This window comes from Streptomyces sp. NPDC042638 (genome assembly GCF_040647235.1).
GTDB lineage: Bacteria > Actinomycetota > Actinomycetes > Streptomycetales > Streptomycetaceae > Streptomyces > Streptomyces rameus.
Genome location: NZ_JBEZBT010000003.1, coordinates 93,418 through 151,088 on the forward strand (window position 1 = coordinate 93,418; position 57,671 = coordinate 151,088).

The 57,671-nt window shown below is 73.4% G+C and carries 49 protein-coding genes, 1 tRNA gene and 2 pseudogenes (1 of these 52 running past the window's edge); 22 read left to right on the forward strand and 30 right to left on the reverse strand.

The features are described 5' to 3' along the window. Nucleotides 1-572 (forward strand): LPXTG cell wall anchor domain-containing protein (locus tag AB0B40_RS03565; protein WP_362262568.1); only part of this gene is annotated, 572 nt, incomplete at its 5' end. A gap of 71 nt (nt 573-643) precedes the next feature. Here the strand turns inward: AB0B40_RS03565 and AB0B40_RS03570 are convergent. After that, complete coding sequence (locus AB0B40_RS03570) at nt 644-1,900, reverse strand: NAD(P)-binding domain-containing protein (protein ID WP_345047641.1); 1,257 nt, start codon at nt 1,898-1,900, stop codon at nt 644-646. Between the two features lie 134 nt (nt 1,901-2,034). Continuing rightward, nucleotides 2,035-2,289, reverse strand: a pseudogene (locus AB0B40_RS03575) (ATP-grasp domain-containing protein); the annotation flags it as partial. Nucleotides 2,290-2,460: 171 nt separating this feature from the next. Here AB0B40_RS03575 and AB0B40_RS03580 point away from each other — a divergent pair. After that, nucleotides 2,461-3,744 (forward strand): glycosyl hydrolase, encoded by a 1,284-nt coding sequence (locus AB0B40_RS03580; protein WP_362262571.1) that lies wholly within the window; start codon nt 2,461-2,463, stop codon nt 3,742-3,744. On the opposite strand, the gene AB0B40_RS03585 is transcribed toward AB0B40_RS03580, so the two are convergent. From AB0B40_RS03585 to AB0B40_RS03620, 8 genes are all read right to left on the reverse strand, one after another. After that, nucleotides 3,741-4,868 (reverse strand): GNAT family N-acetyltransferase, encoded by a 1,128-nt coding sequence (locus AB0B40_RS03585; protein WP_345047644.1) that lies wholly within the window; start codon nt 4,866-4,868, stop codon nt 3,741-3,743. The two genes, AB0B40_RS03580 and AB0B40_RS03585, sit on opposite strands and share 4 nt — an antisense overlap. Continuing rightward, a complete protein-coding gene (locus tag AB0B40_RS03590) occupies nt 4,865-5,518 on the reverse strand; it encodes a lipopolysaccharide biosynthesis protein (RefSeq protein WP_345047646.1) in 654 nt (217 codons plus the stop codon). Before AB0B40_RS03590 ends, AB0B40_RS03585 begins: the two co-directional genes overlap by 4 nt. Beyond that, complete coding sequence (locus tag AB0B40_RS03595) at nt 5,515-6,672, reverse strand: glycosyltransferase (protein WP_362262575.1); 1,158 nt, start codon at nt 6,670-6,672, stop codon at nt 5,515-5,517. The genes AB0B40_RS03590 and AB0B40_RS03595 overlap by 4 nt, the downstream gene beginning before the upstream one ends. After that, a complete protein-coding gene (locus AB0B40_RS03600; RefSeq protein ID WP_345047723.1) occupies nt 6,669-7,361 on the reverse strand; it encodes a polysaccharide deacetylase family protein in 693 nt (230 codons plus the stop codon). Before AB0B40_RS03600 ends, AB0B40_RS03595 begins: the two co-directional genes overlap by 4 nt. A gap of 49 nt (nt 7,362-7,410) precedes the next feature. Continuing rightward, entirely contained in the window at nt 7,411-9,114 is a 1,704-nt protein-coding gene (locus tag AB0B40_RS03605; RefSeq protein ID WP_362262785.1) for a lipid II flippase MurJ, read from the reverse strand. A gap of 706 nt (nt 9,115-9,820) precedes the next feature. Beyond that, nucleotides 9,821-11,182, reverse strand: coding sequence for an O-antigen ligase family protein (locus AB0B40_RS03610; protein WP_345047649.1), 1,362 nt, complete (start codon nt 11,180-11,182; stop codon nt 9,821-9,823). 3 nt (nt 11,183-11,185) lie between these two features. Continuing rightward, nucleotides 11,186-12,601, reverse strand: a complete 1,416-nt coding sequence (locus tag AB0B40_RS03615; protein ID WP_362262578.1) for a sugar transferase — start codon at nt 12,599-12,601, stop codon at nt 11,186-11,188. Next, a complete protein-coding gene (locus AB0B40_RS03620) occupies nt 12,598-13,848 on the reverse strand; it encodes a glycosyltransferase (protein WP_362262581.1) in 1,251 nt (416 codons plus the stop codon). The genes AB0B40_RS03615 and AB0B40_RS03620 overlap by 4 nt, the downstream gene beginning before the upstream one ends. A gap of 425 nt (nt 13,849-14,273) precedes the next feature. On the opposite strand from AB0B40_RS03620, the gene AB0B40_RS03625 reads away from it, so the two are divergent. From AB0B40_RS03625 to AB0B40_RS03655, 7 genes are all read left to right on the forward strand, one after another. After that, nucleotides 14,274-14,513: a chaplin gene (locus AB0B40_RS03625; RefSeq protein WP_345047652.1), complete on the forward strand. Its 240-nt coding sequence runs from the start codon at nt 14,274-14,276 to the stop codon at nt 14,511-14,513. 169 nt (nt 14,514-14,682) lie between these two features. Continuing rightward, nucleotides 14,683-15,849 (forward strand): hypothetical protein, encoded by a 1,167-nt coding sequence (locus AB0B40_RS03630; protein ID WP_362262585.1) that lies wholly within the window; start codon nt 14,683-14,685, stop codon nt 15,847-15,849. Nucleotides 15,850-16,011: 162 nt separating this feature from the next. Beyond that, the gene (locus AB0B40_RS03635; protein WP_345047655.1) at nt 16,012-16,302 is read left to right on the forward strand and encodes a hypothetical protein; all 291 of its coding nucleotides are present in this window, start codon (nt 16,012-16,014) and stop codon (nt 16,300-16,302) included. Nucleotides 16,303-16,525: 223 nt separating this feature from the next. Next, nucleotides 16,526-17,023 (forward strand): DUF5949 family protein, encoded by a 498-nt coding sequence (locus tag AB0B40_RS03640; protein ID WP_345047656.1) that lies wholly within the window; start codon nt 16,526-16,528, stop codon nt 17,021-17,023. A gap of 175 nt (nt 17,024-17,198) precedes the next feature. Further along, a complete protein-coding gene (locus AB0B40_RS03645) occupies nt 17,199-17,714 on the forward strand; it encodes a hypothetical protein (protein WP_345047658.1) in 516 nt (171 codons plus the stop codon). A 272-nt stretch (nt 17,715-17,986) separates the two neighbouring features. After that, nucleotides 17,987-18,547: a tyrosinase family oxidase copper chaperone gene (locus AB0B40_RS03650; protein WP_345047659.1), complete on the forward strand. Its 561-nt coding sequence runs from the start codon at nt 17,987-17,989 to the stop codon at nt 18,545-18,547. Further along, nucleotides 18,531-19,397 (forward strand): tyrosinase family protein, encoded by an 867-nt coding sequence (locus tag AB0B40_RS03655; protein ID WP_345047661.1) that lies wholly within the window; start codon nt 18,531-18,533, stop codon nt 19,395-19,397. The genes AB0B40_RS03650 and AB0B40_RS03655 overlap by 17 nt, the downstream gene beginning before the upstream one ends. Nucleotides 19,398-19,472: 75 nt before the next feature. Here the strand turns inward: AB0B40_RS03655 and AB0B40_RS03660 are convergent, their stop codons facing one another. The 4 genes from AB0B40_RS03660 to AB0B40_RS03675 all read right to left on the reverse strand — a co-directional run bounded on the left by AB0B40_RS03660 (nt 19,473) and on the right by AB0B40_RS03675 (nt 22,014). Then, complete coding sequence (locus AB0B40_RS03660) at nt 19,473-19,769, reverse strand: chaplin (RefSeq protein WP_362262590.1); 297 nt, start codon at nt 19,767-19,769, stop codon at nt 19,473-19,475. Nucleotides 19,770-20,414: 645 nt separating this feature from the next. After that, entirely contained in the window at nt 20,415-20,687 is a 273-nt protein-coding gene (locus AB0B40_RS03665) for a hypothetical protein (protein WP_345047663.1), read from the reverse strand. A 22-nt stretch (nt 20,688-20,709) separates the two neighbouring features. Continuing rightward, nucleotides 20,710-21,330: a DUF6313 family protein gene (locus tag AB0B40_RS03670; protein ID WP_345047664.1), complete on the reverse strand. Its 621-nt coding sequence runs from the start codon at nt 21,328-21,330 to the stop codon at nt 20,710-20,712. A gap of 608 nt (nt 21,331-21,938) precedes the next feature. Continuing rightward, nucleotides 21,939-22,014, reverse strand: a tRNA-Arg gene (locus AB0B40_RS03675). 319 nt (nt 22,015-22,333) lie between these two features. Here AB0B40_RS03675 and AB0B40_RS03680 point away from each other — a divergent pair. The 8 genes and pseudogenes from AB0B40_RS03680 (at nt 22,334) to AB0B40_RS03715 (ending at nt 32,887) form a co-directional block, all read left to right on the forward strand. Further along, complete coding sequence (locus tag AB0B40_RS03680) at nt 22,334-23,941, forward strand: dynamin family protein (protein ID WP_345047665.1); 1,608 nt, start codon at nt 22,334-22,336, stop codon at nt 23,939-23,941. A gap of 3 nt (nt 23,942-23,944) precedes the next feature. Continuing rightward, nucleotides 23,945-26,635 (forward strand): GTPase, encoded by a 2,691-nt coding sequence (locus AB0B40_RS03685; protein ID WP_362262595.1) that lies wholly within the window; start codon nt 23,945-23,947, stop codon nt 26,633-26,635. 439 nt (nt 26,636-27,074) lie between these two features. Beyond that, nucleotides 27,075-27,551 (forward strand): single-stranded DNA-binding protein, encoded by a 477-nt coding sequence (locus tag AB0B40_RS03690; RefSeq protein ID WP_345047669.1) that lies wholly within the window; start codon nt 27,075-27,077, stop codon nt 27,549-27,551. A 331-nt stretch (nt 27,552-27,882) separates the two neighbouring features. Further along, on the forward strand, nt 27,883-29,268 hold the full coding sequence (locus AB0B40_RS03695) for a Cys-Gln thioester bond-forming surface protein (RefSeq protein WP_362262788.1): 1,386 nt from the start codon (nt 27,883-27,885) through the stop codon (nt 29,266-29,268). Between the two features lie 375 nt (nt 29,269-29,643). Beyond that, nucleotides 29,644-29,905, forward strand: a pseudogene (locus AB0B40_RS03700) (UTRA domain-containing protein); the annotation flags it as partial. Nucleotides 29,906-30,128: 223 nt separating this feature from the next. Continuing rightward, entirely contained in the window at nt 30,129-31,793 is a 1,665-nt protein-coding gene (gene ettA, locus AB0B40_RS03705) for an energy-dependent translational throttle protein EttA (protein ID WP_345047670.1), read from the forward strand. 6 nt (nt 31,794-31,799) lie between these two features. Beyond that, nucleotides 31,800-32,213, forward strand: coding sequence for a thioesterase family protein (locus AB0B40_RS03710; RefSeq protein WP_345047671.1), 414 nt, complete (start codon nt 31,800-31,802; stop codon nt 32,211-32,213). Next, entirely contained in the window at nt 32,210-32,887 is a 678-nt protein-coding gene (locus AB0B40_RS03715; protein ID WP_345047672.1) for a hypothetical protein, read from the forward strand. The genes AB0B40_RS03710 and AB0B40_RS03715 overlap by 4 nt, the downstream gene beginning before the upstream one ends. Nucleotides 32,888-32,986: 99 nt before the next feature. Here the strand turns inward: AB0B40_RS03715 and AB0B40_RS03720 are convergent, their stop codons facing one another. Next, nucleotides 32,987-33,391, reverse strand: coding sequence for a globin (locus tag AB0B40_RS03720; protein WP_345047674.1), 405 nt, complete (start codon nt 33,389-33,391; stop codon nt 32,987-32,989). Between the two features lie 77 nt (nt 33,392-33,468). On the opposite strand from AB0B40_RS03720, the gene AB0B40_RS03725 reads away from it, so the two are divergent. Further along, nucleotides 33,469-34,446 carry a methyltransferase domain-containing protein gene (locus AB0B40_RS03725; RefSeq protein WP_362262600.1) on the forward strand — a complete coding sequence of 326 codons (978 nt, stop codon included), beginning with the start codon at nt 33,469-33,471 and terminating at the stop codon, nt 34,444-34,446. A gap of 6 nt (nt 34,447-34,452) precedes the next feature. Here the strand turns inward: AB0B40_RS03725 and AB0B40_RS03730 are convergent, their stop codons facing one another. The 14 genes from AB0B40_RS03730 to AB0B40_RS03795 form a co-directional block, all read right to left on the reverse strand. Beyond that, on the reverse strand, nt 34,453-36,141 hold the full coding sequence (locus tag AB0B40_RS03730; protein WP_362262603.1) for an FHA domain-containing protein: 1,689 nt from the start codon (nt 36,139-36,141) through the stop codon (nt 34,453-34,455). Nucleotides 36,142-36,199: 58 nt separating this feature from the next. After that, nucleotides 36,200-37,579, reverse strand: coding sequence for a VWA domain-containing protein (locus tag AB0B40_RS03735; protein ID WP_362262606.1), 1,380 nt, complete (start codon nt 37,577-37,579; stop codon nt 36,200-36,202). A gap of 115 nt (nt 37,580-37,694) precedes the next feature. After that, entirely contained in the window at nt 37,695-39,020 is a 1,326-nt protein-coding gene (locus AB0B40_RS03740) for a PP2C family serine/threonine-protein phosphatase (protein ID WP_345047680.1), read from the reverse strand. A gap of 4 nt (nt 39,021-39,024) precedes the next feature. Next, entirely contained in the window at nt 39,025-41,514 is a 2,490-nt protein-coding gene (locus AB0B40_RS03745) for a tetratricopeptide repeat protein (protein WP_345047681.1), read from the reverse strand. Continuing rightward, the gene (locus tag AB0B40_RS03750) at nt 41,511-42,791 is read right to left on the reverse strand and encodes a hypothetical protein (protein WP_345047683.1); all 1,281 of its coding nucleotides are present in this window, start codon (nt 42,789-42,791) and stop codon (nt 41,511-41,513) included. The genes AB0B40_RS03745 and AB0B40_RS03750 overlap by 4 nt, the downstream gene beginning before the upstream one ends. A gap of 41 nt (nt 42,792-42,832) precedes the next feature. Further along, nucleotides 42,833-43,864, reverse strand: a complete 1,032-nt coding sequence (locus tag AB0B40_RS03755; protein ID WP_345047725.1) for a glutamate ABC transporter substrate-binding protein — start codon at nt 43,862-43,864, stop codon at nt 42,833-42,835. A 14-nt stretch (nt 43,865-43,878) separates the two neighbouring features. Next, nucleotides 43,879-45,204, reverse strand: a complete 1,326-nt coding sequence (locus AB0B40_RS03760; protein ID WP_362262791.1) for a hypothetical protein — start codon at nt 45,202-45,204, stop codon at nt 43,879-43,881. Between the two features lie 289 nt (nt 45,205-45,493). Next, a complete protein-coding gene (locus tag AB0B40_RS03765) occupies nt 45,494-46,945 on the reverse strand; it encodes a cytosine permease (protein WP_345047684.1) in 1,452 nt (483 codons plus the stop codon). A gap of 32 nt (nt 46,946-46,977) precedes the next feature. Further along, nucleotides 46,978-48,000 (reverse strand): BadF/BadG/BcrA/BcrD ATPase family protein, encoded by a 1,023-nt coding sequence (locus tag AB0B40_RS03770; protein ID WP_345047686.1) that lies wholly within the window; start codon nt 47,998-48,000, stop codon nt 46,978-46,980. Then, entirely contained in the window at nt 47,991-49,256 is a 1,266-nt protein-coding gene (locus AB0B40_RS03775) for a 6-phospho-beta-glucosidase (RefSeq protein WP_345047688.1), read from the reverse strand. The genes AB0B40_RS03770 and AB0B40_RS03775 overlap by 10 nt, the downstream gene beginning before the upstream one ends. 7 nt (nt 49,257-49,263) lie before the next feature. Beyond that, on the reverse strand, nt 49,264-50,157 hold the full coding sequence (locus tag AB0B40_RS03780) for a carbohydrate ABC transporter permease (RefSeq protein ID WP_362262614.1): 894 nt from the start codon (nt 50,155-50,157) through the stop codon (nt 49,264-49,266). Between the two features lie 2 nt (nt 50,158-50,159). Beyond that, nucleotides 50,160-51,101, reverse strand: a complete 942-nt coding sequence (locus AB0B40_RS03785; RefSeq protein WP_345047690.1) for a sugar ABC transporter permease — start codon at nt 51,099-51,101, stop codon at nt 50,160-50,162. Further along, nucleotides 51,101-52,444, reverse strand: a complete 1,344-nt coding sequence (locus AB0B40_RS03790; RefSeq protein WP_345047691.1) for an ABC transporter substrate-binding protein — start codon at nt 52,442-52,444, stop codon at nt 51,101-51,103. The genes AB0B40_RS03785 and AB0B40_RS03790 overlap by 1 nt, the downstream gene beginning before the upstream one ends. Nucleotides 52,445-52,504: 60 nt before the next feature. Beyond that, on the reverse strand, nt 52,505-53,716 hold the full coding sequence (locus AB0B40_RS03795) for an ROK family transcriptional regulator (RefSeq protein WP_362262618.1): 1,212 nt from the start codon (nt 53,714-53,716) through the stop codon (nt 52,505-52,507). 358 nt (nt 53,717-54,074) lie between these two features. Between AB0B40_RS03795 and AB0B40_RS03800 the strand changes: the two genes are divergently transcribed. Next, on the forward strand, nt 54,075-54,608 hold the full coding sequence (locus AB0B40_RS03800) for a hypothetical protein (protein WP_345047694.1): 534 nt from the start codon (nt 54,075-54,077) through the stop codon (nt 54,606-54,608). Between the two features lie 160 nt (nt 54,609-54,768). Here AB0B40_RS03800 and AB0B40_RS03805 read toward each other — a convergent pair whose 3' ends face one another. Then, on the reverse strand, nt 54,769-55,881 hold the full coding sequence (locus AB0B40_RS03805) for a mechanosensitive ion channel family protein (protein ID WP_345047695.1): 1,113 nt from the start codon (nt 55,879-55,881) through the stop codon (nt 54,769-54,771). A 316-nt stretch (nt 55,882-56,197) separates the two neighbouring features. On the opposite strand from AB0B40_RS03805, the gene AB0B40_RS03810 reads away from it, so the two are divergent. The 3 genes from AB0B40_RS03810 to malQ form a co-directional block, all read left to right on the forward strand. Then, entirely contained in the window at nt 56,198-56,734 is a 537-nt protein-coding gene (locus tag AB0B40_RS03810) for an HNH endonuclease (RefSeq protein ID WP_345047696.1), read from the forward strand. Nucleotides 56,735-57,018: 284 nt separating this feature from the next. Further along, nucleotides 57,019-57,279: a hypothetical protein gene (locus AB0B40_RS03815; protein ID WP_362262622.1), complete on the forward strand. Its 261-nt coding sequence runs from the start codon at nt 57,019-57,021 to the stop codon at nt 57,277-57,279. Further along, nucleotides 57,280-57,671: the 5' end (the start) of a 4-alpha-glucanotransferase gene (gene malQ / locus AB0B40_RS03820; protein WP_345047699.1), read on the forward strand. It continues 1,717 nt past the right edge of the window; only the first 392 of its 2,109 coding nucleotides appear in the window; it begins with the start codon at nt 57,280-57,282; its stop codon lies beyond the right edge, outside the window. It begins immediately after the preceding gene.

Below are 57,671 nucleotides of genomic sequence, written 5' to 3' on the forward strand. Positions count from 1 at the left end.
CGTACGGCGGTGACGAGACCACCTCGCCGCCCTCGTACGGCGGTGACGAGACCACGCCGCCTCCGTACGGCGGTGACAAGACGACTCCGCCGGCTTCGTACGGCGGTGACGAGACCACCTCGCCGCCCTCGTACGGCGGTGACGAGACCACGCCGTCTCCCTACGGCGGTGACAAGACGACTCCGCCGCCTCCGTACGGCGGTGACAAGACGACTCCGCCGCCTCCGTACGGCGGCAGCGAGAGCACGCCGCCTCCCTACGGTGGTGGTGAAACGACCCCGCCGCCCCCCTACGGGGGCAACGAGACGACCCCGCCCCCGCCCTACGGCGGTGGTGAGACGACCCCGCCGGGTGGCGGCCACAGCACACCTCCGAGCGGGGACCACAGCACGCCGCCAAGTGGTGGGCACACCACGCCGCCCGGTGGCGGCGAGGACCACCCCGGGCCGCCGGAGCTCCCGCACACCGGTGGCGAGGCCAAGGCCATGATCGCGACCTCGGCCGCCAGCGCCGCGCTGATCGCGGCCGGGGCGATCCTGTACCGACGAGGCCGGGCCGCCTCCCGTCGGTAGCGCGCCGGGTGCCGGACACGAGCGCCGGCACCCGCCGCCGTACGGCGTGCTCCCGCGCCGTGGAGCATCCTTCAGCGCCGGGCCGGCGCCGGCACCTCGCCACGCCGTCCGGCCGGGATCCGCCAGCCGGCCGGACCCGTGCGCAGCCGCCGCCGCACCCCGCGCACCAGCGTGCCCGCCGTGAAGGTGGCGCCGTGCACGAACCGCATCGCCGGACCGAACCCCGAGGTCGTGATCGCACCGGCCAGGAACAGGCCGGGGTACGACGACTCGAAGTCCGGCCCCGCCTCCGGCGTCCCGTCGGCGCCTGTCGCCAGCAGTGCGCGCAGGTCCTGGGAGACGGGCCGCAGCCGGTCGCGGGTGAGCCGGAAGCCGGTCGCCGCGATGACGTGAGAGGTCACCAGCTCGGCGGACCTGCCGCGCCGGGCCGCGGTCTCCAGACGCAGTCCGCCCGGTACCTCGTGGGCCGTCACCACCTCCCGGCCGAGCAGTACCTCCACCCCGTGCTCCAACCGCTCGCGCACCCACCACGAGCCGGCCGGGCCGAGCGCGCCGACCGCGATCCGGGCGCGGGTGTGCTCCGGCAGCCGTCGGTACAGGCCGGGCCGCTCGGCGCAGAACCAGTTCCGCCAACCGGGGCCGAGACCGCTGTGCGGCGAGCGGGCCGAGCGCCACCACGGTCGCTCCCAGGCCGGCGGCACATCGTCCCAGCGCAGCCGGTCCGCGCGGACCAGCACCCGTACCCTCGTGCCCTGTTCGGCGAGGAGCGCGGCCGTCTCCAAGGCCGCCTGGCCGCCGCCGATCACGGTGACGTCCTGGTCGCGGAACCGGTCGAGGCCGGCGTGGTGGCTGCTGTGCGAGACCAGGTCCGGCGGCAGACCGCGCAGGACCGGCGGGATGTCGGTGAACGGCAGCACGCCCACGGCCAGCGCGACCGTCCGAGCGCGGAACGTCTCCCCGTCCTCCGTGACGGCCTCCAAGCCGCCGGCGCACGGCGCCACCCGGGCCACCGTCCGTTCGTCGACCCCGGGTACGGCGTTGCGCGCGAACCACAGGCCGTACTCGGCGAACACGTCCAGCGGGACCGGCTCGGCGTGCCGGGCCGTGATGCCGCGGAAGGCGCAGAAGACGTCGAGCCGCCAGCGGCCCTCCGGATCGGACAGGTTGGACGCCCACGGCTCCGACTTCAGGAACATGCCGCGGGGCATGTGCTCGCGCCAGGACGCCATGGGCCTGCCGAAGACCCGGACGTCCAGGCCGGCCGCCGCGGCGTGCGACGCGATGGACAGACCGTACGGGCCGGCACCCACCACCAGCAGGTCGTACATCAGCAACTGCTCGCTTTCTCGTCGTCGGTCGCGCCGAGGGGGAGGCCCTGGGGGAGATCCGGGAGAGGTTCCGGGAGGAGACCCGGGAGGAGATCCGGGGGGCTCGGGCGGCGGGCCTGGCCGGGGCGGGGCGCGGGCTGCCGTGGCAGCAGATGGGCGGGGGCCGGTTCCGCGCGCCGGCGGCCGGCGGCGACGGCGCTCGCGTCGTCCATCGGCACCAGCACCGCCGGACGCGCGATCCGGGCCGTGATCCGGCGCGGCGCGGCGACGACGTGCACCTCGACTCCGGCTCCGCCGAGCGAGCGCACGGCGCCCAGGGTGCCGTGGTGAATGGGGTTCCGGTCGATCCGCGGCAGTACCGCGGGGACCCGTACGTCCAGCAGCGACACGGGTTCTCTCCTTCCCTTGCGTTGGTCCGTGCGGGGGGCCGGGAGACCCGGAAGCGGCAACCGCACTGGCGCTTGTCGTATTGATGTGACTGAGTGTCAGTAACCGGGGAGCCCGGGACGCCGCATGACGAGTGGCGGCGTGACGAGTGGCGAGTCGAGAAGGGAGCGGGCATGGCCGCACAACGGCGCGGGGCCCGGCCTGGGTGGCCTGCCGTGATCGTGGCGTCGGTCGTCGCGTCGGTCACCCTGGCGGTCGGCACCGGCTTCACCACGGGCCCGGCGGTGGCACGGGCGGCCGACCCGCCCGCTTCGACTCAGACGCCCGCTCCGACTCAGACGCCCGCTCTGGCCCAGACGCCCGCTTCGACTCAGACGCCCGCTCCGGTCCAGACGCCGTCGACGGCCCCGGCGGCTCCCGCGCCCGCCGGTTCCGTCCCGCCCTTCGGGGCCTTTCTCGACTCCGGGCCCAGCGGGGTCGCGCATATGGCCGAGCTGAGCCACTGGCTGGGCGGGACCGAGCTGAAGGTCGCCCACACCTATCTGCCCGGCGGTCGCTGGCAGGACATCGAGGGCTCGCCCGGCTTCCTGGACGTGTGGGCGCACTGGCGGCGCGAGAAGGCGGACCGGATGCTCGTCCTGAACGTGCCGATGCAGGAGCGCAACGAGGAGAACGTCCCGGACGCCCAGGTGCGGGTGCTGCTCTGGCAGGCCGCGGCCGGGGCGTTCGACCGGCACTTCCGGGCCCTCGCCGAGCGGCTGGTGGAGCTGGGGGTGCCGGACACGGTGATCGTGCTCGGCTGGGAGATGAACGGCATCACCTACACCCACCGCTGCGGTCCGGACCCGCTCGCCTGGAAGAGGTACTGGAACAGGATCGTCGCCACGATGCGTTCGGTGCCGGGACAGCGGTTCCGCTTCGACTTCACGCCGAGCCGCGGCCGGGACGCCGTGCCCTGGACCGAGTGCTACCCCGGGGACGACACGGTCGACATCATCGGCATGGACTCCTACGACCAGCCGAGCGGACTGTCCTTCGACGAGCAGGTCACGGAGCCCTACGGCCTCCAGCAACACGTGGACTTCGCCAGATCCCACGGCAAGCCCATCTCGTACCCGGAGTGGGGACTCTTCCGCAACGGCGACAACACCGAGTACATGCGGCGCATGCTCGCCTGGATCGACGAGCACCGGCCGCTGTACAACACGCTGACCGACTACTGCCCGCACGGCGTGTGGCAGTGTTCGGGCAACCCCGGCTCGTCGTTGGTCTACCGGACCGCCCTGTACGGCCGCACCGGGCAGACGGAGCCCACGCCCACCCCCACCCCTACGCCCACCCCGACCGTGACCCAGACCCAGACCCAGACACCGGCCCCGACCCCGGAACCGGACCCGACCCAGACCGCCACGCCGAGTCCGGTACCCACGCCCGAGCCGGTCCCCACCCCGCGTTAGTCCTGGCCGCGTTCCCGCCACCGGTGCAGCACCTCCCTGCCCCGCCGCCGCGCGGTCGCGCCGCACAGTGCGGCCGTCAGCAGCGGGGCGGTGCGCCCGCGGGCCATGAGCAGCCGCTGGTTGACGACCCGTTCGGGCCGCCAGTGGTGCTTGTACGGCTCGTCACCGCGCAGCAGGCTCAGCGTGCCGCGCGCGCCGCCGCCGGTGTGCTCGGCGCAGGCGTCCAGCAGCATCACCGCCACGTCCGCCTTCCGCTCCCGCAGGCCGGGGTGGGCGCCGTAGAGGTAGCCGCCGGCCAGGCAGCCCGAGAGCAGGCTCAGGTCGACGGCCACCACCTCGCCGTCGATCCGGAACTCGGTGACCACCGCGTTCCCCGAGCGCACCATCGGGCCCACCGCGCGCACCAGATGCTCCTGGAACCGTGGCTGCAGATGCTCGCTCGTCACCTTCCGTCCCTGCCACTGCAACCGGTGCAGCGCCAGCAGCCGGCCGAGCGCCGCGTCCACCTCCTCCGGGCCCACCGCCTGCCGCTGCACGCCCAGCGTGGTCAGCCTGCGCAGCTTGGCCCGCACCCGCTGCCCGGACTTGCCCGAGGGCAGCCGGGCGATCAGCTCGTCCATGGGCACGGCGGGCAGCTCCAGGCACGGCGAGTCGGGCACCGTGCGGCGCGGCCCCCGCCAGCGGTCGTAGACCCGTTCCACGGCGCCGCCCGGGCGCACCTCGCGGAAGTCGACCAGGGCCGTGCGGGCGATATCCGCGAGCGCCTCCGTGAGCGCGCCGGCCGCCCGCCCGTCGTCGGTGTCGTCCAGCAGTACGTCCGTGTAGTCGGAGATCGCCCCGCCGAGCGGCACCAGCGCGGGCAGCGGGCGGCGCACCAGCATCAGCGGCGCGACCGCCACCAGTTCGCGGCCGGCCCGCACCACCAGCACCCTGAGCCGCCCGGGCCGGCCGTACGACAGCCACCACGAGTACAGCCAGGCGTGGCTCTGGAACGGGGTCGCGGCGGCGCACCGCCCGAACAGGCGGCCCCAGGCCGGGGCGAGTCCGGCGAAGGCGGTCTCGTCGGTGACGAGTTCGGCGGTGAGGGCGGGGCTGGCGGTGCGCGCCGTGGTGGTGGCGGTCACAGCCGGCCGTGCGCGTCGGCGGCGACGGCCGGCCCGGGCACCGTCGCCCGCACGGCCTCCTCCTCGGGCCGGCGCTTCGGCCGCACCAGCAGGGCGAGGGCGCCGAGCAGCCCGCCCGCGCTCGCGCCGACCAGCCCGGTCACCCCGGCGGAGGGCGAGGCCGGCTCGGTCGGCCGCACCGCGCGGGTGAACTGCAGCAGCTGGACCCGGGTGGCGGCCTCGGCGGCGTTGGCGTGCCGGGTGAGCGCACCGGCGACCGCGTTGGCCATGTCGGCGGCCTGGGCCGGGCGGGGCGCGGTGGCGGAGACGGCGACCATGGGGGCGTCCGGCGAGGTCGCGGTGCGCACGCTCTCGCGGAGGGTGGCCATCGGCACCCCGGCCGGCGCCTGGGCGTCGGCGAGGACCGCGTCCTGGGTGGCGACCCGGCCGTAGGCCTGCGCGAAGCCGAGAGCGGTGGCGGTGTCGGACCGCTCGCCGGGGACGGCGACGACATAGCTGGTCGCCGTGTACTGCGGGGCCCTCAGCGTGCCGTATCCGCCGCCCAGCAGGCCGCCCGCGAGGACACCGGCCGCCACCAGAGACCAGGGCGGAAGCGCGCGGAGCGGGGAGAGGCGGGAGGCGCGAGGGGGCCGGGCGTGGTTCTGGATCATGAGGGGCCGACTTTCTCGGGTGATCGGGACTTCGGGACCGGGTGGGCGAGCGCCACCGCGTAGACCTCCGTGAGCCGGGCGGCGCTGCGGGTGACGCAGTAGTGGCGGGCCGCCTCGGGGGCGGCGCGCGGGCCGGGGCCGGCGGCGCGGACCCCGGCGAGCGCGCGGGTGTAGGCACCCGCGTCGCACGGAACCCGCAGCGCGTCCGGGGCGGCCCCGGGCGGCAGGTCCTCGAGGGCCGGGCAGGAGGTGTAGCGCACCGGCAGCCCGGCCGCGAGCGCCTCCACGACCGCGAGTCCGAACGCCTCCTCGGGGGAGGGGGCGGCGAGCACGTCCATCGCCGAGGCCAGCGCGGGCAGGCCGGGTCCGGGCGAGCCGTCGGGCAGGTACGGCCGCTCCCCGGCGAACAGCACCCGGTCGGCGACCCCGGCCTGCCGCGCGGTCCGCCGCAGGGCCTGCTCCTCGGGGCCGCCGCCGACCAGCAGCAGCCGGCAGTCGGCGGGCAGCCCGGCGACGGCGCGGACCAGGACGTCGAAGCGTTTGCCGGGGGCGAGCCGGCCGACGCCGCCGACCACGAACGCGTCGTCGGGCAGCCCCAGTTCGGACCGCGTGCGGCGGCGGGCCGCCGGGTCGAAGGCGAACCGCGCCAGGTCGATGCCGTTCGGCACGACCTCGATGCGCGGCTCGGGCACTCCCCAGCGGGCGAGCCGCGCGGCGACGGTGGGGGAGACGGCGACGGTGGACCGGCCCAGCCGCTCGCCCAGCAGATACAGCGCACGGACCCCCGCGGTGAGCGGCCGGCCCTCCATCTGCGTGTCCCCCAGGGAGTGTTCGGTGGCGACGACCGCGCGGACCCCGGCCAGCCGGGCGGCGATCCGCCCGTACAGGCAGGCCCGGTAGAGGTGGGTGTGCACGAGGTCGTACCGGCCGCGCCGGATGTGCCGGGCCAGCCGGGGCAGCGCGGCCAGGTCACGGTTGCCGGCCATGCCGAGGTGGGTCACCCGCACCCCGTCGGCCGTCAGCCCGTCGGCCACCGGCCCCGGGTTGGTGAGCGTCACCACCTCGGACTCGACCGGCAGATGGCGCAGCAGCAGTCGCAGTTGCTGCTCGGCACCGCCCACCCCGAGCCCGGTGATGACGTGCAGGACCCTCACCGCAGCCCCTCGACGGGCCGCCGGCGCAGCCGGTGCAGCCGGCGCTTCAGGAACAGGCGTACGGCGGTGTCGTTCTGCCCGACGTGCACGCGCGGCAGGACGTACGGGCCGTTCAGCCCGCCGGGGTCGATGGCGCAGGCGTAGCCGTAACCGGCCTCCCGCACGGCCTCCATGGCGCGCCGGTCGACCGTGCCGTACGGGTAGCAGAAGCCGCTGACCGGGGCGCCGGTCAGCTCCTCCAGCGCGGCCCGGCTGCCGGCGGTCTCGGCCTTCAGCGTGGTGTCGTCGGCGTGGGTGAGATCGACATGGGTGAGGCCGTGCGAACCGATCTCCACGCCCGCGGCGGCGGCCTGCCGGATGCCGTCCGAGGTCAGCAGCGGCTTGCGGGGGCCCAGCGGGTCCCAGGCGTTGTCGCCGCCGAGCCGGCCGGGCAGCACGAACAGGGTGGCCGTGCACTCCCAGCGTGCCAGCACGGGCAGCGCGTTGCCGAGGAAGTCGGCGTACCCGTCGTCGAAGGTGAGACCCACCAGGTCCCGTCCCGCGCCGCGCGCCCGGGCGGCGAGCAGCTCGGCCACCGACACCCCGCGCAACCCCCGCCGGCGCAGCCAGCGCAGCTGTCCGTCCAGCCGGTCGGGGGTGACCGTGACGCGGTACGGGTCGTCGGAGCAGTCGCCGACCGAGTGGTACATGGCGATCCAGGGGACCGGACCGGGGAGGGTCCGGGCGGGGGCCGGGAACTCAACGCAGGACGGCATGGGCGAGCCTTCGGGTGAGGGTGCGTAGGGAACGGAGCGCGGGGGCACAGCCCTGGACGCCCAGGGCGCGGCCGGCCAGGACGAACACGACGGCCACCGTGGCCCCGCCGGCGGCGAGCCCGGCGAGCGGAGCCGACGGCAGGCTCGCCACCAGTGCGCCGGCCACGGCGGCGAGGGCCGCGGCCCGCAGCGGCCGGCTCAGCTCGCGCAGCACGGGAGCGGTCCGGACGGGCACGCCGCGCCGTCCGGCACCGGCGAGCAGCAGGACGGCGGTGAGGGTGATGCCGGCGGCGTTGGCGGCGGCGATCCCGGCCGCACCCCAGTCGCCGACCGTCCAGGCGCCGATCCACGAGGTGGTGACGATCCCCGCGGTCATCGCGGCCACCGGGTACCAGGTGGCGCGGCCCGCCGAGAAGCGGGCGCGGACCAGGACCCCGGTCAGGGTCTGGCCGAGCAGGCCGAGCGCGTAGACCCGCATCACGCCGGCGGTCGCCGCGGTGTCCTGGGCCGTGAACGCGCCCCGCTGGAACAGCAGCCCGATCAGCTGCGGCGCGCAGGCCACGACCGCGGCCGTACCGAGCAGCACCAGGCAGGCGGCCAGCGCCAGGTCACGCTCCACCCGGTCCCGGGCCCGCTCGGTGTCGCCGTCGGCCAGCGCCCGCGCCACCATCGGGAAGGTGACCGTGCACAGCATCATCGACAGCGTCATGGGGATCTGCGCGACCTTCTGCGCGTAGTTGAGGTGCGAGATGGCCCCGGCGGGCAGCCCGGAGGCGAGGAACCGCTCGATCAGCACCTGGGACTGCCGGCACAGCGCGAACAGCAGCACGGTGGCCAGCAGCGGCACGTCCAGCGGCCGGGCCGCCTGGGCCGGCTCCGCGTCCGGCCGGCTGCCGCGGCGGCCCAGCTGCCCCACGAGCGGGGGCAGCTGGAGCGCCACCATCAGGAAGCCGCCCGCCGCGACCCCGAACGCGGCCGAGCGCACGCCCCAGTGGCCGCCGAGCGCGTACATCGCCGTGACGATGCCGACGTTGTGGACGATGTAGATCGCGGCCGGCGCCAGGAAGCGTCGGTGGGCCCTGAGAGCGGCGCTGCAGTACCCGGCGAGGCCGAAGCTCAGCACACAGGTCGCGGTGAGCCGGGTGCAGTCCACGGCGAGCGCCGGGTCCGGCAGACCAGGCGCGAGTGCCCCGACGAACTGCGGCGCCGCCAGCGCGAGCAGCGCCCCGGCCGCCGCGAACGCCAGCGCCAGCCGGGGCAGGGTGCCGGCGACCAGTGACCGCACCGGGTCCCCGGACGCGCCCTGCGCACGGCGGGCCAGGGCCGCGCTGAACGCCGGGATCAGCGCGAAGGCCAGCCCGTCCTCGATGAGGAGCGTGGCCGCGAACTCCGGCACGGTCCAGGCGACCAGAAAGGCGTCCGTGTCCGGTCCGGCCCCGAACAGCCTGGCCAGCGACTGGTCCCGCACCAGCCCGAGCAGCGCCGCCGCGACCGAGAGGGAGGCGGTGAGGAGGGTGGCCCGGGCGAGGAAACGGCCGGTGGACGGGCCGGATTCGGGAGGTGGCGGGGGCGGGATCCGGCCGTCGGGCGTCGCGGGCCCGGCGGGCGGGGCGTGGTCCCCGGGTGAAGTGGGCGGCCGAAGGGCACTGCCGGTGCGGGTGAGTTCGGCGCCGGGGACGACGGACACGACGGAACGTGCCGCGGGCAGGAAGGCCCCGCCCTGGGCCGCCGGGACGGCCGGGGGCGCCGGGACGGCCGGGGCCGCCGGGACGTGGGGGGCTGCTAGTGCGGTCGGTACGGTGAAGACGCTCGGGGCCGCCGGGGCTGCCGGGGCTGCCGGTACGGCCAGGATGCCCGGTACCGCCGGGACTTCCGGGGCCGCCGGGACTTGGGGGGGTGCCGGGACGGCGGGTACCGCCGGGACTTCCAGGGCCGCCGGGACTTGGGGGGGTGCCGGGACGGCGGGTACCGCCAGGACACCCGGGGCCACCAGGACCCCAGGCACGCGGGGGATGCTCGGCACACGCGGGACGTCTGGGATGCCTGGGACCCCCGGATCGCTGTCGCTAGGGTCGCCGGGGTCGCCCGGCAGCTCCGGAACCGGGTCCGCCGTGAGCGCCTGTGCCGCGTCCGCCGTGAGCCGCTGTGCCGCGTCCGCCGTGAGCCGCTGTGCCGCGTCCGCTGTTGGCCGTTGTGCCACCTTCGCGGTGAGCGCCTGTGCCGCGTCCGCCGTGAGCCGCTGTGGCGCGTCCCCAGTGAGCCGTTGTGCCGCCTCCGCCGTCGGCGGCCGTGCCGCGCCGGCCTCCGGTCCCGGTGCCTCACCGGTCGTACGCCTCGTCATCCCGCCCGCCCCCGCCCCCGCCGGCGCACCGGGACGCGGGACGCTGTCGTCGTCATCGCGGGGCTGCCTCCTCCGCCATCCGCCGCCGGCCCGGTACGGCGGTGTGCTCGCCGGTGCCGAGCCGGTCACCGCCCACCAGCGCCCACCAGGCGACCAGCCCGAAGCACACCGCCGTCAGCACGGTCGACGGGCCCCCGATGTCGGCGTACGCGAAGTCCACGAGCTGCCACACCAGCAGCCCGCAGGCGACCAGCGCGCAGTCCAGGCCCCGGCCGCCGGCCGCACGCGTCCGCCACAGTCCGCGCAGGGCGCACACCAGCAGGGCGAGCCAGCCGCCCGCGAGGCAGAGCAGCCCGATCAGCCCCTGTTCGCCGAGGACCAGCAGGTACATGTTGTGCGGGGAGAGCAGCGGCTGCCGGCGGAAGGCCGCGCCCGCGCCCTCGGTGTCGCTGCCCGAGGACAGCGCGAGGGAGGCGTGCCCGTCGCGGTACTCGGGAAAGGCCTTCAGGCCCACACCGGTCAGCGGCCGGTCACGCCACATGTCGGTGGCCGCGGCCCACATCGTGTACCGGTCGGTGACCGACTGGTCGGGCGCGGCGGTGACCTGGGTGATGCTGTCGATCCGCTCCTGGAGCAGCGCCGTACCCACGCCCAGCCCGCCCACCAGCACCACCCCCGCGGCCACCACGGCCGCCCCGATCCGCACCGCCCGGCGCACGCCGGCCAGGACCAGCTGGACGGTGAGGGTGACCGCGGTGGCGATCCAGGCGCCCCGGCTGAAGGACAGGGCGAGGGGGACCGTCAGGGCGAGCGCGCAGCAGGCGGCGACCGTCCGCTCCCGCACCGCGGGCCGGCCCAGCGCCAGGCCCACCGCGCACACCAGCCCGAACGACACCACCGTCGCCATGCCCATCACGTCGGCTGCCCCGAAGGTGCCGACCGCCCGGATGTCCTCGCCCTGGTAGGAGGCCCCGGTCCGGGTGACGTACTGGTGCACGCCGAGCGTTCCCTGCCAGCCCGCGAGGGCCACGAACGCCCAGGCCAGCAGCCGGAAGTCGGCCCGGTCGCGGACGAGCAGGACGACGGCGGCCGGGACCAGGACGAAGACCTGCAGATAGCGGCCCAGGCCGGTGATCCCGGCACCCGGCGTGAGCGCGTGCAGTGCGGCCAGCGCGAGGCCGGCCACCGGCAGGCCGAGGATCAGCGCGGCGGCCGGGGTGAGCGGGCGGTGGCGCGCACGCAGCAGCCGGACGGCGCAGAACACGACGACCAGGGCGGACAGCGCGTCGGCGGGGCCCGCGCCACCGTCACCGCCGCCGGGGGCGATCGGCAGCGCGAGCAGCGCGACCACGGCCACCACCGGCAGCGCCGGGGACAGCCGCGCGGGGCGGCGGAGCGGCAGGGTCAGGGCCATCGGTCAGCTCCCCGTGGATCGCACGAGCGCGGCGGCGGTGCGCAGCAGGATGCAGACGTCCTGCCACAGCGACCAGTTGTCGATGTAGGCGTTGTCGAAGCGGGCCCGGTCCTCGATGGAGGTGTCACCGCGCAGCCCGTTGATCTGGGCGAGCCCGGTGATGCCGGTCCGCATGCGGTGCCGGGCCGCGTAACCCGGGTGGAGTCCGCTGAACTGGGCGACGAAGTAAGGCCGTTCGGGCCGGGGGCCGACCAGGCTCATGTCACCCCGGAAGACGTTCCACAACTGGAGCAGCTCGTCCAGTGAGGTCTGCCGCAGGAACCGGCAGAAGGGGCTCATCCGCCGCTCGCCGGCCACGCTCCACCGGGTGGCCGCCTCGTGCTCGTCGGCCGGGCGATGGGTGCGGAACTTCAGCAGGGTGAAGGGGCGGCCGTCCTTGCCGACCCGCTCCTGCCGGAACACCACCCCGGGGCCTTCGGTGAGCCGCAGCACCGTCGCGCACACCAGCAGCACCGGGCCGGCCAGCATCAGCAGCACCCCGGACACCGTCACGTCCAGCAGTCGCTTGCCGGCACTGTCGCGCCCGCCCGCGTCCAGACGGCGCACGGCGAACCCGGCGAGCTGCTCGCGCATCTCGTACGCCGGGGAGTCCGCGTCCACCTCCCACAGCGCGCATCCCGACTCGGCGAGCGCCCGCAGCAGCGGCCCCTTCTCGGCGCGCACGGCCGGGTGGACGGTGAGGACGACCCGCACCCCGTTCCGGATGAGCGCCCGCTCCACCTCCTCGCCGGTGGTGAGCACCGGCAGCCCGGCGGTGCCCTCGGCGCGTTCGGCGACCACACCCACCGGCCGCACCCCGCAGCGCGGATTGCGCAGCAGCGCGGCGGCCACCCGCTGTCCGGTCGCGGCGGGCCCGATCACCAGGGCGGTCCGCGGGTGGCGCAGCAGCGCGACCCGGTGCCGCCAGTGCACCGCGCCCCGGGCCGCTCCGGCCGCTGCCGCGTGCAGGGCGCAGCCCAGCAGCAGGGTTCGGGCGCCGAGGGTGCGCCCGGGGTCGTACGCGGCGAGCAGCGCGGCCAGGCCCAGCCAGGTCACCGCGATCCGCCCGCACACCACGGGCAGTTCGTCGAGCACACCGGGCACCGGCCGGACGGGGCGCGGACGCAGCAGCAGTGCGCCGGCGACCAGGGCGGCGACCAGCACCGGCCGGCCGGCGGCCTCGCCCAGCGCGACCGCGCCCACCAGCGCGGCGAACAGGTCGGCGGTGAGCAGCGGCAGCGGCGACGCGCGCCGTGCCGGCCGGCGCCGCAGCGGCACCCGGTAGCCGCCGGCGGGGCGGGCCGGGCGGAGGGAGACGGGCCGCGAACCGTGCTCCCGTGGCCGCGCGCCGGGTGAGGTGACGGTGGTTTCCGCAGTCACGGGTGGATGGACTCCCTGCACTCGGGGGGCACGGGCCGGGCCGTCGCGTCGTCCGCCGCCGGTGCCCGGCCCAGGAGTTCGCGGTAGACGGCCGTGATCTGTTCGGCGGTGTGCCGGACGTCGTGCCGGGCCAGGACGTGCCGGCGTCCCTGGGCGCCGAGTGCCGCGCGCAGCGCAGGATCGGACAGCAGCCCGGTGACCGCCCCGGCCAGCGCCCCCGGGTCCTCCGGCGGCACCAGACAGCGCGCGGCGAGCGCGGGCGGCAGGCTCTCGCGGGCACCGTCGACGTCGGTGACCACGACGGGCCGTCCACAGCCCAGCGCCTCCAGCGGGGCGAGCGCCATGCCCTCCCAGCGCGAGGGCAGCACCACCAGGTCGGCGGCCCGGTACCAGGGCACGACATCGGTGACGGCGCCGGCGAACCGCACGGAGGGGTGCGCCCGCCGGCGGAGCGGCTCACGGTCCGGGCCGTCGCCGACCAGCACGAGCCGTGCTCCCGGCAGTACGCCGAGGACGTCCTCCCAGGCGCGCAGCAGGACGTCCTGGCCTTTCTGCCGGCACAGGCGGCCCACACAGACGACGATCGGCCGGCCCGCGGCCTCGGCTGCGGCCTCGACGGGGTTCTCGTCCCCGGGTGAGCCTGGTGGGGACTTCTCACCGTCGCCGGAGCGAGCGGCGTGTGCGGGTGGTGTGGCGGGAGGCGGTGAGAAGCGGGTCGTGTCGATGCCGTTCGGAACGACCGTGTAGGCGGCGCGCACTCCGGCGTGCAGGCCGGTCGTGCGCTCCGCCTCGCTGACGCACACCACCCGGTCCGCCCAGCGCGCCCCCGACCGCTCCCAGCGCAGGGCGAGCGCCGCGGTGAGGCCGCCGACCGCCTCGAAGGACCAGGCGTGCGGCTGGAACACGGTCGGGATCCGGCCGCGGACGGCGAGCCGCGCCGCCAGACCCGCCTTCGCGCTGTGCGCGTGCACCAGTTCGGGCCGTACCTCCTCGATCAGCCGTACGAGCCGACGGACCTCGCCCGGCAGGCCCGGGCCCGGGGACCGGGCCGCCCGCCAGTCCCGGACGTCGGCGCCCAGCTCCCGCAGGCCCGTGGCGAGTGGGCCGCCGGGACAGGCGACCGTGACCCTCAGGCCCGCCGCGAGCTGAGCCCGCGCCAGGTCGAGCACGACCCGGGCGACACCGCCGTCGACGGGCTGCGCGAGGTGCAGGACCCAGGGTCGCAGGGCGGCTGCTGACTGATGCATTTCGCGGGTTACCTCGCTCACGGGGCGCTCGGGACTGCGGACGTGGACGCGCCTTCGGTTCCGCGCGTCCACGGCGGCGCGGGGCGTGCCGGCCCACGCCGTGTCCGCGTGGGAAACGAGCCGGAAGCCCCCCTGGTCACCACCGCGCCGCAGAGCCGGCCGAGATCGGCCACCGCGGAGCCGTGGCCGAGCGCCGAGAGATCCCCCTAATGCCCCGTCTGCCCCGTCCTGCCCTGCATCGATTCGCGATGATTCGTACTTATTCGGGAGGAAGGGTACAGAATTCGCTCAAGCGTGCCGCGATCGCGAGGGTGTCCCCCCGGCACATCACCCCATTGGCGGCACAACCCGTGGGAGTGCCACGCGTTGACACAGCGCCGGGCATCCGCCCGGATGTTTGTGTCGATCCCAAGGAGCACCTCTCCATGTCGCGTATCGCGAAGGGCCTGGTCCTGACCTCCGCCGCCGTCGCGGCCGTCGCCGGCGGTGCCGGCGTGGCCGCTGCCGACGCCGGCGCCAGCGGCGTCGCAGCCAACTCGCCGGGTGTGGTGTCGGGCAACGCCATCCAGATCCCGATCCACGTGCCGATCAACCTCTGCGGCAACACCATCAACGTCGTCGGTCTGCTGAACCCGGCGTTCGGCAACACCTGCGTCAACGACTGACGTCGGGACGCAACCCTTCGGGCGGCCGTCCGCCCCGCGTATCAGCCGCGGGGCGGACGGCCGATTCTGCTCCCTCGGACGGATCACACCGTGCGGGCGAGCGGTTGCGGTGTGCGATCGGCGAACTGACGGTGGGCCTAGGTCCCACTGTTCACCGAAAGGAACACCCATGCGTGATCTGCCCGCCCGGCGTCTCGCGTCCACCGTCCTCTGTGCGGCCGTCCTCGTCAGCATCACCGGCCCGGCCGCCCTCGCCGCCGACGCTGCCCGGGGACACGGGCGTACCGCCTCCCTGGCGGCTGTCCCGGCGGCGGAGAAGGAGAGACTGCTCGCCCAGGCCCGAGCCATGGCCGAGGCGAACCCCGCGCTCAACCCGGTCGTCGAGCTGCTCGACCAGTCGCTGCGGAAGGGCAAGCTCCCCGCCGCTGAAGCCGGAAGACTGGGCGAGGCGGCGAAGAAGGCCATCGCCAAGGCCGCCACCGACCCGAAGCCGGCCGCACCCACGCAGCTCGCCGCACCCACGCAGCTCGCCGCACCCACGAAGCCCGCGGCGCCCACGCAGCCCGCGGCGCCCACGAAGCCCGCCGCGCCCACGAAGCCCGCCGCGCCCACCGCGCCGGCCGCACCGGCAAAGCCGGCCGCACCCACGGCGTCCGCGGCCCACTCCGTGCCCGCGTCCCCGACCACGGCGGCGAAGCCCGCTGCCGAGACGTCGTCGCCCACGGCTCCCGCGACCCCGACGACGGCCGCGAAGCCCGCGAGCCCCACGGCCCCCGCCAAGCCGGCCGCGCCCGCGACGCCCACCACCACCGCCAAGCCCGCCGCCGCGACACCCACGGCCCCCGTCAAGCCCGCCGCTCCGGCGACCTCCGCCGCGCCCGTCAGCCCCGCGGCCTCCGTCAAGCCCGCCAAGCCCGCCTCGCCCACCGCCCCTGCTGCGTCGACGGCCCCCACCACCCCCGCCTCGCCGACGGCACCCACGGCATCCGCTTCGCCCGCGGCATCCGCTTCATCCGCCGCGCCCGCGAGTTCCGCCGCGCCCGTGGCCCTCACCGCACGGGTGGCCGCGCGGCACGCGAAGGTCGGCATGGTCTCGTCCCGGGACCTCCTGGGTGACACGCTCAGCGCCCTGCAGACCGCCATCGACAACCTGGTGAAGGCGGTCACCGACGGCCTCGGCCAGCTCCTGTCGTCCGCCAGCGACGTGGTGTCCGGCCTGGCCGACCTGCTGACCTCGACCCTCCTCGGCGACAACGCCCTGTCCACGACCGGCCTGACCGAGGCGTCCCCGGCGGCCACGCCGACCGCGACGCCGAGCCTGCCCCCGACCGGCTGACCTGCCGAGCCGGTTGCCGACCGGCTGGCGTATGAAATCCCCGAGCCTTTCTCGGGGATTTCATATGTCTTCTCCGCGCGGGGTTTCCGGTCCGGCCGGAACTCGTTAGGCACGGCGCCAGAATTCCCAGGGGTGACGTGAGTTGCCGAAGGAAGGAACACGATGAAGTCCCTGAAGGCTGCCGCTGTCGTTGCCGGTTCCGTGGCCCTCGCCGGCGTCACCGCGCCCGCGTTCGCCCACAACGCCTCCGACCTGACGCCCACCAGCCTCAACGGCGCCGTCAACCAGCTCACCAGCCACGGGCTCACCCTCCAGGACGCGATGCCGCTGCAGCACCAGTCGGACGCGCTCAACACCGAGAACAAGGACTCCGTCCTCAACACGGTCAAGGGCGCGACCACCGCGCTGAACCAGCACAACCCGCTCCTCGGCGGCCTGCCCCTGCAGAGCTGACCCAACGCGTCCGGATCCGTGGGAAGCGGAACCTGACACCCGCAGAGCTGCGCCCGACACCCCCCGTGCGCGGAGCAGACAGGAGGCCGGTACCGCACCCGCGGCACCGGCCCCCGGCATGTTCGAGGCCGCTTCCCTCGTTCGTGTGGCGCACCCCCGGGCACTGGTCCGGAAGGGTGAGAAGCCGCCCGGCGGCGCGCGACGGCGTCGGTATGGTCGCGCGGTGACCTCTACCTCTGCCTCGACCGAATTCCGTCCCGCCGAGCTCGGCACGCTCGTCGTCCTGCCGTGGAGCGGCGAGGCCCCGGACGGCTCCGACATGCCCTACCTGCTGGCCTACTCCCTCGGCGACACGGCGGGCGGCCCGCAGGCGACCGCCGCCGCGGTCGAACAGCTGCTGGAGCGCAACGGACTGCCGATCGGCGGCGAGCTGATCGACGGCACCGGCCGGCCCGGCCTCCCGGTCAGCCTGCTGGTGGAGGCCGGCCAGGCCGTCGTCCGGATGCCGCAGCTCGTCGCCCAGGCCGCCGCGCCGCCCGAGTGGCTCGCCGCCGCCCGTGCCCGCGGCTACGCCTACCTCGTCTTCACCACCCGAGCCTGGCCCGAGGGCGAGCCCGGCAAGGCCGTCGAGCCCGCCGCGCTGGCCGAGTTCGCCGGAGCCGAGGAGACCCTGAACGCCGCCGCGCACGTCGTCCTGCCGGCCACCAGTCTGCGCGGCTGATACCGGTACCGCCGATTCTCCTCCCGGAGTGATCGGATCCCGGAGCGATCGGAATGTTCGCTGTTACCAGCCGACTATTACGGCAGTCGGGGGAATTGTGAACTGGCGCCCTTTTCCGGCTCGTTACGCGGTACGGACGACGAATCCCCACATCCTGAAAGGGACCGTACCTGACATGAAGCCGACCACCCGAGGAACCCTCGCCGCCGTCATCACGGGCGTCACGGCCGCCGTGGGGGCCGCGGCCACCCCCGCCGCCGCGATCGGCACGGTCCCGGTCCCCGTGCCGCTGGACGGCGTCTCCCAGTCCCTGGGCATGGAGGTGCCCAAGGCCGGCCTGGACCTGCCGCTGCTGATGCCGGGCGCCCCCGACGGTCCCCGCTACGTCACCGGGCGGCTGCTGCCCGACCGCACCCTGCCCCGGCTGCCGGTCACCGGCGCCCTGCCCGGCGCTAACCTGCGGGCACCCATGCCGCACCTCCTCGGCGACCGGTTCGACCACCTCGGCATCGACACCCCGGCCTCCGACCTGCGCACCCTCGGCCCCGGCCTGAACGTGGACGCCCCGCTGACCCAGCCGAACCCGGACAACTTCGGTCTCCCGGACCTCAAGCTGCCCCAGGTCGGCATCCTCGCCCCGGTCCTGCAGACCGTGGCCGGCGCCGACCTGGGCACCGGCACCGGTCTGTAACCGCGCCCGGCGGTACCCGCCGGCCGCGCCCGTCCTTCGGCTCGCCCGTTCGGCTCCACGACGGTGACCCGGCGCGTTTCAACGCCGTACCACCGGACGGCCCTACGGCGGTGACCCCGCGCACTCCTCCGTCCGAACCTCCGCACCTCCGAACCACCCGTACCTCCGTTCCGCCGTAACTCCGTACCCGCCGGATGGCTCTGTGACGGTGACCCCGTGCCCTCCCGGCCGGTTAGCCGGTACGGACATCTGAACCCGGACGAGGAGCGAGCATGGTCGTCGGTGTCGGCGGAGTAGCGGTCGGTGCGGAGCGGCAGGGTGGAGCGGGGGCGGCCAGACCGTCCCGGCGGGAGATGGCGCGGGGGCTGCTGGCCTCCGCCACCGCGCTGGCGCTGACCCCGGTCATCGCCGCATCCCGGCCCCTGCCCCCGGCCGGGGAAGCCGACGGCGGGTACTTCGACGAGACCTACCGGGGCCGCCGTATCCAGGGGGTCCTGGTGCCCGTCGCGGGGCGGGCGGCGGGCGAGGGCGAGGGCGAATGGCGGATCACCGTCGACGGCCGCCCGCTGCACCTGATGCGGCGGGCCGACGGGACCTGGCTGACCATGGTCGACCACTACACGTCGTACCGGACGCCGCTGGCGGCGACCCGGGCGGCGGTGGACGAGATCGGCCCCGGCCGGCGGCTGCGCGACCTGGCGCCGGGCCGGCTCGACGGCGAGCACTCCGCACACCTGGCGGGTCCGGCGGGTCCGGATCCGGAAGGGCACACGGGCATGGGGGACATGGGGGGCATGGGGGACATGGGGGGTCGGCATGGCGTACGTGCGTAAGGACGTCAGCACACTCACCGCCGGGGAGCGGCGGCGCTTCGTGAACGCGCTGCTCGCGCTCAAACGGCGCGGGGAATACGACGAGTTCGTGCGCACGCACATCGACTTCTACACCGCCGACGGCGAGGACGGCCTGCGCAGCGCCCACATGGCACCGTCCTTCCTGCCCTGGCACCGCAGGTTCCTGCTGGAACTGGAGCGGGCCCTGCGCCGCGTCGACTCCTCGGTGACGGTGCCGTACTGGGACTGGACCCGTAACCGTACGACGACGTCCGTGCCGTGGACCAGGGATCTGCTCGGCGGGAACGGGCGCACCTCCGACCGGCAGGTGATGACCGGTCCGTTCGCCTACTCGGCGGGCCACTGGACCCTCAAGGAGGGCATCACCGACGGCAGGTTCCTCACCCGGGACCTGGGCCGCTCGGCCGCCCCCATCCAACTGCCCACCACCGGTGAGCTGCGGTCGGCACTCGACGAGACCGTGTACGACGCGTGGCCCTGGGACTCGACCGTCCGCAAGGGCTTCCGCAACAGGCTGGAGGGCTGGGGGAGCGGCAGCGGCAGCGCGTCCTGGCGCAATCACAACCGGGTGCACCGCTGGGTCGGCGGCGAGATGCTCGGCGGTGCGTCCGTCAACGACCCGGTGTTCTGGCTGCACCACGCCTTCCTCGACCTGCAGTGGTACCGCTGGCAGCGGGCTCACCGCAGTCACCGCTACCTGCCGGCCGAGCCGCCCCGCCCCGGCGACGCCCAGCACAACCGGGTCGTCGCCCGGCACGAGAAGCTCCCGCCGTGGAACGAGACGCCGGACCAGCTGGAGGACGTGAGCCGGATCTACCGGTACGCGTGAGCGCGGGACCCGCGGACACGGGAGGAGCCCCGGCGCTCGGAGTGCCGGGGCTCCTGCCTGTGTGTGCCTGTCGGCTCAGTTGCCGTAGCCGCCGGAGCCGGGGTTGCCGGGCTTACCGGGCACGTGGTTGCCACCGGCGTTGACGCAGGTGTTGCCGAACGCCGGGTTCAGCAGGCCGACCACATCGATGGTGTTTCCGCACACGTTCACCGGGATGTTGACCGGAACCTGGACCAGGTTGCCGGACAGCACGCCGGGCGAACCGACTGCGGCGCCCTGAGCGCCCGCGTCTGCCAGGGCGAGCCCGGCGCCGCTGATCACCACGGCACCGGTGCCGAGAGCGACAGCGGCTGCCTTCGCGATGCGAGACATCACGTCCTCCTTGTGTAGCTGGGAAAGCGCAGCGGCAGACCAGCCGCCGCACTTCCCGTTCAACGGCGGCGCGCGGGGTCGGTCACGGTGATCGGCCGGGGATCACCCTTTCAACGGCAGGGTCCGCCGGGCGCCCGGCCCGCGACATCACGGGCACCCCCCGCGGGGGCGGTCGCCTGCCCTCCGGCCATGGACACCGACGACGCTCCCGACGCGCGCGAGCGCTCCCGGCGGCTGATCGGACCGCTGACCGACCAGACCCGGCTGCGGGCCTTCGCCGCGGTGGCACTGGGCGCGCGGACCCCCGGTCAGGACGCGCGGACGGCCGGCATGGCATGCGGCAATCTTCCTTTGGCCGCGATCCTCTACGCCATTAGTGCTGTCACGGCAGTGAGTACTTTTGTCACCGCATATGTCACCGGCGGGCACTGGTACCGAGAAATTCGAAGAAGAGCTGGGGCGGCCTACGCTGTCACGTCCTGCAGCCCGGACTTCCATCCCTCCGTCACCTACTGGGACGGCCAGCAGACAAGGGTGGTGTCACTGAATAGAGGGGGTACGCGCACAGCGGTGAACGATGGCGGGCGTCGGTGCACCGGACAAAGACCAGGACAACGAGCGGCTCAGAACACACGCGGTTCATGGTCAGTCCCCCTGTGATGGCGCACGCCAGGTCCGTGCGGTACCACGGACTTCGGCGGCCAGAAGGACGTTGTCCGGCACTTGCCTCTCTTGGGACGCGAAGGCCAGGTCGATGTACATGAGCGCGGCGGCCGAGTTGTCGAGCTGAGTTCCGTGACCTTCGATTCCCCAGCGGGCGAGGTGACGTGCCCCTTCGTCCAGACCGTCCTCGGGAGCGGTGGGAAAGATTTCGCGCAGGGCGGCGCGAGCGATCTCCACGGCGCTTCGTGTCTGCATCGTAAGGGTCCTTCCTGAGGGGTCACGGGTGGTTGGCGCGCGCGGTGCACACGAGGCACTTGTCCTGGTAGCCGGTCAGCCACATCACGGCGCGGGCGAAGCTCTCGGCGGATTCCAGTGCCTCGGTGCGGTCCAGTTCAGCGAGTTCGACCGTGCAGAGTACGTCCCGGACCAGGATCTCCCAGTGGTCCTGGGCCTTCTTCCAGTCTCCCCGGTGGGCCCGCCTCACATAGCGGTCCAGGAACTCCTGGTCCACCGCGCTCTTAAGGTGGAGAGACTCGAGAAAGGTGATCCTTCCCGGCAACTTGAGCCGGCGGGCGAGGCCCCTCTGCTGAAACAGGTGATTGGTGGCGATTTCCTTGACCCGCTGCATCCGGGTAGCGATCACATGACCGGCCACTCCACCGATGAGGGCGGGAACCAGCAGCCAGCCGAGAACCGACGCGCCCCACGACGATTCGTGCCCGGGCGGGTCGATGAGCGTGAACGCCCTGTAAATGCCGCTCCAACCCTTTTCGGATCGGCTGGCACCGTACACCCAGACGAACCCGATGAGCAGGGTGATCGGTATACCCCAGTCGATGAACCACTGTGTGACGCCTGACAACGCCTTGCGTGAGCGGAACGTACGCCGTATCCACACCGCTACTGACTGCCCGCGCAGCGGTGGCAAAGACGGCGGCAGAGGCGGCTGAGGTGGTGGTGGCAACGGAGGCCCTCCAAGGGGGCGACAGGGCTCGGTCACCGCAAGTGACGCTTTCATGAGGTCTGTGGTTGCAGGTTCCTCAGCTGCTGCCGGCACCGGAAGCTCATCAGGACCCTCACCAGCCACACCTACGAAGGTGCGTTGCCGTCACTGCCGGGTGAGCCCGGCGGCATCCTCGCCGGCTCCGTCATCCGCCGGGCGTGGCGCAGCGCACGGAAGGCCGTGCTGCCCCCGCGCGGCTTCGAGCCGCCCACCGAGCGATGCGGGTACGGCAACCGGGACACGCGCCCGACGAGGTGGCTCGGTGACGGGATTCCGCCCCTCCGGGTGGCGGAGTGGGCCGGGAACGGCGTTGTCGTGCCCTTGGCAATCTGTGCCCGGTGCGTCGAGGGCCGGCTGCCCGGCCTCAGGGGGCGGACTGAAGCTGCCGGAGATCTGCCCCGGCGGCCGTCCGAGGGCCGACCCCTCGACCGGAACAGGGCTTCGCCGTGCCCTGGTACCCATCCTGACCAGCAAAAAGCCCTCCCGGACGGGAGGGCGGAGACTGGCGCCCCCGGCAGGACTCGAACCTGCGGCCAAGCGCTTAGAAGGCGCCTGCTCTATCCACTGAGCTACGGGGGCCGGTGGGTGGCCTCGTGCCTGGTGCCCTGGTGCGGGCCGATCCGTGACGTTGCCGGGGACAAGGATAGGGCTCCCGGTTCCTTGACCCTGCCGCTTCGCCTCCGTGGCTCAATGTGGAGGTTCGGTGAAGCGGTCCTGATAATCGCAGGCAAGTGCGAATCGTGCATCGCTTTTGGCGTCTGTCGTACCGGGTGTTGTGCACTCGTTATGCCTGGACAGTGCCCGTGTCCCGGTCGTCCTGTCTGTCCGATCTGTTCCGTCGGCGCGCAGACATGTCCATATGCTTCAGAATTCCCCTAAAATTGGGCATTCTTCACATGTGGTGACCTTGGAAGTACGGCCTCAGCTGCTCGACACACTCTCCGCTCTGCGCGACCGTGTTGCCGCCGCACGCTTTCCGCTGCCCCTGGCCGGGGCGCCACGCGCGCGTGCCAACCGCGACGAACTGCTCGCACAGCTCGACGACTACCTCGTACCCCGCTTGCGGCGCCCCGAGGCGCCGCTGCTGGCCGTCGTCGGCGGCTCCACCGGCGCGGGCAAGTCGACGCTCGTCAACTCGCTCGTCGGCCGGCGGGTGAGCGAGGCGGGCGTGCTCCGGCCGACCACCAGGACGCCGGTCCTCGTCTGCCATCCCGAGGACCATCACTGGTTCAGCGGCATGCGCGTGCTGCCCCAACTGACCCGCGTGTGGTCGCCCCAGCGGGACCCGGCCGACGAGTTCCTCCTGCAGGAGGAGGAGCCCGCGCGCGTGCTGCGCGTCGAGACCGTCGAGACGCTCCCGCGCGGGCTGGCCCTGCTCGACGCCCCCGACGTCGACTCCCTGATCGCGGACAACCGCGTCCTCGCCGCGCAGCTGATCTGCGCCGCCGACATCTGGATCATGGTCACCACGGCCGCCCGCTACGCCGACGCCGTCCCCTGGCACCTGCTGCGCACCGCCAAGGAGTACAACGCCACCCTCGTCACCGTCCTGGACCGGGTACCCCACCAGGTCGTCTCGGAGGTCTCCCGGCAGTACGGTGCGCTGCTCACCAAGGCCGGCCTCGGCGACGTACCCCGCTTCACCGTGCCCGAGCTGCCCGAGTCCGCCTGGGGGGCCGGCCTGCTGCCCGCCACCGCCGTCGCACCTCTGAAGAGCTGGCTCGTGCACCACGCCCAGGACACCGCCGCCCGCCAGCACGTCATGGCCCGCACGGCCCACGGCCTGCTCGACTCGCTCAACGCCCGCATGCCCGAGCTGGCCAACGCCGCCGCCGCCCAGTACGCGGCGGCCCTCCGGCTCACCTCCGCCGTGGAGGCCGCCTACGACAGCGAGCACGCGCGCGTGCGGGCCCGCCTCCAGAGCGGTGCCGTACTCGCCGGGGACGCCCTGAAAAGGTGGCGCGCCTTCCCCCTGGACTGCACCGCCGGGGAACTCCTCGACGCCCTCGTGGAGAGCCTGGCCGCCCTGCTGCTGTGCGCCGTCACCGCCGCGGACGAACGTGTCGACGACGCCTGGCGGCGCGAGCCCGCCGCCGGCGCCCCGGAGCTCGCCGGCCGCGGCACCTCTGTGGAGAGCGCCGAGCACCGCATCGGGCTCGCGGCCCGGCGCTGGCGGCGTGAACTGGAGGAGTACGCCGAGGACGAGGTGCGGGTGCTGGAGCGTACCGGCGCACCCGACCCGGAGGTCGTCGCCGCCCTCGTCGCCACGGCGGTGCTGGGCGGGCGCCGGGCGCGTACCGCCGGCGAGGGGCTCGCCGAGCGGCTCGGCGCGCACGGCGTGCTGCGGCTGCGCGACCGGGCGGGACGGCTGCTCATCGAGCACGTGGACCGCGTCATGCACGCCGAACGCGAGCGGCGCCTCGCACCGCTCGACGCCCTGGACGTCCATCCCGAGCCCCAGGCCGAACTCATCGCCGCCCTGTCCGTACTGCAGAAGGAGAGGTGACCGGTGACCGCCGTCACTGACCAGAACCACACGGAGTACACCGACCACATGAGGCGCACCGACCACGGCAGCGGCAGCGGCGACACCGGGTCCTCGGAACACAGCGCTCACAGCGGCTCGGGCGCCATGGACACCGCCGAGCGCGCCGGCAGCCTCCCTCAGGCGCGCCCGAGCCTCGTGAAGGAGCCTCGCGGCGCCGACCGTCCCCGCACCGACCGCACCGACCGCACCGACCGCACCGCGGACCCCCGTCCCGCCGGCATCACCTTCTCCGAGGGGCAGGGCCAGGGCCGGAGCCATGGCCGTCGTGACGAGAAGGGGATCCAGGAGGAAGGCCCGTACGGGGACGGGGGCAGAGGTGCGGACCCTGCCGCGTCCCGGGGCGGGGCCGCTGACGGCGACCAGGACGAGGGCCGCGGCAGGGGTGGCGACTTCGGCGGCGGTCCCCACGCGCGCGTGGGGAGCGGCGAGCAGGGCGAGAGCGGGCAGAAGAGCGAGAGGAGCCGGAGCGGTGAGCACGGCCGGAGGGACGAGGAGGGACTGAACGCCGGGAAGGGAGACGGGAAGGGAGAGAGGGGGGAGCAGGGCCTCGGCGAGGACGGCAGCGGCGACCGGGAGCGTCCCGCGCGCGAGCAGGGCGAGAACGCCGAGCGCGACCGTCCCGCGCGCGGGCCCGGCTCCGACGAAGGCGTATCGGTCCCCCGCCCGCAGTCCCACTCCCAGAGGTCCCACTCCCAGAAGTCCCAGTCCTCGAAGGCCGAACCCCGGGAGTCGCAAGAGTCGCGGGAGTCCCCCGAGCCCCCTGAGTCCCGGGAGCCCCGGGCTTCGCGGGAGTCCCACTCCCCGAAGCCCCGCCCCGCAGCCGACGCGACGCCCCCCAAGGCGAAGGTCCCCCCCACCGCCTCCGCCTCTTCCTCCACCGCCTCCGACACCGGGGCAAGCTCCACCGAACCCGGCAAGGACGCCGACCCCGGTTCCTCGGAGAGCTGGGACGACGGTCTCATCGCGCGGCGCGTCACCGAGGCCACCTCCGCCGCCCTCGCCGCCGAGCGGGCCTCCGCCGGGGAGCAGAGCCAGCGCGCGCCCGGCAGTCACACCCCGGCCCCTCTGGCGTACGACGGCCCGCTGCGCTCACGCCTGGACGCCCTGCGGGAACTCGTCGGGCTCTCCCGTACCCGCCTGGACGGTCATGCGCTCGCCGAAGCGGGCCGGGTCCTGGACGAGGCCGCCGCCCGCCGCAAGCTCTCCGGCCGGCACACTGTCGTCGCCCTCGCCGGTGCCACCGGCAGCGGCAAGTCACAGCTGTTCAACGCCCTTGCCGGAGTGCCCATTTCGGAGACCGGCGTACGCCGCCCGACCACGGCCGCCCCCATCGCGTGCAGCTGGAGCGACGGCGCGGCGGCCCTCATCGACCGGCTGGGCATTCCCGGCCGGCTGCGCCGCCGTCCGCTGCACAGCCCGGACACCGAGGGGCAGTTGCGCGGGCTGGTCCTGATCGATCTGCCCGACCACGACTCCGCCGCCGTACAGCACCGCGAACAGGTCGACCGGATCCTGAAGCTGGTCGACGCGGTCATCTGGGTGGTGGACCCCGAGAAGTACGCCGACGCCGTCCTGCACGAGCGTTATCTGCGGCCGATGTCCGGCCACGCGGAGATCATGTTCATCGTCCTCAACCAGGTGGACCGGCTGCCCGGGGACGCCGCCGACCAGGTCCTGGACGATCTGCGGCGGCTGCTGGACGAGGACGGCATCGCGCTCGGCGAGCACGGTGAACCGGGTGCCACCGTGCTCGCGCTGTCCGCGCTCACCGGTGACGGCGTCGGCGACCTCCGGGAGGTGCTCGGCCAGTTCGTGGCGGAACGCGGCGCGGCGGCCCGCCGGGTGGCGGCCGACGTGGACGCCGCCGCCGCCGAGCTGCGGCCCGTGTACGCCGCCGGTCGGCGCGTCGGCCTCAGCGAGGACGCGCGCGAGGAGTTCGCCGCGCGGCTCGCGGACGCGGTGGGCGCCACCGCGGCGGGCGAGGCCGCCGAGCGCGCGTGGCTGCGCAACGCCAACCGTGCCTGCGGCACACCCTGGCTGCGGCTGTGGCGCTGGTACCAGGGCCGTGGCGAGTCCACGACGGGCCGCATCGCGGTGCGCGGCCAGGCGGACGAGGAGGCCACGGCCCGCCAGCGGGTGGAACAGGCGGTCCGGACGGTCGCCGACCGGGCCTCGGCCGGTCTGCCCACACCCTGGGCACAGGCGGTGCGCGAGGCGGCCGTACGCGGTTCCCAGGGGCTGTCCGAGGCGTTGGACGACCTGGCGGCGCGGGCCGGGCTCCCGCCGGGCCGCCCGCTGCGGCCGGGCTGGTGGCCGGTGGCCGTACTGGTCCAGGCGGCGATGACGCTGCTGCAGATCGTGGGCGGCGCGTGGCTGGCAGGGCAGATCGCCGGCGTGATGGCGCCCAACCTGGGCGTGCCGGTGCTGCTGATGGTGTGCGGGATCGTCGGCGGGCCGCTGGTGGAGTGGGGCTGCCGGATGGCTGCCAGGGGGCCCGCGCGACGCTACGGCCAGGAGGCGGAACGGCGGCTGCGGGAGACGGCGGCGAGCTGCGGCCGGGCCCGGGTGCTCGATCCGGTGGCGTCGGAGCTGCTGCGGTACCGGGAGGTGCGGGAGCAGTACGGCAGGGTCGTGCGGGCCGGAGTGAGGTGAGAGGGCCGCTGTGAGGGGCGGCGGGAGCGAGTCGCTGGTGGGAGCTGGGTGAGAGGGCGGCGGGAGGGGGCCGCTGGTGGGGGCCGCTGGTGGAGGCTGGGTGAGAGGGCGGCCGGCGGCGGGCGGGGTGAGCCGGTGAGGGGTGGGTGGGGGACTCGGGGGCCCGGGGTCACTCATGCGGGTGGCGGGGTTTTCCACAGGTGGGCGGCCGTCCACAGCGCTCAGCGGGCTCGGCCCGGCGGAGGCAGTCTGGGGTCACGGCGATCGCACGGCGGGTCCGGCAGGAGACACGGGACCGGTGCGGGCGGTCGGCGGGACGTGCGGGCGCGTACGGCAGTCGTACGCGCGGCACGGCAGACGCAGCCGTACGGGACGGGCCCGTACGTGTGTCCGCCCGGCCGGAACCGGAAGGGGACGGGCGGGGGAGGGGAGCGAGAACATGAACGAGACGATCGTCTGTGTGGTGGGGAACGTGGCGACCCAGCCGGTGTACCGCGAACTGGCGGCGGGATCGTCGGCCCGGTTCCGGCTCGCGGTGACCGCGCGCTACTGGGACCGGGAGAAGAACGCGTGGACGGACGGGCACACCAACTTCTTCACGGTGTGGGCCAACCGCCAGCTCGCGGTGAACGTGGCCGCATGTGTGGAGGTGGGCCAGCCGGTCGTCGTCCAGGGCCGGCTGAAGGTGCGCGCCGAGGTGCGCGAGGGACAGCAGCAGTGGGCCTCCGCCGACATCGACGCCGTGGCGATCGGCCATGACCTGGCGCGCGGCACGGCGCTCTTCCAGCGCGCGGCCAAGCCGGAGGGGACACCGGCGGCGCCCCGGCCGGAGCCGAACTGGGAGACACCACCCCCTGCGGATCCGCAGGACGGGCGGCCACAGCAACAGGACCAGCCCAAAGCGGTGATGACGTGACGTCAGATTGCCCGGGGGCCTCGCGGACGGTTGCCGGCCGGCTCTGAACGTCCTGTGCGTACGGCGTGAACACCCTGTATGGGGCAGTGGATTTGTCGATCCGCACCGGTTCACGGACGGTCCCGGCGATAACGATTGCGGATCGGATCACCCATCGGATGATCCGACAGGCGGGTCGGGCTCCGGCTGATCCATAGGATGCCGGGCGTGCCCCTAGGGGCTGCTGATTCTGCTGGTGGGACCGTCCCCCACGTCCAACGGGTCCTGCTCGAAGGGGAATTCTGTGCTTGCTGCGCTCTCTGGGTTCTGCCGGTCCGCCGGAAGGAACCGTCTGGCCGCCGCCACCACGGTGTCCGGCATCGTGGCGGCCGGCGTGCTGTCCGGCGCCGGTACGGCTGTGGCCGACGAGAGACCGCAGACCCAGGGCGGGGCGACGGCCACGATCAACGGTCTGAAGACCTACGGCGAGGCCGTGATCCACGGGGACGGCGGCGACCAACGGGTGTCGGCGGGCCTGTTCGAGATGTCCGTGGACGGCGGCGGCACCCTGCAGACGTACTGCGTCGACCTCCACAACCCGACCCAGCGGGACGCCAGATACCAGGAGACGCCCTGGAGCGGCACCTCGCTGGGCACCAACAAGGACGCGGGGCGGATCAACTGGATCCTTCAGCACTCCTACCCGCAGGTCAACGATCTCGCCGCGCTCGCCCGGCAAGCGGGTGCGAGCGGGCTGACCGAGCAGGACGCGGCGGCCGGCACCCAGGTGGCCATCTGGCGCTACTCCGACGGCGCCGAGGTCGACGCCGTCGACCCGCGGGCGGAGAAGCTCGCCGACTACCTGGAGAAGAGCGCCCGGGGTGTCAGCGAGCCCGAGGCCTCGCTCACCCTTGACCCGCCCGCGGTCTCCGGCCGGCCCGGTGACGTGCTCGGACCGGTGACCGTGCACACCAACGCCAGCGCGGTCACGGTGAGCCCGCCGGTGGACGCGTCCGGCAGCGGGGTGCGGGTCGTCGACAAGAGCGGCAAGGTGATCACCTCGGCGGAGGACGGCAGCCGGCTGTTCTTCGACGTCCCCGAGGACGCGGCCGGAGGGCCCGACCACACCGGCGGTGAAGCGGGCACGGCCCAGCTGACCGTGCAGGCGTCGACGACCGTGCCGGTGGGCCGGGCCTTCACCTCCGAGAGCCGCAGCCAGACACAGATCCTGGCCGGCTCCAGCGAGTCCACCGTCTCCGCGACCGTGACGGCCGGCTGGGCGGCCGAGGGTGCCATACCGGCGGTCTCGGCGCGTAAGAACTGCGCCAAGGGCGGCGTGGACATCACCACGGTCAACAAGGGCGACGAGCCGTTCACCTTCCAGCTGATGGGCGCCGAGCACACGATCCCCGCGGGCGCGACCCGCACGGTGACCGTGCCGCTCCAGGAGGACCAGGCCTACGACTTCACGATCACCGGCCCGTACGGCTTCAGCCACCGCTTCACCGGTGTCCTGGACTGCAAGACCCAGGGCTCGATCACCACGCAGACGGCCCAGCTGCGCAACGAGCCCAGCCCGGCCACGGTGGGCGGCGGCACCGTGGACACCACCGACCTGGCCGTGACCGGCGGCTCCGCGATCACTCCCCTGATCGCCGGGGTGGCCATCGGCCTGGTCGTGATCGGCGGAGCGGTCCTGGTCGTACTCCGCAGGAGGGAGACGGAGGCGGGCGAATGACGCCGGACCGGACAGCACGACGACGACCGCGGACGGCGGCCTGCCATCAGGCCTACGGCGACTCACCGAGCTGACCGGCATCGACGACCTGCTGGACGAGATCCGCCGCCGCCCCGGGACGTGGCTGCGCCGCGGTTCCCTCCGGCACCTCGACTCGACGCTGACGGGCTACGGGGCCGCGCTGGCCGTGCACGGCATCCCCGAGCCCTTCGACTTCCCGGGCCCGCCCGGCGAGGGCGCCTTCACCGAGTGGCTGCGCGGGCGCCTCGGCGTCTACGAGAATCGACCGGCTTCCGCCACCGCTTCCAGGGCCTCCCGCCATAAGCCGGCGAAGAGCGAGTCCGGCACTTCCGCTTCGACCGACGCGTACGGGTCGTGCTCGTCCTCCCCGAGGGAGGGCCGCGCGCCGGAGCGGGTGTCGTGAATCGCATGGCCGCGATCGGCGTCACGGCCAGCCACGCCGTTGAGCAGCCCGAGCCCGAGGCAGGCGACCGCCGAGGAGGCGTCGATACTCGGTATCCAGGAGGCTGCGCTCGTCACGCACATCCGGCGGACCTCCTACAGCGACCGGAGGCGGCCCGTGGAGACGGCGGACATCGTGCTGCCCGCCGCGCACTGCGAGATCGTCTACGAGATCCGATCAACCGATAGCCCGCAGCCAAAGAGGTGGGCGCTGGGCCGTGCGAGGGTGCGAGAGGCTACCCAACGGCGACCGACAGCGACAGACGGGTTACCGCAGCCACCAGCGAAACCCCAGGTCACAGGCCCCCGGGCCAATGGGTTTCCGCACAGGGGTGGCCGTACGGCAAGATGGGGTGTATCTGCCCACTGCCAGATTTCAAGCTGCCGGACGGTTTCTCTTGGCTGAGTTCATTTACACCATGCGCAAGGCGCGCAAAGCGCACGGCGACAAGGTGATCCTCGACGACGTCACCCTGAGCTTCCTGCCGGGGGCGAAGATCGGCGTCGTCGGTCCGAACGGTGCCGGTAAGTCGACCGTGCTGAAGATCATGGCGGGACTGGAGCAGCCGTCCAACGGTGACGCCTTCCTCTCGCCCGGTTACACCGTCGGCATCCTGCTCCAGGAGCCCCCGCTGAACGAGGCGAAGACCGTCCTGGAGAACGTCCAGGAGGGTGTCGCCGAGGTCAAGGGCAAGCTCGACCGGTTCAACGAGATCGCCGAGCTGATGGCGACCGACTACTCCGACGCGCTGCTCGACGAGATGGGCAAGCTGCAGGAGGAGCTGGACCACGCCAACGCCTGGGACCTCGACGCCCAGCTGGAGCAGGCCATGGACGCGCTGGGCTGCCCGCCCGGCGACTGGCCCGTCACCAACCTCTCCGGTGGTGAGAAGCGCCGCGTCGCGCTCTGCAAGCTGCTGCTGGAGCAGCCCGACCTGCTGCTCCTCGACGAGCCCACCAACCACCTCGACGCCGAGTCGGTGAACTGGCTGGAGCAGCACCTGGCCAAGTACCCGGGCACCGTCGTGGCGGTCACCCACGACCGGTACTTCCTGGACAACGTCGCCGGCTGGATCTGCGAGGTCGACCGCGGCCGTCTGCACGGCTACGAGGGCAACTACTCCAAGTACCTGGAGAGCAAGGCGAGCCGTCTGAAGGTCGAGGGCCAGAAGGACGCCAAGCGGCAGAAGCGGCTCAAGGAAGAGCTGGAGTGGGTCCGCTCCAACGCCAAGGGGCGCCAGGCCAAGTCCAAGGCCCGTCTCGCGCGGTACGAGGAGATGGCCGCCGAGGCCGACAAGATGCGGAAGCTGGACTTCGAGGAGATCCAGATCCCGCCGGGCCCGCGTCTGGGCAACGTCGTGGTCGAGGTCGACGACCTGCGCAAGGGCTTCGGCGAGAAGATCCTCGTCGACGGGCTGTCCTTCACGCTGCCGCGCAACGGCATCGTCGGTGTCATCGGCCCGAACGGCGCCGGCAAGACCACGCTGTTCAAGATGATCCAGGGCCTGGAGACCCCGGACTCCGGCGACATCAAGGTCGGAGAGACCGTCAAGATCTCCTACGTCGACCAGAGCCGCGAGAACATCGACCCGAAGAAGACGCTGTGGGAGGTCGTGTCCGACGGGCTCGACTACATCAACGTCGGCCAGGTCGAGATGCCGAGCCGGGCGTATGTGTCGGCCTTCGGCTTCAAGGGCCCGGACCAGCAGAAGCCGGCCGGTGTGCTCTCCGGCGGTGAGCGCAACCGGCTCAACCTGGCGCTGACCCTGAAGCAGGGCGGCAACCTGCTGCTCCTCGACGAGCCCACCAACGACCTCGACGTCGAGACCCTCTCCAGCCTGGAGAACGCGCTGCTGGACTTCCCCGGCTGCGCGGTCGTGGTCTCCCACGACCGGTGGTTCCTCGACCGGGTCGCCACGCACATCCTCGCGTACGAGGGCGAGTCGAAGTGGTTCTGGTTCGAGGGCAACTTCGAGTCGTACGAGAAGAACAAGATCGAGCGGCTCGGCCCGGACGCGGCGCGTCCGCACCGTGCCACCTACAAGAAGCTGACCCGGGGCTGATCGAACTTGCGGCACCTCTACCGCTGCCCACTGCGCTGGTCGGACATGGACGCCTACGGCCATGTCAACAACGCGGTCTTCCTCCGCTACCTGGAGGAGGCCCGCATCGACTTCCTGTCCCTGCGGGGCAAGGAGTCCAAGCAGGGGTCCGTGGTCGCCCGCCATGAGATCGACTACAAGCGGCAGCTCGTCCACCGGCCGACGCCCGTGGACATCGAGCTGTGGATCACCGCGATCAAGGCCGCGTCCTTCACCGTCTCCTACGAGGTGAAGGACGACGACCTGGTCTACGTACGGGCGTCGACGGTCATCGTGCCGTTCGACTTCGAGACCCAGCGGCCGCGCCGGATCACCCCGGAGGAGCGCGAGTTCCTCCAGCAGTACACGGACGCGGCCGACGAGGAGGCCGTCGCCGCATGACGGTGCTGCACCTGGCCGACGAGACGGAGGCGGCGGACCTCGCCGCCTTCCTCTCCCGGCTGCTCCACTACGACCGTGGAGCGGCGGTGCGGCTGCAGGCGGCCGGTACCGCCCTCGCCGTCTTCGGCCGGCCGCCGTCCTTCGAGGTGCTGGCCGTCCGCACGGTGCGGCTGGCCAAGCCGTACGAGCACGGGCTCGACGTCACTCTCGACGTGACCGTCTCGGCCGGTGAGTTCCTGGAGTCCGTGGACGAGCGGGCGGCCACCGCCGCCGTTCCGGGCGCGGTCACGGGACCGCCGTGGGCCGGTGTGCTGCCGCCGCGCAGCGGCTGGCGGTCCGAGCCCGGGCTGCCCGCACCGGACGCGCTGCGCGCCACGGTCGCCGCAGCGGTGGCCGAGTTCCGTTCCCGCACCGAGGAGTTGGGTGCCGAGGGGCGTACCCGCGCGGAGCTGGACCGGATCGGGCGGGACATCTGGTCCCGGCAGATCAAGGGCACCTGGCTGCCCGTACGGGCCGTGCACGCGGCCCAGTCGCTGGGCTTCCTGCGGCCGGGGACCGAGCCCGGGGACATCGGGCTGTTCTCCTCAGGGGCGTGGCTGCGGCTGCGCGCGCCGTACGGCTCGGTGGCGGTGCGCCGGACGGGGCTCGGCTCCTTCGGTCTCAGCGTGCGCTGAGCCGCCCCCGCCTCCTCGGCTCCGGTTCATCCACGCCACCACCGCCCACGGCGAGACGGAGCCCGTCACCCGGTTGAACCGCTCTTCGGCGACGACCCGTCAGTCCGGGGTGTTCACCATGGAGGCGGCGGCGTACGTCAGGTAGTTCCACAGCGTCCGCTCGTGTTCCTCGGACAGCCCCAGCTCGTCCACGGCCACCCGCATGTGCCGCAGCCAGGCGTCGTGCGCCGCCCGGTCCACGGTGAAGGGGGCGTGCCGCATGCGCAGCCGCGGGTGGCCCCGGTTCTCGCTGTAGGTGGTGGGGCCGCCCCAGTACTGCATCAGGAACAGGGTCAGCCGCTCCTCGGCCGGACCCAGGTCCTCCTCCGGGTACATCGGCTTCAGGATCGGGTCCTCGGCCACTCCCTCGTAGAAACGGTGGACGAGCCGGCGGAAGGTGTCCTCCCCGCCGACCTGCTCGTAGAAGGTCTGCTCCTGAAGCGTGCCGCGCCGAATCTCTTTCACCTGTCCATGGTCTCAGACGGGGGGACCCAGGACTCAGGGCTTAGGACCACACCCCGCTCACCCCTACTGTGGACACCATGGGCGCCTACGACAGCGAGACCGAGGGGCTCGCCGCCGCGGCGCGGGCCGCGCTGGTGCGGGAGATCGACGCCGAGGGGGCATGGGCCGAAGAGCCGGTGTGGCGGGAGGCCTTCGCGGCGGTGCCCCGGCATCTGTTCGTGCCCTACTACTACGTCGCCGGATCGCGCGGCTACGAACGCCGCTGGGGCGAGAGCCGTGACCCGGCGGTCCGGGAACGCTGGGTGCGCGGCGCCTACGCGGACGTACCGCTGGCCACCCGGCTGCGCGACGGTGAGCTGCTCTCCTCCAGCAGCCAGCCCTCGCTGATGGCGCGGATGCTGGTCGCCCTGCGGGTCGAGGAGGGCAACCGGGTGCTGGAGGTGGGCGCCGGCACCGGCTACAACGCGGCCCTGCTCGCCCACCGGCTCGGCGCCGACGACCTCGTCACCACCGTCGACCTGGAACCGGAGATCACCGAGTCGGCCCGGCGGCACCTGGCGGCGGCCGGCCACCACCCGGTCGTCGTCACCGGCGACGGCGCGCGCGGGGTGCCCGAACGCGCCCCCTTCGACCGGATCATCGCCACCTGCGAGCTGCGCACCGTGCCGCGCGCCTGGCTCGCCCAGTGCCGCCCCGGCGCGCGCGTCCTCACCCCGCTCGCCACCGGCCTGCTCGCCCTGACCGTGCGGGACGCGGAGCACGCGGAGGGCCGCTTCCTGTCCCGGGCCGCCTTCTTCGTGCCGCTGCGCGGCGAACGCAGGACGGAGCCCGAGGGCGTCTGTCTGGCCGGGCTGCCGGGCCGGGCCCGCGAGCAGGAGCCGTTCCACTTCCTGCTCGCGCTGACCCGGGGCACCCTCGACCCCCAGGAGGCGTACTCCCTGTGGCAGCGGGAGGGCGAACCGGTCCGCGGGCGCTACGGCGTCACGGTCGACGGCGAGCACGTCTGGGCGTGGCTGGACGACCCGGAGGGGCCGTACGCCTGGCCCCTGCGCTGATCCTTCTCAGCCCCGGCGGACGGTGATCGTCGTCCAGGCGCCCACGTGCACCCGGTCGCCGTCCTGGAGCGGGACCGGCACGAACGGCTGGATCGGTTCCTCGGACATGTTGACCGTGGTGCCGTTCGTCGAGTTCTGGTCGACGACCGCCCAGCTGCCGTCCGGCTGCTGCACCAGCACCGCGTGCTGGTGCGAGACGCCCGGGTCCTCCGGCGGCACCGACAGGTCGATGTCGGGGGTGTCGCCGGTGGAGTGCCGGCGGCGCCCGATGGAGATCTGGTTGCCGGTGAGCGTGCGCTGCTGCTCGGGCGAGTACGCGGGCAGGTTCAGGCCCGCGGCCTCGGGGCCGGAGCGGTGCATCATCGCCATGAAGTACTCGCGGTCCGGGCCGACGGTGGCGGTCCAGGTGGTCCGCTGCGGCGCCTGGGGGGCCTGCGGTGCCTCGGGGAAGCCGCCCGGTCCGGACGGCGTCTGGGCGCCGGGGTGCGGGTAGCCGTACCCGCCGCCCTGACCGCCGGGCCCCTGGCCCTGACCCGGTCCGGCCGGACCGGAGGACGACGGCGGGGGGAGCACCCAGTCGTCGTCACCGCCGCCGTAGGAGGGGCCGCCGGAGGGCGGGCCGCCGGCCGGGGGCCGGCCGGTCTCCTGCGGGAACGCGGGCGGGGCCGTCGCCCCGGACTGCTGGAACGCCTGCCGGGCGCCGCCGGGACCGCCGGGCGGTGGCGGTACCGGACGCGAGGGGTCACCGCCGAAACCGGACGGACCGGGCTGAGCGGACCCGCCGGGATGGGAGGGACCACCCCCGAAGCCCGACGAAGCACCGGTGCCGCCGGGGCCCTGACCGGGACCGCGTTCGAAGCCGCCGGGAGCCTGCCCGGGTCCGCCGCCGAAGCCGGACGGGCCGGAGGGGCCGCCGGCACCGGGGCCCTGACCGGGACCGCGTTCGAAGCCGCCGGGAGCCTGCCCCGGTGCGCTGCCGAAGCCGGACGGGCCGGAAGGAGCGCCCGAGCCCGCGCCGGGACCCTGCCCCTGGCCGCCGCCGAAGCCGGACTGGCCGCCGGGACCCTGCCCGGGTCCGCCGCCGAAGCCGGACGGACCGGAGGGACCCCCGGCACCCGGACCCTGACCCGGCCCCGGGCCCTGGCCGAAGGCCGGCGGAGGACCCGGCCGGCGCTGGTTGCCGGAGCCGAAGGGGGGCGGTGCCGAGGGGCCGGGGGAGGTCGGCGGGGCGGAGGGGGCGCGGTCGCCGCCGAACGGCGTCGGGCCCGACGGCTCGCTGCCGAAGGACGGGATCGGCTCGGCGGGCCGGTTCATCTGCGAGGGCCGCGAGCCCTGGTACTCGTACGCGTCACCGCCGCCGTACGTCGCGCTCGGCGGCTGGAACCGCGGCTGCGGCGGGCGCGGGGCGGCCGGCGTGTACGAGGTCGCCGTGTTGGTCAGGAAGTTCCACCGGCACTCCTCGCAGAAGGGCGCGCCGCCCTCGCGGGGCGTACGGCACTGCGGGCACAGCTCCGCCTCGGGCGCACCCGGCGCCTGCGGGCGGCCGCCGGGCTGGCCGCCCTGCGGCGGAGGGAAGCCGTAGCCGCCGGCGGGCGGGGGAGGCGGGGGCGGAGGTACGGCACCGGCCATGCGGTGACCGCAGACCTCGCACCAGTCGTCGGAACCCGACTGGTGTCCGTTCGGGCAGGTCGGCATGTCGGTGCTTCCCCTTCTCCTAAGGGTCGGCCTGGATCGCTCGGGTCGCTTCCAGGGGTCACTTCTTTACACGAACAGTCTTTGTGGACCGGGTCTCCAGAGTCATCTCGTCCGCCTCCGCGACCCTCGTCTTCAACCGCACAGTACCTGTCGCGGCGTCGACGACGTCCACCACCTTCGCAAGCAGTTTCGCAGTATCCGCGTTCCCCGAGGCGCTCGCGAGCTGAACCGCACGCCCCAGTTTGGCCGTTGCTCCGTCGAAATCGCCTGATTTGCGCAGATCGATGCCTTGCTGGATGGCTTGGGCCAGTTCGGCCTGCCCGGTGTAGTGGGCGACTTGGGGGCTGATCGAGGTGGAGGCGGCCATGTCGTCGGTCCACACGGCCCGTACGAGCCCCTGCGCGCCGAGGTTCTGTACCGCGCCTCCCCCGCGCCCGGCTTCGCCCGCACCGGAGGTGCCCCCGGCCTGCGGCACCACGAGGGAGACGCGGGCGGCGAGCATCTCCTGGCCGAGCCCGGCCGGCGGGACCGTCACGCACAGGTGGTAGTCACGGGACTCGTCGCCCCAGGACCCGGTCGGGTAGTCCCCGGCCCGCGGTCCGGCCTCGGTGCGGCGGGTGGTCAAGTCCACCACGGTGGGGGCGACTTGCTTGACGAACCGGATGGTCGTGCCGACCGGCGTCCACACCCGCAGGGCGACGTCGGCGACCTCCTTGCCCATCGCCGTCTCCATCATCCGTGTGAAGTCGGCGGCGAGACCCGCCGGGTCGGCGACGATGTCGGCGGTGCCGAGCAACGCGGAGGCGATCCCTGTGACTTCTTTCACTTCCCAGTCGGTGCCGACACCCCGCGCGTCACAGGTGAACCGGCCGGCGCAGGCGTCGAGCGCGGCCCGCAGATCCTCCGGTGACTCGTGTTCGTTGCGGCCGTCGGTGAGCAGGATGCCGTGCCGGATGGTGACGTCCGCCGCGGACAGCAGCCGGTCGGCGAGCCGCAGCCAGGTGCCGATGGCGGTACCGCCGCCCGCGCTCAGCCGGCGCAGCGCCAGTTTGGCCTGCTCGCGGGTGGTGGCGTCGGCGACCGCGAGCCGCCCGCCGCCCGGATAGACCTCCTTGGCGAGGTGCGTGCCGTCGATCACCGCGAAGTGGGTGCCGTCGCGCAGGGTGTCGATCGCGGCGGCGGTGGCGTCCCGGGCATTGCGCATCTTGGTCGGCGGGTAGTCCATGGACCCGGAGCAGTCGACCATGATCACTACTGCGGCGGAGGGCCGCCGCCCCTGCGTGTACAGGGGCGCGGAGACCGCGTTGCCGATGGTGCCGCCGCCGGTCGCGGTCACCGTGACGATGGCGTTGACCTCGCTGCCGCCCTCGGGCAGGTACTCGTTCTGGTAGACGTCCACCGAGAACCGCGGCACGTTCGGCTTCGCGAAATTGGCCATGCTTGATCGCATCCCCCTCGGACACCCCGCTGACGCGAGGCGATGACTGTGAGCGGACCGGTCCCCTCCGGTCCGCCGCGGCTTCCCCGTGCCGTCTTCCCGTCCTGGACGGCCCTCAGGCCGATCCTGCCCCGTGCGGCGGCGCCGGGAACGGCAGGACCGCCACTGTTACGTTGTCGTGGCCCCCGCCGTCCAGGGCGTGCCCGAGCAGCACCCGGGCGCAGTGCAGCGGGTGGGCCGTGGCGTCCGGCGGGACGATCTCGGACATCTCCTCGGCCGTCTCGGCGTAGTTCCACAGCCCGTCGGTGCACACCACCACCGCGCCCGGCCGGTCGGGCTTGAAGGAGGCGGTGTGCGGCTCCAGTTCGTAGGCGTCCGCGCCGAGCCAGCCGGTGATGGCGTGGGCGCGCTCGTCGGCGTACGCCTCGGCCTCGCTCATCAGACCGGCGGCGACCATCTGCGCGGCCCAGGAGTCGTCCTCGGTCAGCCGGGCGGGCGGCGCGCCGCGGTCGGTGGGCACCCAGTAGACGCGGCTGTCCCCGACCCAGCCGACGACCAGCAGCCCGGGGGTGACCACCGCGCCGACGATCGTGCAGGCCGGCGCGTTCTGGTGCGGGGAGTGCTCCCGGGCCGTGGCGGGCTCCTCCGCGAGCGCGTTGACGGCCTGCGCGGCGGCGACGATCGCCTCGTGCATCGCCTGCTGCGGGTGGGTGCCGCGCGGCAGCGCGGCCAGCAGGGAGTCACCGGCGACCTGGGAGGCGGCCAGGGAGGCGTCGTCGGGGCGGGTCGCGGAGGACACGCCGTCGCAGACGATCGCCATGACCGCCGGGGTGCCGTCGGGCAGCGAGGTGTGGCCGACGGAGAAGGCGTCCTCGTTGCGGTGATGGCGCAGACCCCGGTCACTGACGGCGGCGACCGGCCCCGTCTCCCGCTCGACGTGGTCGCGTTCGCGCGGCTGGGCGTGCCCGCAGTTCTCGCAGTAGCCGTCGTCGTCCACCCGGCCGGCCCGGCAGGCCACGCACACCTGCGCCGGCTCGCCCGGATCGCCCGGGCCGGCGGTACCGGCGGCCAGCCGCGGGTCCGGCGCCTGCAGCGGGTACTCGTCGGGCTCCGAGGGCCGGTCGAACCGCACCCCCTCACCGGCGGACTGGCCGGGTCCGGGCTGATGCCCGGGCAGCGGCATGTCGGCCGAGTCGGTGCCCGGCAGGTCCGTCGGCAGGTGCGCCGAGGGAGGGGGGCCGGGCGGCTCCGGCGCGGGCCAGTCCACACCGTCCCCGGGCGCGGCGGGACCGGTCATGGTGAGCGTCGGATGGTCCTGCGGCGGCGCGGTCGCCACCGAGAGGTCCTGTCCGCACGCTCCGCAGAACAGGTCGCCCGACTCCACGGGCTCCGCGCAGTTCGGGCACTTCGGCAGTGCGGCCTGCCGGGGCATCTGCGACATCGACTTACACCCACGTCCGGGGGCGGTAACGGTTGGCCCGTTCCACCAGCTCGATCCTCTCTTCGCCGCCGGGCGCCAGCCGGGCCAGCGTGCGGTAGGCGCGCTCCAGGCCGAAGCGCAGACCCCGCTCGTCCAGACCGCTGCCCAGCAGCACCCGGCCTCCGGCGGTGGACCCGGCGCCCTGACCCCCGGAGAGTATCCAGTCCAGCGCACAGCCGAGCACCTCCGCCGACAGCTGTTCGCGTCGGGCCGGGTCCAGGCCGTAGGCCTGGAGTGCCTCGACCTGACCGGCGGCGGCCGTCAGGTCGTCCAGGAACGGTACGTCACCCGGGCCCGCCGTGCGCCGTCCGATGCGGGCCCGGACGGCGGCGACCCGGGCGGCCGTGTAGTGGATGGAGGACTCCGGCACCGACTCCAGCGTCTCCACCGCGCCGCCGCGGTCCCCGGCCGCGAGCCGCACCCGGGCCAGCCCGAAGGCGGCGCTCACGAAGCTCGGATCGGTCGTCCACACCAGGCGGTAGTACTCGGCCGCGTTGTCCAGCTGGCCCAGCACCTCCGCGCACAGGCCGAGCGCCAGCTTGGGCGCGGCCTCACCGGGAAAGGCGTCGTAGATCGCGTCGAAGGCGAGTGCGGCGCCCTCGAAGTCGCCGGTGACCAGGGCGGCCACGCCCCGGTACCAGACCACCCGCCAGTCGTCGGGCCGTTCCCCGTCCAGCGTGGCCAGACTCGTCAGCGCGCCCTGGTGGTCGCCGCTCTCCAGCCGGGCGCGGATCTGCCGCAGCCGCGTCTCCACCGTCTGCGCGGGCGCCGCGGCCAGCGCGCTCATCAGCTCGGCCGGCGCCGAGGTCATCAGGCCCGCGAGGAAACCGGCGTTGGGGTCGGCCGGGTCGACCAGCGGCACCGGCAGGGCGAGCGCCGCGACGGGCGTGTCGACGGACTTGACCAGGGCCGGCGGGACGGGGGCCGGGGCGGGGGGCCGCCCGCCCCGGCGCGCCGGCCGTGCCCCCAGCCGGGACACCTCGCCGTCCGGGAGCGGGAACAGTTCCGTGTCCGTGACCTTCACCTCAGGCCCGAACAGCGTCGACAGCGCGGGCCGGGCCCGGCCGGTCTGCAGGGAGACGACCTCCCGCAGCACCCCCGTCAGCTGCTCGGCCATCTCCTGCGCGGAGGCGAACCGGCGGACCGGGTCGGGGTCGGTGGCGCGCACCAGCAGCCGGTAGAAGGACTCGTAGCGGCGGAAGACCTCGATGGTGTCGGGGTCGGGCAGGGAGTCGGCGTAGACGGTGGTGTAGCCCTGGAAGTCGAAGGTGAGCACCGCAAGGGTGCGGCCCACCGTGTAGAGGTCGCTGGCCACCGACGGGCCGGTGTCGGCGACCTCCGGCGCCTGGTAGCCGACCGTGCCGTAGATCGCCGACTCGTCGTCGTCCATCCTGCGGACCGCGCCCATGTCGATCAGCTTGAGCTGGTCCTCGGTCTGGATGGCGTTGTCGACCTTGAAGTCGCAGTACAGCAGGTTCCGGCTGTGCAGATGGCCGAGCGCCTCCAGGGCCTCGATGCCGTACGCGCAGGCCTGTTCCACCGGCAGCGGGTCGCGCCGGCCGTCCGGGGCCCGGCGGGCGTTGGCGATCTCCTTCAGGGACTTGCCGCCGACGTACTCCATGACGATGTAGCCGTCGAGGGAGCCGGTGCGCTGGTCCAGGTGCTCCACGAAGTTGTAGATCCGCACGATGTTGGCGTGCTCGATCTCCGCGAGGAAGCGCCGCTCGGAGATCGCCGCGGCCATCGCGTCCTGGTCGCCGGTGTCCAGCAGGCCCTTGAGCACCACCCACCGGTCGGAGACGGCCCGGTCCACGGCGAGGTAGACCCATCCCAGGCCGCCGTGCGCGAGGCACCCGGCGACCTCGTACTGGCCGTGCACGATGTCCCCGGCCCTCAGCTTGGGCACGAAGGAGTACGGGTGCCCGCACTTGGTGCAGAAACCCTCCGTGCGGCCCGGCCGGTCGCCCCGGGCCCGGCCGACCGGAGCGCCGCAGTCCGACCGCGAGCAGAACCGCTTGCGCTCGGGCACCTCCGGGTTCTCCAGCACCATCGCGCGCGGGTCGGGGCGCGGTACCTGCGGCACCGAGACCAGCCCGACGCCAAGGCGCCCGCGCGTGGAGGCGCCGGACGAGGACCCCGAGCTGCGCACCGACACCGAGCGGCCGGTGGACTTGCCCGACACCGACCGGGAGAGCCGGCCGGACACCGAGCGGCGTGACCTCGACGACTGCGAGGACGTACGGGAGCTGCGGGAGCTGCGGGAACCACCGGCGCTCGCCGAGCCCTTGGTGACGCCCGTCGGGGGCGAGCCGACCATCCCTCCCCCAGAGGGGGGACCCCCAGCGGAGACGACCGGCGCGAGACCGCACGTGTCGCAGTACAGCTCGCCGCCGCCGACGTCCTCGTACGCGCCCCCGCAGCCCGGCCGCTGGCAGGTCTGTCCCGGCTGACTCATGACTGGTCCCCCTTACGGTCCTGCGGCGCGCTCGCGCTGCCGAGCGCTTCCGCCGCCGCCCGCTGGTAGCGCAGCACGGCCTGTTCGGCCACGCGCAGGTCGCAGGGCGCGCTCCACAGCATGCGGCGGGCCGCGTCGTACCGCTCGACGAGCAGCGGGTCCTCGGCCAGGCCGTGCCGGGCGGTCTTCGCCTTGTAGGCGTCGAGCCGGCCGCGCAGCTCGGCCCGGACCGCGAGCGGCGCGGTGACCGCGGTCAACGACTCGCGCGCCCGCAGCAGTTCGTCCTCCGCCTTCCGCTCCAGGGACTCCAGCAGCGGGGAGAGCCGGTGCCACTGGGCCTGCCTGCGGTACTCCGCGGCGGTCGCCAGCTGCTCCTGCAACGCGGTCGGCGGCCCGCTCACCACCGGCACCTCGGTGGCGGCGATCTTCGCCAGCACCTCGCCGCGCGCGATGCGGGCCTCGGCGAGGGTGCGGTCCGCGCGCGAGAGGACGTCCCGCAGCCGGATCAGCCGCGCCTCCGCGTCCTGGCGCACCGTCAGCACCGCGTCGATCTCCCGGCGCACGTCCTCCAGGGCGCGCGCCTCACGGTCGTACACCGTCGTGTCCGGGCGTCCGCCGCCGGGCGCCGAACTGCCCTCGGCCGGCACCCAGAAGGCGAGCGGGTCGGTGACGACGTCCTCACGCAGCCGGGTCAGCGTGCGGGTGATCCGCTCCAGGTCGTCCCCGGCCGGGTGCTCGCCCGGACGCACGCCGACGGAGTGCGCGAGCCCTCGGGTGCGCTTGAGTTCCGCGGCGAGTAAATCGATCCGCGCGGGCAGCGCCGACCACACCGCGTCGGCGGCGACGATCACGTCCAGGCTCGTCGCGTACAGCTCGTTCATCCGGTCCACCAGCGCGGACAGCGTGAACGACTCGCTGAGCCTGCCGCTCGCGCTGCCGGTGAGGGTCACGGACTCGCCGCGCAGCAGCCCGGTCAGCTCCGCCAGGTCCTCGCGGCTGGACCAGCGGCGCCGGGCGCGGATCTCCCGGGCGGAGCGCAGGGCGGCCGTGTACGCGTCGAAGTACGACCACAGCAGGGTGATCCGGCTCTCCGCGGTCTGCCAGCGCTCCTTGGTGACGCCGGTCAGCTCGGCCCCTTCGAGGAGTCTGCGGCCCGCGTGGTCCTGCAGGGCCAGCAGCGAGGTCTCGATCGCCTCGTGCTCCTGGCCGAGCCGCGCCAGCGCACGGTCCACCTCGTCCCGGTCCATCACCGGCCCGGCGGGGTCCGTGACGCCCATCGATCACCTCTCGCTTGCTGTGTGTTCCGGTCGGGTGTGGCTCAACTGCCGCGCAGGTACTGCGGCACGGGCGGCTTCGACGCGGACGCGTCCGTCCCCAGTGTCGCCGACAGCCACCTGTCGTACGACGCCTGCCAGCCGTGCGCCGAATAGTCCACCAGGACGCGGTTGACCCGGCGTACCAGATCGGTGGCGTCCTTCTTCATCGCCACGCCGTAGTACTCCTCCGTGAACGCCTCGCCCTTCAGTTCGACGGTCGGGTCCTGGGCGGCCTGGCTCGCGGCGAGCGCGCCGTCGGTCACCACGGCGTCCACCTCGCCGAGTTGCAGCCGGACCAAGCAGTCCAGCTGGTTCGGGACGGTGGTGGAGATGTCCGTGGAGGCGGGCAGCCGGCCGGCCTTGCGGTCGGCGTCCAGCTTGGCGTACGCGGTCGAACCGGCCGCCGTGCACACCCTCTTGTGCGCCAGCGAGCCGTTGTAGCCGGTCACCGACGACGACTTGGGGGCGAGGACCTGCTGGCCGGTCTTGAAGTAGGGCGCGGAGAAGGCGACCTGCCGCAGCCGTTCACAGGTGATCGTCATCGTCCGTACGACCATGTCGACGCGTCCGTCCTGGATCGCGGGTATGCGCCGGCTGGTCGGGATCGCCTTGAACTGCACCGCGTCCGGATCACCGAGGATGTCCTCCGCGATCCGGTGCGCCAGGTCGATGTCGAAGCCCTCCAGTTGGGCGCCCTCGGTGTTCGGGTTGCGGTAGCCCCAGTGGTAGCTGTTCTGGTCGACGCCCACGACCAGCTTGCGCTTGGCGCCCGTACGGGCCTTGATGGCGTCGATCGTCGGCCCGTCGGCGCCGGACGGCGCGGGCGTCTGCCGGTGCGCCTCGGCGTCCTCGCACCCGTCGGCGCGGGCCTGGGTGCCGGCGGCGGCCCTCTGCCCGGCCCACCGCGGGGCGTCCGGCGTCCGCTGGGTGCACGGCAGCAGCAGCGCGAAGGCGAGCGCCAGCGCGCACAGCACCGCCATGGCGGCGACCCCGCCCCAGCCCCGCAGGGAGGTCCGCGCACGGCTCACGTACATCGCCTTGCCCCCTGTCACCGGTACTCCGAAAGTCTGCGTCCGATGCCGGCGACGGCGCCGGCCGCGCCCAGCACCGCGAGGACGGCGGCGCCCAGCGGCAGCCCGGTCATGGCGTTCCGGCCGTCCGTGGCCGCCCGCCGGAACTCGGCCTGCTCATGGCCGATGGCCCCGGCGAGGTTGCGGTCGACGCTGTCGAAGCACTCGCCGGTCGCACCCTTCGCGCCGATCACCTTGTCCAGGGCCTGCTGGTAGTTGCCGTTCTCGTCCTCGGCGCGGGCCGAGGCGTGGCGCTGCTTCCACACCGCCATGTTCCCCTCGGCCGCCGTGACCGGTGTGGTGCCGCCCTGGTCGTCGGCGAGCTTCGCGGCCTCGGACAGCCGCGTGCCGAGCACGGTCATGTCCTTGTCGAAGTCGTAGTAGTAGGCGTCGTACGCCGTGCCGCCGACCGTGATGGTCTCCGCGCCGCGCGCCACCAGGCTCAGGTTCTCGTTCCCCCGGGCCTTCAGGGAGGCGATCCGGGCGTCGTGCAGCACGTTGAGGGAGCGGATGCCGTGGTCGTAAGAGCCGTCGAGCCCGGACCGGGCGACCGCGTGTCCCACGACCAGCCACAGCAGGGCGACGGCCGTCGCGGCGGAGGCGGCGACCAGGCCGTGGTTGAGGACGCGGTTGGTGCGCCGGTACATCCGGTGCTGGGCCAGGCCGAGCGCGGCCAGGGCGAGCAGACCGAGCGCGATCGCCGCCCACGGGTACGGCCGCGCGTGCCCGTAGTCGGCGTCCAGCCGGCGGTTCTCCGTGGTGTGGAGGGTCTCCGCCGCCGGGAGCATCTCCTTCTGCATCTTCTCGTTGGCGTAGCGCAGATAGGCGCCGCCCACCGGGTAGCCCTGCCGGTTGTACGTCCGGGCCCGCTCGATGAGGCCCTTGTACTCGGGCAGCAGCCGGTTCAGCCGGGCGATGGTCGCCTCGGAGGACGAGCCGGGGTCGGCGTTGGCGGCGGCGGTGACGAGCCCGGCGGCGGCGGTCCGTATGTCCTTCTCGTACCGGTCGCGGGAGCCGGCGTTCTCCTGGCCGCCCGCCAGGAATCCGCTGGAGGCGGCGGTGTTGGCGTCGGCCAGTGACCGGTAGATGTCGGCCGCCCCGGAGCTGAGCGGCTGACTGCGGTGCAGCACGTCGTCGGCGGCGGCCGAGCGCGCGCTGGTCTGCCAGGCGGTGACCGCCCCGAACGCGACGACCACCACGGCCAGCACGGCACCGATGATCCGCAGCCGCCCCGGCTCGGTCGTCGCGGCGGCCCGCACCCGCTCGGCACCCTCGGCGAAGGCGCTCCGGCGCGCGGGCGGCACAGCCGCGACGACGGCCCCGGGCCGCCCGTGCTGGGCGGGAACGCCGGGCGTGCCGGGGGCGCCCGGGAGGCCGGCGGACCCGGCGAGTCCGGTCGGCGGCGGCGCGCTGTTCTTCGGCGGGTGTGTCACTCGACCTCCCCCATGGTCATCCGTTCGCCGCCAAGTATCGCCGCCCGCACCGACAATCCGCACCGGCCTTCGCTGGATCTTGATCGGATCGCAGCGTGCGCTGCTCATGAATACGCCGGGCGCGTTTGTTCGGTTCCCCGGGGACGCCCGGTCCCGGCGCTCAGGGCTCCCGGTGCGCGTGGGCGGCCTCTTCCAGTTCCGCCGCCTCCGCCTCGGCCAGACGGGTCTCGGCCGCCACGTCGATCGACCGGGTCAGCCACCAGTACAGCAGCGCGGAGACCGGCAGCCCGACGAACAGGGAGATGTCGGCTCCGCCGAGCGCCTTGGCGGCCGGCCCGACGTACAGGGTCCCGACGGAGAAGAAGGGGATCATGACGGCGAAACCGACGAGGTACGCGATGATGCCGTGCCGGCCCCAGCGCCCGTAGATGCCGTGCGGGTTGAAGATCTCGGCGATGGCGTAGTGCCCGCGGCGCACCACGTAGTAGTCCATGAGGTTCACCGCGGTCCACGGGATGAACAGGTAGAGCACCAGCAGCAGGAAGTTCTGGAAGTTCTCCAGGAAGTGCGATGTCGCGGCCAGCGCGCCGACGAGGGAGAGCGCGGCGGTGAACGCGATGGTGACCAGCCGCACGGCGAGCGTCGGCCGGACCCGTCTGAAGGAGTCGATGGCGCTGATGAGGGTGAGCGACCCGCCGTACATGTTCAGCGCGGTCACCGACACCAGGCCCAGCGCCGAGAACAGCAGCACGATCGCGCCGAACCCGCTGAACACCTTGTCGCCCGCGGTGTTGATCGACGGGATCGTGTCGAAGCCCTTGCCGGCCCAGGCGGCCAGCAGCGTCCCGAGCACCATCAGCCAGATCCCGCCCAGGGCCGAACCGAAGTAGGTCCAGTAGAAGGTCTTGCGGACGGTCACGTCCGGCGGGAGGTAGCGGGAGTAGTCCGAGACGTAGATGGCCCAGCTGATCTGGTAGCCCGCGACCACACCGAACTGGGCGAGGAACGGCGTCCACTTGAAGGCGCCCAGGTCGAAGGAGCCCGCCGGGTAGTGCAGGGTGACCAGGACGCCCACGGTGAAGACCCCGAAGATCACCAGAAAGGCGTACGTCAGCAGCCGCTCGGCCTTGTGGATGACGTCGTAGCCGACCAGCGCGACGGCCAGCGCGACGACGGTGACCACCACCACCCACAGCCTGACGCCGCCGTGCAGGGTGGTGTGCAGGGCCTCGCCGGCGAGGCTGGTGTTGAAGACGTTGAACCCCGCGTACTGCACATAGGCGAAGAGCCACACCAGCAGGGCACCGACGTAGCCGAACTGCGGCCGCGACTGGATCATCTGCGGCAGGCCGAGCTGGGGGCCCTGGGCCGAGTGGAACGCCATGAAGAACGTGCCGATCACCACGCCGGAGACGATGGCCAGCAGCGACCAGACGAGGTTCCCGCCCTCGGTGATGCTGACCAGCCCCACCGCGAGGGTGGCGATCTGGGCGTTGGACATGAACCACAGCGGGCCCAGGTGCCAGAGCCTGCCGTGCCGCTCGTCCAGCGGGACGTAGTCGATGGACCGGACCTCGATGCCCGACACCCTTGGCTCGGCCGATGTGCTCATGGCGCCTCCCGAGGACGGGTCCGTCCCCCGGATCACATTGTTGCCCGGCTGCCCTCCGGTGACGACTCGGGCCGGCCCGTCTCCCAGTGCCCTCGCGCCCGCTCCCGGGCCTTCGGCCCCGCCCCGAGCCGGTCCAGGCCCAGCAGGGCCGCGCCCAGCACCGGGCTCGCCGTGACGACGCGCGGGGCGGCCTTGGGGGCGCGGCCGGCCAGGAGGTCGCGGACGGTGTCGTTCAGCTGGGTGTGGCCGGCCGTGAGGACCCCGCCGCCCAGCAGCACCGGGGTCTCCTCGCCGAGGAGGTCCAGGCGGGTCAGGGCGACCGTGGCCATCACGGTGATCTCCTCCGCGAGCCGGGTGACGAGCGCGCGGGCCACCGGGTCACCGTCCGCCGCCGTGGCGAAGAGGACCGGGGCCAGTTCGTGCCGGCGGCCGTGGTCGATCCGCTCCAGGTGCAGGGCCTCGATGAGCGCGTACATGGTCGGCAGGCCGAAGTACGCCGGGAGGGTGCGCACGAGGGCGGTCGGCTCGCCGCGCCCGTCCTCCGCGCGGGCCGCGTGCCACAGGGCCTCCTCGGCCAGGCCCCAGCCGCCGCCCCAGTCACCGGAGATCCGGCCGATGGCCGGGAACCGGGCGGTACGGCCGTCGGGGCGCATGCCCACGCAGTTGATGCCCGCCCCGCACACCACCGCCACTCCGCGCGGCTCCGAGACGCCCGCGCGCAGGATCGCGAAGGTGTCGTTGCGGACCTCCACCGACGTCCCCCACGCGCGCGCGTGCAGGGCCGTCGCCAGCCGCTCCTCCTCCACCGGGAGATCGGCGTTGGCCAGGCAGGCCGACACATGGGAGACGGACGGCACGCCCGCGTCCGCGAAGGCGCGCGCGACCGGTTCGGCCAGCGCGTCCAGCGCCGCCGGCACACCCACCGCGGGCGGCCGGAAGCCACCGCCGCGGGCCGTGGCCAGGACCTCGCCGGCGGCGGTGACCACGGCCACGTCGGTCTTGCTGTTGCCGGCGTCGATGGCGAGAACCGTCGGCGGTGCTGCGGTCAGGCCCACGCCAGGTGCTCCCGGTTGTGTGCGACGAGTCGGTCGGTGAGGGCGTCGGCGTACGCGTACTGGCCGATCAGGGGGTGCGAGAGCAGCGCGCGGAAGACGCGCTCCCGGCCGCCGCGCAGGGCCGCCTCCAGGGCCAGGTCCTCGTACGCCGTCACGTTCGCCATCAGCCCCGCGAAGAGGGGGTCCGGCTCGGGGACCGGCAGCGGGACCGGTCCCTGCGAGCCGACGGCCGCCTGGACCTCGATCACCGCGTCGTCCGGCAGGAAGGGCAGCGTGCCCCGGTTGAGCGTGTTCACGACCTGGTACGGGCTGCCGCCTCCGCCGAGCAGCGCCGCGGCCAGGTCGACGGCGGCCTCCGAGTAGTAGGCGCCGCCGCGCTTGGCGAGCAGGGCCGGCTTCTCGTCCAGGGCCGGGTCGCCGTACATCGCCAGCAGCTCCCGCTCCATGGCGGCCACTTCGGCGGCCCGGGACGGCTTGGTGCCCAGTTCGCGGACGACCTCGTCGTGGGCGTAGTAGTAGCGCAGGTAGTAGGAGGGGATCACCCCCAGGCGGTCCAGCAGGGGGCGGGGGAGGCGGAGGTCGGCTGCGATGGCCTCGCCGTGCTCGGCCAGGAGCTTGGGCAGGACGTTCTCGCCTTCCGGGCCGCCCAGACGCACATCGGTTTCCCAGGTGAGGTGGTTCAGGCCCACATGGCCCAGATGCACATCCGCCGGGGCCGTGCCGAGCAGGCCCGCGAACGTCCGCTGGAAGCCGATCGCCACGTTGCACAGGCCGACCGCCCGGTGCCCGGCCTGGAGCAGGGCGCGGGTGACGATACCGACCGGGTTGGTGAAGTCGATGATCCACGCGCGCGGGCTGGCACGGCGGACCCGGTCGGCGATGTCGAGGACGACCGGGACCGTGCGCAGCGCCTTGGCCAGGCCGCCCGCGCCGGTGGTCTCCTGGCCGATGCAGCCGCACTCCAGCGGCCAGGTCTCGTCCTGCTCGCGGGCCGCCTGCCCGCCGACGCGCAGCTGGAGCAGGACGGCGTCGGCGCCGTCGACACCCGCGTCGAGGTCGGCGGTGGTGACGATCCGGCCCGGGTGGCCCTGCTTGGCGAAGATCCGGCGGGCCAGGCCGCCGACCAGTTCCAGGCGTTCGGCCGCCGGGTCCACCAGGACCAGTTCCTCGACGGGCAGGGTGTCCCTGAGCCGGGCGAAGCCGTCGACGAGTTCGGGCGTGTAGGTCGAGCCTCCGCCGACCACGGTGAGTTTCATAGCCAGATCAACCCTTTACTCCGGTGAGGGTGACGCCTTCGACGAACGCCTTCTGGGCGAAGAAGAACACGAGGATCACGGGGGCCATGACCAGGACGGTCGCGGCCATGGTGAGGTTCCAGTCGGTGTGGTGGGCGCCCTTGAACGACTCCAGGCCGTAACTGAGGGTCCAGGCTCCGGGGTTCTCGGACGCGTAGATCTGCGGGCCGAAGTAGTCGTTCCAGGCGTAGAAGAACTGGAAGAGGGCCACGGCCGCGATGCCCGGCTTCGCCATCGGCACGACCACCCGCAGCAGCGTCCGCAGGTCGCCGCAGCCGTCCATCTTCGCCGCGTCGACGTACTCGTTCGGGATCGTCATCAGGAACTGGCGCAGCAGGAAGATGGAGAACGCGTCCCCGAACGCCATCGGGACGATCAGCGGCCACAGGGTGCCCGACAGGTCCAGCTGCTTCGCCCAGAACAGGTACATCGGGATGACGACCACCTGCGGGGGCAGCATCATCATCGAGATCACCAGCATGAGTGACAGATCGCGGCCCCGGAAGCGGAACTTGGCGAGCGCGTACGCCACCGGGACGGACGACACCACGGACAGCACGGTGCCGAGGCCGGCGTAGATCAGTGTGTTCTTCCACCAGGTCAGGAAGCCGGGTGTGGCGAAGACCTTCCGGTAGTTGCCCCACTCCCAGGTGTGCGGGATCAGGTCCCGGCTCAGGGCCTGGCTGTCGGTCATCAGGGAGGTCAGGAACACGAACACGAAGGGGAGCGTGAAGAACAGCGCGGCGGCGACGCCGAGCGAGTGGACCGCGATCCACTCCAGCAGTGCCCGGCGGCGGGCGGTGCGCTCCGCCCCCCGCACCGGCAGGGCCGGCCGCACGGGTCGGTCCAGTACTTGGGTCATGATCAGTCACCTGCCTGGATCAGGCCGCCCCGGCGCCGCATCAGCAGCGCGGTGAACGCCGTCGACAGGGCGAACAGCACCAGCGCCACCACGCAGGCCGAGCCGTAGTCGAAGCGCTGGAAGCCGAGGTTGTAGACGAGCTGGGGGAGGGTGAGCGTGGACTTGTCCGGGTAGCCGGGCTCGAACTGGGTGCCCGCGCCCTGGATGACTCCGGAGGCGACCTTCCCGGCGATCAGCGGCTGGGTGTAGTACTGCATGGCCTGGATCACGCCGGTGACGACCGCGAACATCACGATGGGGGAGATGTTCGGCAGGGTCACGAACCGGAACCGCTGCCACGCCGAGGCACCGTCCAGTTCCGCCGCCTCGTACTGCTCCTTCGGCACGTCGAGCAGGGCGGCCATGAAGATGACCATCAGGTCCCCGATGCCCCACAGGGCCAGCAGGGTCAGGGCCGGCTTGGACCAGGCGGGGTCGTTGAACCAGCCGGGGGCGGGTACGCCGGTCTTTTCCAGGATCGAATTGACCGGTCCCGTCCCGGGGTTGAGCAGGAACGCGAAGGCCATGGTCGCCGCGACCGGCGGGGCCAGGTACGGCAGGTAGAACAGGGTCCGGAAGACGCCGGCGGCTGTCCTGATCCTGGTGATGAGCAGGCCGACGCCGAGCCCGAAGACCACCCGGAGGCTCACCGTGACCAGGACCAGCCACAGCGTGTTGCGCAGCGCGGGCCAGAACAGCGGGTAGTGCCGGAAGACGTAGGCCCAGTTCTTCCCGCCGCTCCACGTCGGCGGCCTGAAGCCGTCGTAGTGCATGAAGGAGAAGTAGACCGTGGAGATCAGCGGGTAGGCGAAGAAGACCGCGAAGCCGATGAGCCACGGCGACATGAAGGCGAGCGTGCGCAGAGCCGAGCGCCGGCGTTTCGACGCGAGGGTGACGGTGCTCATCACCGGGCCTGCGCGATGTCCGTGTCGATCTGCGCGGCCGTCTTCTTCAGTCCGGCCCTGAGGTCGGTGGCCTTGCCGCTCTCGTAGTCGTAGCCGAACTGCTGGATCGTCACCAGGTACACACCGCCGTTGACGGAGGCGGGCGTGGTGGTGGAGTGCGGGTTGGCGGCGATGTCGAGGAAGGTCTTGAAGCGCGGGTCGTACTTGAGTCTGGGCGACTTCAGCGCGGCGAACGTGGAGGGCACGTTGTGGATGCCGTTGGCGAAGCCGACCACCGCGTCCGTGTCGGTCGTCATGTACTTCACCAGTTCCCAGGCCGCGTTCTGCTTGTGGCTGGTGGCGGCGATGCCCGCGATGGTGCCGGTGATGTAGCCCTTGCCGTACTGGTCGGCCTGGTCGTCCGGGACGGGCAGCGGGGCCACCCCGATCTCGAACTTCGGCTTGGCCTCCTCGGCCATCCCCAGCCGCCACTCGCCGTCGAGCTGCATGGCGACCTGGCCGGTGTGGAAGGGGTGCCGGGGGCCCCACTCGTCGCCGAGCGTGGCCCGGAACCTCTCCAGCTTCCGGAATCCGCCGAGTTCGTCGACGAGCTTCTTCTGGAGGGTGAAGCCCTTCTCGAACGCGGGGTCCTTGGCGAGGTTGGACTTGCCGTCCTTGTCGAAGTAGGTGGGCGAGAACTGCCCGAAGTAGTGCTCGGTCGTGGACTCCCAGCCGTGGTAGTCGGGCATGAAGCCGAGCTGCCGGTAGCCGTCGCCCCGGGGGACGGTCAGCTTCCTGGCGTCCGCCTCGAACTCGGACCAGGTCCTGGGCGGGTGCGTGATACCGGCTTCGGCGAAGGCCGTCTTGTTGTAGTAGAGGCCGTACGCGTCGCCCAGCAGCGGCACCGCGCAGCGGTTCCCGTCGAACTGGGTGTACTCGTTCATCGGCTTCGGGAACGTCGTCCCCGGGTCGATGCCGGACTTCTCGAAGAAGGGGTTCAGGTCCACCAGCGCGCCCGAGGAGCAGAACCTGCCCACGTTGTTGGTGGTGAAGGACGAGATCACGTCCGGGGCCTTGTCGCCGCCGGTCCGCAGCGCCTGGTTGACCTTGTCGTCGGTCATGTTGCCGACGACGTTCACGTGGATGTTGGGGTGTGCCCGCTCGAAGCCGGCGACCAGCGACGTGACCGCCTTCACCTCGTTCGGCGCGCTCCAGGCGTGCCAGAAGTTGATCGTCGTGTCCTTCGACGGGTCGTCCGAGGCGGCGGAGCCGGACTGACCGGTACAGGCGGTGGTGAGCAGGGCCAGCGACGCGGTCAGGGCAAAAGCCGTCTTTCGGGCGATCGGCGGTATGACTTCGGGCATGGCGAGGTCTCCCTGGGGCGGGTGGACGGAAGAGGAGGTGCTACCGGGGTACGGCGGGGCTCAGCGTGAGGTGTCGAAGACCTCGTCGCGGGTGGCGGCGAGCGCGGACTCCAGTGCGCCGCGCAGCACGGGGTGTTCGCGGACCTCACCGACGACCAGGCGGGGGCGGGCCGCGGCCAGCTCCTCCAGCTCGGCCTGGACGAGGGCGCGCAGCACCTCGCCGCCGGCCGTGAGGGCGGAGCCGCTGAGGACGACGAGTTCGGGGTCGAGGACGGAGACGAGCGAGGCGAGACCGGTGGCCAGCCGGGTGGCGTAGGCCTGGAGCAGCTCCCGGTGGGGGCCGTCGGCGCGGTCGGCGGCGCGGGCCACGAGTACGGCGGCGGCATCGGTGTACGGCCCCGGGGGCACGTCCGCGACACCGAGTTCCCGGGCCAGCTTCGGCAGGGCCTGGGCGCCGGCGAGCTCCTGGTAGCCGCCGCTGTTGGCGCGGGTGACCTGCCGCACCAGCGGGGTGCCCGGCACCGGCAGGAAGCCGACCTCGCCGGCCCCCCCGGTCCAGCCGCGGTGCAGCCGGCCGCCGAGGACCAGGGCGGCACCGAGGCCCTCCTCGTTCCACAGCAGGACGAAGTCGGCGTGGCCGCGGGCCGCGCCGAGCCGCTGTTCGGCTATGGCGACGAGGTTCACGTCGTTCTCGTACTCCACCGGCATCGGCAGCGCCGCCGCGAGTTCGTCGAGCAGTGTCGGGGAGTGCCAGCCGGGCAGGTGGGAGGCGTAGCGCAGCCGTCCGGTGTTGGGGTCGAAGGCGCCGGGGGTGCCGATGACCAGCCGGTGCACGTCGGACCGGGCGAGCCCGGCGGCCTTGACGGCGCCGTCGAGGGCGTCGGTGACCTGCCGGACGACCGGCTGCGCCGGGCGTCGGCCGGGGGTGGCCAGCTCGTGCTCGCCGACCGTGCGGCCGGTGATGTCGGCGACCGCGGCACGGATGCGGTCCGGGGTGACGTCGAGCCCGGCGGCGTACGCGGCACCGGGATCGACCGCGTACAGCTGGGCGTTGGGGCCCGGCCGGCCCTCGCTGGTGCCGGTGACGCGGACCAGTCCGGCCGCCTCCAGTCGGGCCAGCAGCTGCGAGGCGGTGGGCTTGGACAGGCCGGTGAGCTTGCCGATCCGGGTGCGGGACAGCGGCCCGTGCTCCAGCAGCAGCTCCAGGGCGGCGCGGTCGTTCATGGCGCGCAGGACGCGCGGGGTGCCCGGCGTACCGGCGGTTCCTGCCATGTCGACACCTGCCTTTCCAGCCGCCCAGCTTTTCAGTGAGCCCGGTATGACGTCCAGTCTTGATCACCGGCCGCCGAAGATCACTGTTAGGAAAGTTTCCTATTCTGGTGGGAGGAACGTAAGCCGAGGACGAAGGGGGCGTCAATAGACAACGCCCCCGCGGCAACAGAGTCGTTACCTCGGGACGGGGCCTCGCGTACGGGCGCTCAGCCGACGGTTCCCGGTCATCGGCGCGTCACGGACACGTCATGCCGGTGGTTTTCGCTGGTCGCGGCGGTTCGCCTGCGCGGCCCGCCGCCCCGTGACCGCCTCTCCGGGCGGACGATGGACCCCGCCGGTGACGAGCGGACGGTGGAGGATGCCCCGAAGAAGACTGCTGTGGGCGCTGTGGTCGGCCACGATGTCCGGCCTGCTGCCCCTGCTCGTGCTCGTGCTCGTACTGGACGCGCTGAACCTCGGACCGTCCAGGTCGCTCGCCGTCGACATCGTCTGCATCCCGGTCAGCTGGGCCCTCTTCGCCCTGCTCATGGCCCTGTACGCGCACCGCGCCCTGGTCCGCCGGGCCCGCGGCACCGGCATCCCGGTCACCGTGGACGCCCTCGCGGCCACGCAGGAGCGCACCTTCCCGGCGGGGGCGGCGGAGCGGCTGCGGGCCGGACTCGCCGGCTGCGGCCGGGCGTCCGGCATGACGGGGGAGGACCCGCTGACATTCCGCTGGCGGCCGTTCCGCGGCGCGCTCGCCGTCACGGGTTCCCTGGCCGTGGACGAGGCGTCCGGCGGGGCCCGGGTCCGGCTGTGCGCGGACGAGAGGCTGACGTACCGGCTGGGCCTGCGCGGGGCGAGCGCGTTCGTGGCCCTGTGCCAGCTGGCGCGGCTGGGGCAGGCGCGCTGAGGCGGCGGCCGCGAGGCGTACCGGCCGGGGTGCCGCTCAGTCGGTGACACGGGACCCGAGTTCCGCCCTTACGCGGCAGCCGGAATCTGGGGCACCCGGCGCGTCCCCGCGCCGGAATGCCCCACCCTGTTCACTCGAACGTGTGTGCCGAACCGTTCCGCTACTTCGCCGGCGGCGCCGGCCGCTGCGGAGCGATCGGTGCCGTCGCCGCCGCCTGCGGCGAGTCCGCGTTGGAGTACACCGAGGGGGCAGCCACCGTGGCCGTCGGGTCGGGGGCGTCCTCGACGTCCTCCAGTGCCGTGGCGCCGCCCACGATGCGGATGCTCGCCGCGTCGAACGCCCGCTTGATCCGCCAGCGCAGCTCCCGCTCCACCGTGACCGACTTGCCGGGCATGGTCCTGGCCGACACCCGCACCACCATGGAGTCGATCAGCACCGAGTCCAGGCCGAGCACCTCGACGGGGCTCCACAGCAGCTCGTTCCAGGGCTCTTCCTTGCTCATCTTCTCGGCGACCTCGTCCAGCGTGGCCTTGACCCTGTCCAGGTCCTCGCTCGCCTTCACGGTCACGTCGACCCCGGCCGTCGCCCAGCCCTGGGACAGGTTGCCGATCCGCTTGACCTCGCCGTTGCGGACGTACCAGATCTCACCGTTGTCGCCGCGCAGCTTGGTCACCCGCAGCCCGACCTCGATCACCTCGCCGGCGGCCACACCGGCGTCGATCACGTCACCGACCCCGTACTGGTCCTCCAGGATCATGAACACGCCGGAGAGGAAGTCCGTGACCAGGTTCCGCGCGCCGAAACCGATCGCCACGCCCGCGACACCGGCCGACGCCAGCAATGGCGCCAGGTTGATCTTGAAGGTGCCCAGCACCATCAGCGCGGCCGTGCCGAGGATGAGGAAACTGGCCACCGAGCGCAGCACCGAGCCGATCGCCGCCGATCGCTGCCGGCGCCGTTCGGCGTTGACCAGAAGGCCGCCCAGCGCACCGCCGTCCGAGGCCTGCGGGGCGCGGCCCATCCGGTCTATCAGCTTGGTGATCGCCCGCCGCACCACCGCGCGGAGCGCCACCGCCACGACCACGATCAGCAGGATCTGCAGACCCATCGCGAGCCACGTCGACCAGTTCCGCTCGACCCAGCTCGCCGCGTTCGTCGCGCTCTCCTGGGCGTCCTGGAGCGACGGCACGGCCGGGGCGGTCGACCCCGACGGGGACGGCGAGGGGGACGGCGACGCACCGGCGGCCAGGAGGACGGCGGGCAGGGACGACACGGCAGGTACCTCCAAGGTGTCGCGCGGTCCGCACCGGCGGGCGGTCAAGGTCACGAAAAGGTCACCGGACGGACAGGTCCACCACACTAACGGGGCATCGCGTGTGCCCCGCCCCGATCCGGGCAACGGGCGCGCAGGAGAGACGCGGCTCACGCGGGCTTGAACAGGCCGTCCTGCGGGGGATGAATCAGGTGTGGTCGAAAACACTCCCAGCCCGTTACCGGGACATGGTGGCGCTTCCACCAGGCATGAGGGGAGACTGACTGCAGATCGTCCCGGCGCGAGCCACGCGCCGCCGACGCCCAAGGAGGCACCCGTGCCGCATGTCCTGGTCCTCAACGCGTCGTACGAGCCGCTCGGCGTCGTACCGCTCCGCCGCGCGCTCGTCCTCGTCCTGGAGAACAAGGCCGTCTCCCTCGAGGAATCCGGCGCCTATCTGCACAGCGCGACCGTCACAGTCCCCGCACCCAGCGTGGTCCGGCTCAAGCGATTCGTCCGGGTTCCCTATCGGGGACCCGTTCCTCTGACCCGCCGGGCGCTCTTCGCCCGGGACGGGGGCCGGTGCATGTACTGCGGTGGCGTCGCAACCAGCGTCGACCACGTCATCCCGCGCAGCCGCGGGGGACAGCACCGCTGGGACAACGTGGTGGCCTCCTGCCGCCGCTGCAACCACGTCAAGGCCGACCGCCACCTCGTCGAGCTGGGCTGGCGGCTGCGGCACAAACCGGCTCCGCCCTCGGGTCTGGCCTGGCGCATCATCGGCACCGGGCACCGCGATCCGCGCTGGCTGCCGTACTTGCAGCCGTTCGGCGCGGACGACGTCATGGCTCGGATCGACGGCATCTCCGCCTGATCGGTCCGGGCCGGTTGTGTAACGGGGCGCCTCCGGTCGTGCGCCGGGCGCGGGTGCCTCGTGCCGGGCGCGGGTGCCTCGTGCCGGTCGCGGCGGAGCAGCCGCACGCCCCCTTCGCCGGTCACCGGCGCGTAGCAGCGGTGACCACACGGGTGCGATCACCGGTGCCGGAGCAGGATCACCCCGGCACCGGTTCTGCCGCGCGTGGCTTCGGGCTCACGGGGTAGGCCTGCCGTAACCCGTCCGAAGCCGCAGCACCGGCGCACCGACAAGGAGGCCCTCCCGTGGCCGCACCGGCTCCTCTCTCGATCCCGGCCCAGTACAAACCGGTCCCCTACAAACCCGGGGCGGACGCGTCCGCCGAGACCGACGAGACGCCGCTGTACGCCTTCAACGCCGAGAGCGCGTGCACGCAGGCGCCGCTGACCAGCGAGCCGCCGCTGCCCGACGCCGAGCCGCTGACCAGCGAACCCCCGCTCGCCGAGGCCGCCCCGCTGACCAGCGAGTCCGACCCGGTCCCGGGCTGCTTCGCGCCGGGGCTGTAGATGACCGCGGCGCCCGACGAGCCCCCCGGCACGCACTCCGCGGACCTCGCCCGGCTCGCCGAGCTGCACGGGGTCGCCACCTCCTACCGTCCGGCCCCGGACCGCACCGTCCAGGTCCCCGCCTCCGCCGTGACCGCCGCCCTCGCCGCCCTCGGCGTCGACGCGACCGGCCCGGCCGCGGTACGCAGCGCCCTCACCGCCCGGGAACACGAACTCCGCGAGCGCCTGCTGCCGCCGACCGTGGTCCAGTGGGCCGGCGCGCAGCCGTCCGCCGCCCTCACCGCGCTGCCCGCCGGCACGCGGCTGCGCGTCGAGACGGAGGACGGGGAGGAGCGGGAGGGAACCGCGGACCTTCCCCTCGGGGTCCACCGGCTGACCGCCACCGCCCCCGA

What these genes read in the sequence shown, in the direction of transcription:
- AB0B40_RS03650 (WP_345047659.1), top strand. Translation starts at nt 17,987, where the DNA reads ATGGTCGTCGGTGTCGGCGGAGTAGCGGTCGGTGCGGAGCGGCAGGGT.
- AB0B40_RS03655 (WP_345047661.1), top strand. Translation starts at nt 18,531, where the DNA reads ATGGCGTACGTGCGTAAGGACGTCAGCACACTCACCGCCGGGGAGCGG.
- AB0B40_RS03795 (WP_362262618.1), bottom strand. Translation starts at nt 53,716, where the DNA reads ATGGCAGGAACCGCCGGTACGCCGGGCACCCCGCGCGTCCTGCGCGCC.
- AB0B40_RS03765 (WP_345047684.1), bottom strand. Translation starts at nt 46,945, where the DNA reads ATGAGCACATCGGCCGAGCCAAGGGTGTCGGGCATCGAGGTCCGGTCC.
- AB0B40_RS03590 (WP_345047646.1), bottom strand. Translation starts at nt 5,518, where the DNA reads ATGATCCAGAACCACGCCCGGCCCCCTCGCGCCTCCCGCCTCTCCCCG.
- AB0B40_RS03660 (WP_362262590.1), bottom strand. Translation starts at nt 19,769, where the DNA reads ATGTCTCGCATCGCGAAGGCAGCCGCTGTCGCTCTCGGCACCGGTGCC.
- AB0B40_RS03610 (WP_345047649.1), bottom strand. Translation starts at nt 11,182, where the DNA reads ATGGCCCTGACCCTGCCGCTCCGCCGCCCCGCGCGGCTGTCCCCGGCG.
- AB0B40_RS03625 (WP_345047652.1), top strand. Translation starts at nt 14,274, where the DNA reads ATGTCGCGTATCGCGAAGGGCCTGGTCCTGACCTCCGCCGCCGTCGCG.
- AB0B40_RS03740 (WP_345047680.1), bottom strand. Translation starts at nt 39,020, where the DNA reads ATGTCGCAGATGCCCCGGCAGGCCGCACTGCCGAAGTGCCCGAACTGC.
- AB0B40_RS03600 (WP_345047723.1), bottom strand. Translation starts at nt 7,361, where the DNA reads ATGTACCACTCGGTCGGCGACTGCTCCGACGACCCGTACCGCGTCACG.
- AB0B40_RS03690 (WP_345047669.1), top strand. Translation starts at nt 27,075, where the DNA reads ATGAACGAGACGATCGTCTGTGTGGTGGGGAACGTGGCGACCCAGCCG.
- AB0B40_RS03645 (WP_345047658.1), top strand. Translation starts at nt 17,199, where the DNA reads ATGAAGCCGACCACCCGAGGAACCCTCGCCGCCGTCATCACGGGCGTC.
- AB0B40_RS03785 (WP_345047690.1), bottom strand. Translation starts at nt 51,101, where the DNA reads ATGAGCACCGTCACCCTCGCGTCGAAACGCCGGCGCTCGGCTCTGCGC.
- AB0B40_RS03750 (WP_345047683.1), bottom strand. Translation starts at nt 42,791, where the DNA reads ATGGGCGTCACGGACCCCGCCGGGCCGGTGATGGACCGGGACGAGGTG.
- AB0B40_RS03745 (WP_345047681.1), bottom strand. Translation starts at nt 41,514, where the DNA reads ATGAGTCAGCCGGGACAGACCTGCCAGCGGCCGGGCTGCGGGGGCGCG.
- AB0B40_RS03630 (WP_362262585.1), top strand. Translation starts at nt 14,683, where the DNA reads ATGCGTGATCTGCCCGCCCGGCGTCTCGCGTCCACCGTCCTCTGTGCG.
- AB0B40_RS03775 (WP_345047688.1), bottom strand. Translation starts at nt 49,256, where the DNA reads ATGAAACTCACCGTGGTCGGCGGAGGCTCGACCTACACGCCCGAACTC.
- AB0B40_RS03780 (WP_362262614.1), bottom strand. Translation starts at nt 50,157, where the DNA reads ATGACCCAAGTACTGGACCGACCCGTGCGGCCGGCCCTGCCGGTGCGG.
- AB0B40_RS03725 (WP_362262600.1), top strand. Translation starts at nt 33,469, where the DNA reads ATGGGCGCCTACGACAGCGAGACCGAGGGGCTCGCCGCCGCGGCGCGG.
- AB0B40_RS03620 (WP_362262581.1), bottom strand. Translation starts at nt 13,848, where the DNA reads ATGCATCAGTCAGCAGCCGCCCTGCGACCCTGGGTCCTGCACCTCGCG.
- AB0B40_RS03635 (WP_345047655.1), top strand. Translation starts at nt 16,012, where the DNA reads ATGAAGTCCCTGAAGGCTGCCGCTGTCGTTGCCGGTTCCGTGGCCCTC.
- AB0B40_RS03730 (WP_362262603.1), bottom strand. Translation starts at nt 36,141, where the DNA reads ATGCCGACCTGCCCGAACGGACACCAGTCGGGTTCCGACGACTGGTGC.
- AB0B40_RS03580 (WP_362262571.1), top strand. Translation starts at nt 2,461, where the DNA reads ATGGCCGCACAACGGCGCGGGGCCCGGCCTGGGTGGCCTGCCGTGATC.
- AB0B40_RS03800 (WP_345047694.1), top strand. Translation starts at nt 54,075, where the DNA reads ATGCCCCGAAGAAGACTGCTGTGGGCGCTGTGGTCGGCCACGATGTCC.
- AB0B40_RS03735 (WP_362262606.1), bottom strand. Translation starts at nt 37,579, where the DNA reads ATGGCCAATTTCGCGAAGCCGAACGTGCCGCGGTTCTCGGTGGACGTC.
- AB0B40_RS03570 (WP_345047641.1), bottom strand. Translation starts at nt 1,900, where the DNA reads ATGTACGACCTGCTGGTGGTGGGTGCCGGCCCGTACGGTCTGTCCATC.
- AB0B40_RS03755 (WP_345047725.1), bottom strand. Translation starts at nt 43,864, where the DNA reads ATGTACGTGAGCCGTGCGCGGACCTCCCTGCGGGGCTGGGGCGGGGTC.
- AB0B40_RS03665 (WP_345047663.1), bottom strand. Translation starts at nt 20,687, where the DNA reads ATGCAGACACGAAGCGCCGTGGAGATCGCTCGCGCCGCCCTGCGCGAA.
- AB0B40_RS03790 (WP_345047691.1), bottom strand. Translation starts at nt 52,444, where the DNA reads ATGCCCGAAGTCATACCGCCGATCGCCCGAAAGACGGCTTTTGCCCTG.
- AB0B40_RS03715 (WP_345047672.1), top strand. Translation starts at nt 32,210, where the DNA reads ATGACGGTGCTGCACCTGGCCGACGAGACGGAGGCGGCGGACCTCGCC.